Annotated in this window: 49 protein-coding genes and 1 tRNA gene (1 of these 50 running past the window's edge); 12 read left to right on the top strand and 38 right to left on the bottom strand. The window is 64.5% G+C overall.

The genetic code is table 11. The annotated features are described in order from the left end of the window. The first annotated feature begins 632 nt into the window (after positions 1 to 632). On the top strand, positions 633 to 1478 hold the full coding sequence (gene mftM, locus H290_RS0122015; protein WP_020109003.1) for a mycofactocin oligosaccharide methyltransferase MftM: 846 nt from the start codon (positions 633 to 635) through the stop codon (positions 1476 to 1478). 12 nt (positions 1479 to 1490) lie between these two features. Here mftM and H290_RS0122020 read toward each other — a convergent pair whose 3' ends face one another. The 8 genes from H290_RS0122020 to H290_RS0122060 all read right to left on the bottom strand — a co-directional run bounded on the left by H290_RS0122020 (position 1491) and on the right by H290_RS0122060 (position 10707). Beyond that, positions 1491 to 2159 (bottom strand): response regulator transcription factor, encoded by a 669-nt coding sequence (locus H290_RS0122020; RefSeq protein ID WP_020109004.1) that lies wholly within the window; start codon positions 2157 to 2159, stop codon positions 1491 to 1493. Beyond that, complete coding sequence (locus H290_RS0122025) at positions 2156 to 3520, bottom strand: GAF domain-containing sensor histidine kinase (protein ID WP_020109005.1); 1365 nt, start codon at positions 3518 to 3520, stop codon at positions 2156 to 2158. The genes H290_RS0122020 and H290_RS0122025 overlap by 4 nt, the downstream gene beginning before the upstream one ends. Further along, positions 3517 to 4683: an iron-containing alcohol dehydrogenase gene (locus H290_RS0122030; protein WP_028463532.1), complete on the bottom strand. Its 1167-nt coding sequence runs from the start codon at positions 4681 to 4683 to the stop codon at positions 3517 to 3519. The genes H290_RS0122025 and H290_RS0122030 overlap by 4 nt, the downstream gene beginning before the upstream one ends. A gap of 127 nt (positions 4684 to 4810) precedes the next feature. Further along, positions 4811 to 6340: a VWA domain-containing protein gene (locus tag H290_RS0122035; protein WP_020109007.1), complete on the bottom strand. Its 1530-nt coding sequence runs from the start codon at positions 6338 to 6340 to the stop codon at positions 4811 to 4813. A 6-nt stretch (positions 6341 to 6346) separates the two neighbouring features. Continuing rightward, positions 6347 to 7432, bottom strand: coding sequence for a MoxR family ATPase (locus tag H290_RS0122040; RefSeq protein WP_028463533.1), 1086 nt, complete (start codon positions 7430 to 7432; stop codon positions 6347 to 6349). Positions 7433 to 7475: 43 nt separating this feature from the next. Continuing rightward, positions 7476 to 8747: an NDMA-dependent methanol dehydrogenase gene (gene mdo, locus H290_RS0122045; protein ID WP_020109009.1), complete on the bottom strand. Its 1272-nt coding sequence runs from the start codon at positions 8745 to 8747 to the stop codon at positions 7476 to 7478. Between the two features lie 154 nt (positions 8748 to 8901). Further along, positions 8902 to 10179, bottom strand: coding sequence for a UDP-N-acetylglucosamine 1-carboxyvinyltransferase (gene murA, locus H290_RS0122055; protein WP_020109010.1), 1278 nt, complete (start codon positions 10177 to 10179; stop codon positions 8902 to 8904). A gap of 54 nt (positions 10180 to 10233) precedes the next feature. Next, positions 10234 to 10707 carry an SRPBCC family protein gene (locus tag H290_RS0122060; RefSeq protein WP_020109011.1) on the bottom strand — a complete coding sequence of 158 codons (474 nt, stop codon included), beginning with the start codon at positions 10705 to 10707 and terminating at the stop codon, positions 10234 to 10236. 81 nt (positions 10708 to 10788) lie between these two features. Between H290_RS0122060 and H290_RS29465 the strand changes: the two genes are divergently transcribed. Further along, entirely contained in the window at positions 10789 to 11436 is a 648-nt protein-coding gene (locus H290_RS29465) for a cob(I)yrinic acid a,c-diamide adenosyltransferase (protein ID WP_020109012.1), read from the top strand. On the opposite strand, the gene H290_RS0122070 is transcribed toward H290_RS29465, so the two are convergent. The 15 genes from H290_RS0122070 to rpmE form a co-directional block, all read right to left on the bottom strand. Then, positions 11437 to 11871 (bottom strand): DUF2550 domain-containing protein, encoded by a 435-nt coding sequence (locus H290_RS0122070; RefSeq protein WP_020109013.1) that lies wholly within the window; start codon positions 11869 to 11871, stop codon positions 11437 to 11439. Positions 11872 to 12002: 131 nt separating this feature from the next. Continuing rightward, positions 12003 to 12389 carry a F0F1 ATP synthase subunit epsilon gene (locus H290_RS0122075; protein ID WP_020109014.1) on the bottom strand — a complete coding sequence of 129 codons (387 nt, stop codon included), beginning with the start codon at positions 12387 to 12389 and terminating at the stop codon, positions 12003 to 12005. Between the two features lie 9 nt (positions 12390 to 12398). Beyond that, positions 12399 to 13847, bottom strand: a complete 1449-nt coding sequence (atpD, locus tag H290_RS0122080) for a F0F1 ATP synthase subunit beta (RefSeq protein WP_028463535.1) — start codon at positions 13845 to 13847, stop codon at positions 12399 to 12401. Between the two features lie 87 nt (positions 13848 to 13934). Then, on the bottom strand, positions 13935 to 14852 hold the full coding sequence (locus H290_RS0122085; protein WP_020109016.1) for a F0F1 ATP synthase subunit gamma: 918 nt from the start codon (positions 14850 to 14852) through the stop codon (positions 13935 to 13937). A gap of 58 nt (positions 14853 to 14910) precedes the next feature. After that, entirely contained in the window at positions 14911 to 16542 is a 1632-nt protein-coding gene (gene atpA / locus H290_RS0122090; protein WP_020109017.1) for a F0F1 ATP synthase subunit alpha, read from the bottom strand. Positions 16543 to 16618: 76 nt separating this feature from the next. After that, positions 16619 to 17443: a F0F1 ATP synthase subunit delta gene (locus tag H290_RS0122095; protein ID WP_020109018.1), complete on the bottom strand. Its 825-nt coding sequence runs from the start codon at positions 17441 to 17443 to the stop codon at positions 16619 to 16621. A 5-nt stretch (positions 17444 to 17448) separates the two neighbouring features. Beyond that, positions 17449 to 18000 (bottom strand): F0F1 ATP synthase subunit B, encoded by a 552-nt coding sequence (locus H290_RS0122100; RefSeq protein ID WP_020109019.1) that lies wholly within the window; start codon positions 17998 to 18000, stop codon positions 17449 to 17451. Between the two features lie 4 nt (positions 18001 to 18004). Next, entirely contained in the window at positions 18005 to 18241 is a 237-nt protein-coding gene (locus H290_RS0122105) for an ATP synthase F0 subunit C (protein WP_020109020.1), read from the bottom strand. A gap of 93 nt (positions 18242 to 18334) precedes the next feature. Beyond that, positions 18335 to 19138: a F0F1 ATP synthase subunit A gene (atpB, locus tag H290_RS0122110; RefSeq protein WP_020109021.1), complete on the bottom strand. Its 804-nt coding sequence runs from the start codon at positions 19136 to 19138 to the stop codon at positions 18335 to 18337. Between the two features lie 282 nt (positions 19139 to 19420). Then, complete coding sequence (locus H290_RS0122115) at positions 19421 to 19891, bottom strand: hypothetical protein (RefSeq protein ID WP_020109022.1); 471 nt, start codon at positions 19889 to 19891, stop codon at positions 19421 to 19423. A 20-nt stretch (positions 19892 to 19911) separates the two neighbouring features. Beyond that, the gene (locus H290_RS0122120) at positions 19912 to 21129 is read right to left on the bottom strand and encodes an MraY family glycosyltransferase (RefSeq protein WP_020109023.1); all 1218 of its coding nucleotides are present in this window, start codon (positions 21127 to 21129) and stop codon (positions 19912 to 19914) included. Positions 21130 to 21162: 33 nt separating this feature from the next. Beyond that, positions 21163 to 21816: an L-threonylcarbamoyladenylate synthase gene (locus tag H290_RS0122125; RefSeq protein WP_028463539.1), complete on the bottom strand. Its 654-nt coding sequence runs from the start codon at positions 21814 to 21816 to the stop codon at positions 21163 to 21165. A gap of 32 nt (positions 21817 to 21848) precedes the next feature. Beyond that, complete coding sequence (gene prmC / locus H290_RS0122130) at positions 21849 to 22697, bottom strand: peptide chain release factor N(5)-glutamine methyltransferase (protein WP_020109025.1); 849 nt, start codon at positions 22695 to 22697, stop codon at positions 21849 to 21851. Next, a complete protein-coding gene (prfA, locus tag H290_RS0122135; RefSeq protein ID WP_020109026.1) occupies positions 22694 to 23770 on the bottom strand; it encodes a peptide chain release factor 1 in 1077 nt (358 codons plus the stop codon). The genes prmC and prfA overlap by 4 nt, the downstream gene beginning before the upstream one ends. Before the next feature lie 135 nt (positions 23771 to 23905). Next, entirely contained in the window at positions 23906 to 24142 is a 237-nt protein-coding gene (gene rpmE / locus H290_RS0122140; RefSeq protein WP_020109027.1) for a 50S ribosomal protein L31, read from the bottom strand. Between the two features lie 320 nt (positions 24143 to 24462). Between rpmE and H290_RS0122145 the strand changes: the two genes are divergently transcribed. After that, positions 24463 to 25170, top strand: coding sequence for a DUF3105 domain-containing protein (locus H290_RS0122145; protein ID WP_020109028.1), 708 nt, complete (start codon positions 24463 to 24465; stop codon positions 25168 to 25170). A gap of 114 nt (positions 25171 to 25284) precedes the next feature. Here the strand turns inward: H290_RS0122145 and rho are convergent, their stop codons facing one another. From rho to argS, 6 genes are all read right to left on the bottom strand, one after another. Then, positions 25285 to 27393, bottom strand: a complete 2109-nt coding sequence (gene rho, locus H290_RS0122150; protein ID WP_020109029.1) for a transcription termination factor Rho — start codon at positions 27391 to 27393, stop codon at positions 25285 to 25287. Between the two features lie 305 nt (positions 27394 to 27698). Continuing rightward, positions 27699 to 28658, bottom strand: coding sequence for a homoserine kinase (thrB, locus tag H290_RS0122155; protein ID WP_020109030.1), 960 nt, complete (start codon positions 28656 to 28658; stop codon positions 27699 to 27701). A gap of 54 nt (positions 28659 to 28712) precedes the next feature. Beyond that, complete coding sequence (gene thrC / locus H290_RS0122160) at positions 28713 to 29792, bottom strand: threonine synthase (protein ID WP_020109031.1); 1080 nt, start codon at positions 29790 to 29792, stop codon at positions 28713 to 28715. After that, positions 29785 to 31095, bottom strand: a complete 1311-nt coding sequence (locus H290_RS0122165) for a homoserine dehydrogenase (RefSeq protein WP_020109032.1) — start codon at positions 31093 to 31095, stop codon at positions 29785 to 29787. The genes thrC and H290_RS0122165 overlap by 8 nt, the downstream gene beginning before the upstream one ends. Next, positions 31092 to 32516 carry a diaminopimelate decarboxylase gene (lysA, locus tag H290_RS0122170; protein ID WP_020109033.1) on the bottom strand — a complete coding sequence of 475 codons (1425 nt, stop codon included), beginning with the start codon at positions 32514 to 32516 and terminating at the stop codon, positions 31092 to 31094. The genes H290_RS0122165 and lysA overlap by 4 nt, the downstream gene beginning before the upstream one ends. Continuing rightward, complete coding sequence (argS, locus tag H290_RS0122175) at positions 32513 to 34165, bottom strand: arginine--tRNA ligase (protein ID WP_020109034.1); 1653 nt, start codon at positions 34163 to 34165, stop codon at positions 32513 to 32515. The genes lysA and argS overlap by 4 nt, the downstream gene beginning before the upstream one ends. A gap of 192 nt (positions 34166 to 34357) precedes the next feature. Here argS and H290_RS0122180 point away from each other — a divergent pair, with 192 nt between their 5' ends. Both H290_RS0122180 and H290_RS29470 read left to right on the top strand, forming a co-directional pair. Continuing rightward, a complete protein-coding gene (locus H290_RS0122180) occupies positions 34358 to 35221 on the top strand; it encodes a DUF3105 domain-containing protein (protein ID WP_020109035.1) in 864 nt (287 codons plus the stop codon). Then, complete coding sequence (locus tag H290_RS29470) at positions 35221 to 36252, top strand: DUF305 domain-containing protein (protein ID WP_020109036.1); 1032 nt, start codon at positions 35221 to 35223, stop codon at positions 36250 to 36252. Before H290_RS0122180 ends, H290_RS29470 begins: the two co-directional genes overlap by 1 nt. A gap of 97 nt (positions 36253 to 36349) precedes the next feature. Here the strand turns inward: H290_RS29470 and H290_RS0122190 are convergent, their stop codons facing one another. Both H290_RS0122190 and H290_RS0122195 read right to left on the bottom strand, forming a co-directional pair. After that, positions 36350 to 36760 (bottom strand): DUF5313 family protein, encoded by a 411-nt coding sequence (locus H290_RS0122190; RefSeq protein ID WP_020109037.1) that lies wholly within the window; start codon positions 36758 to 36760, stop codon positions 36350 to 36352. Between the two features lie 29 nt (positions 36761 to 36789). Beyond that, entirely contained in the window at positions 36790 to 37272 is a 483-nt protein-coding gene (locus tag H290_RS0122195; protein WP_020109038.1) for a MarR family winged helix-turn-helix transcriptional regulator, read from the bottom strand. A gap of 211 nt (positions 37273 to 37483) precedes the next feature. On the opposite strand from H290_RS0122195, the gene H290_RS0122200 reads away from it, so the two are divergent. Then, entirely contained in the window at positions 37484 to 37798 is a 315-nt protein-coding gene (locus H290_RS0122200; RefSeq protein ID WP_155976984.1) for a hypothetical protein, read from the top strand. 111 nt (positions 37799 to 37909) lie between these two features. Here H290_RS0122200 and H290_RS0122205 read toward each other — a convergent pair. From H290_RS0122205 to H290_RS0122215, 3 genes are all read right to left on the bottom strand, one after another. Continuing rightward, positions 37910 to 37982, bottom strand: a tRNA-Arg gene (locus H290_RS0122205). Positions 37983 to 38048: 66 nt separating this feature from the next. Next, a complete protein-coding gene (locus H290_RS0122210) occupies positions 38049 to 40655 on the bottom strand; it encodes an AAA family ATPase (protein WP_020109040.1) in 2607 nt (868 codons plus the stop codon). Beyond that, positions 40652 to 41866, bottom strand: coding sequence for an exonuclease SbcCD subunit D (locus H290_RS0122215; protein ID WP_020109041.1), 1215 nt, complete (start codon positions 41864 to 41866; stop codon positions 40652 to 40654). The genes H290_RS0122210 and H290_RS0122215 overlap by 4 nt, the downstream gene beginning before the upstream one ends. Before the next feature lie 126 nt (positions 41867 to 41992). Here H290_RS0122215 and H290_RS0122220 point away from each other — a divergent pair, with 126 nt between their 5' ends. Next, positions 41993 to 43591 carry a molybdopterin-dependent oxidoreductase gene (locus tag H290_RS0122220; RefSeq protein ID WP_028463542.1) on the top strand — a complete coding sequence of 533 codons (1599 nt, stop codon included), beginning with the start codon at positions 41993 to 41995 and terminating at the stop codon, positions 43589 to 43591. A gap of 17 nt (positions 43592 to 43608) precedes the next feature. Here H290_RS0122220 and H290_RS0122225 read toward each other — a convergent pair whose 3' ends face one another. The 3 genes from H290_RS0122225 to H290_RS0122240 are packed head-to-tail and all read right to left on the bottom strand — an operon-like array spanning position 43609 to position 46508. Continuing rightward, positions 43609 to 44253: a TetR/AcrR family transcriptional regulator gene (locus tag H290_RS0122225; RefSeq protein WP_020109043.1), complete on the bottom strand. Its 645-nt coding sequence runs from the start codon at positions 44251 to 44253 to the stop codon at positions 43609 to 43611. A 33-nt stretch (positions 44254 to 44286) separates the two neighbouring features. Further along, a complete protein-coding gene (locus H290_RS0122230; protein ID WP_036519895.1) occupies positions 44287 to 45837 on the bottom strand; it encodes a DHA2 family efflux MFS transporter permease subunit in 1551 nt (516 codons plus the stop codon). Then, on the bottom strand, positions 45834 to 46508 hold the full coding sequence (locus H290_RS0122240; protein WP_020109046.1) for a PadR family transcriptional regulator: 675 nt from the start codon (positions 46506 to 46508) through the stop codon (positions 45834 to 45836). The genes H290_RS0122230 and H290_RS0122240 overlap by 4 nt, the downstream gene beginning before the upstream one ends. Positions 46509 to 46603: 95 nt before the next feature. On the opposite strand from H290_RS0122240, the gene H290_RS0122245 reads away from it, so the two are divergent. The 4 genes from H290_RS0122245 (at position 46604) to H290_RS0122260 (ending at position 56218) form a co-directional block, all read left to right on the top strand. Then, positions 46604 to 47677, top strand: coding sequence for a glutathione S-transferase family protein (locus tag H290_RS0122245; RefSeq protein ID WP_231373804.1), 1074 nt, complete (start codon positions 46604 to 46606; stop codon positions 47675 to 47677). A 5-nt stretch (positions 47678 to 47682) separates the two neighbouring features. Beyond that, positions 47683 to 48462, top strand: coding sequence for a hypothetical protein (locus tag H290_RS0122250; protein WP_020109048.1), 780 nt, complete (start codon positions 47683 to 47685; stop codon positions 48460 to 48462). After that, the gene (locus tag H290_RS0122255; RefSeq protein ID WP_020109049.1) at positions 48459 to 52322 is read left to right on the top strand and encodes an ABC transporter ATP-binding protein; all 3864 of its coding nucleotides are present in this window, start codon (positions 48459 to 48461) and stop codon (positions 52320 to 52322) included. The genes H290_RS0122250 and H290_RS0122255 overlap by 4 nt, the downstream gene beginning before the upstream one ends. 104 nt (positions 52323 to 52426) lie before the next feature. Then, the gene (locus tag H290_RS0122260; protein WP_020109050.1) at positions 52427 to 56218 is read left to right on the top strand and encodes a multifunctional oxoglutarate decarboxylase/oxoglutarate dehydrogenase thiamine pyrophosphate-binding subunit/dihydrolipoyllysine-residue succinyltransferase subunit; all 3792 of its coding nucleotides are present in this window, start codon (positions 52427 to 52429) and stop codon (positions 56216 to 56218) included. Positions 56219 to 56318: 100 nt separating this feature from the next. On the opposite strand, the gene H290_RS0122265 is transcribed toward H290_RS0122260, so the two are convergent. Then, on the bottom strand, positions 56319 to 56933 hold the full coding sequence (locus tag H290_RS0122265) for a TetR/AcrR family transcriptional regulator (RefSeq protein WP_020109051.1): 615 nt from the start codon (positions 56931 to 56933) through the stop codon (positions 56319 to 56321). Between the two features lie 103 nt (positions 56934 to 57036). On the opposite strand from H290_RS0122265, the gene H290_RS0122270 reads away from it, so the two are divergent. Then, on the top strand, positions 57037 to 57671 hold the beginning of the coding sequence (locus tag H290_RS0122270) for an NAD(P)/FAD-dependent oxidoreductase (protein WP_020109052.1). The gene runs 895 nt beyond the window's last position; the window shows 635 of its 1530 coding nt (coding positions 1–635); its start codon is at positions 57037 to 57039; the stop codon falls past the right edge of the window.

Below are 57671 nucleotides of genomic sequence, written 5' to 3' on the forward strand. Positions count from 1 at the left end.
AGCACCTAAATTGGCACTAACAATCCATCGACACACTATCGAGTTCTCAAAGAACACACCCACAACCAACTTCGACACCCACACTGAGATGCCATCCTGGAAGGGATACATTTGTTGTCTTACCGCAAGCTGTCTCGTTTCCGAGGCAACTTTTCAAGCTTACCCGACTCACATCCGGCCCGCAACTCGCCGCATTTCGCGGTCCGTCACCACCCGCGCTGAAACACCCCACTCGAAAGCGGATCTGATTCATAACTTGGGCGGTCAACGTTGTTCCTTCAAGGAAAGAATCCCTGTCGGTGTTACCGGCCCCGGCGACTTGCTCTCCAGTGCCTCACTCGCTGACTCGACAAAAGTTACGGGACCACCACACCCACCGTCAAATCGCCTGGTCCGCAATCGATTCGAGATGCATCAGTGCAGGTCACGGCACTGCTGCGTTGGCAAAAACCCTGGGCCGGCGCCCCTTACCGGCGAAAGTTGTCATTGTGATGACCGCCACCGAGGCGATCGCTGCGCGTTGCATTGACAACACGTTTGGAGTCACCAAAGCCAAAGCCTGACCGGAAAGTGCTCTCCTACCCACCTTTTGGACAGTTACTCCAGAGCCCAGGTGGTCGTACCGTCAGGGAATGGCGATCGCAACGCTCAACTCCGGCCGATACGAATCGAATGGTGTTGCGGTGCAACGTCTTCTGCACGAGATTCCAGGACTGGCCGCGATCGACGTGAAAGCACATCGGACTGCCGGCCAGACCGTCCATCTGACCCACAGCTTCGGGCTCGAGTCGATCTCCGACGCGGCGATGGTTGCCGAACTGCTGAAGCTGGTGGAGTGCGGCGCCTTGTCCGGACAGGCCGACTTCGAATCCGCGGCGCTCGGTCTTGTGCTCACCTGCGCTGACGATCCGGCGCTGTGCTGGCAGGCGTTCTACGACAACTCCCTCGACGAGCTGGCGAGCGGCAGGTCGCCGTTTGCGTCCGTCCACCATCGAGCTCTGTCCCAACTCGCCGGGTCCAGTGTCCTGGAGGTGGGAAGTTGCTTCGGTTTCTTCGCACTACGTGCGGCACTCACCGGGTTCGACGTGCAGGCCTGCGACATCTCATCGGGCGCGGTGAAGCTCCTGCGCACCGCCGCCGGGCGCCTCGGCCTACAAGTGCAGGCGCGCGTCGGGGACGCACTCGCCCTCCCGTACCCCGATTCCTCGGTGGACACCGTGACGCTGATCCACCTGCTCGAACACCTTCCATCGCACGTTGACCAGGCGATTTCCGAGGCGCTACGAGTGGCTCGCAAACGGGTGGTCATCGCGGTGCCATACGAGGATGAGCCCAGCCCCCACTTCGGTCACCGTCACGTCGTCACGCCCCAGACACTTGTCGCCTGGGCGAGGCAGGCCGACCATGCCGGCGCGGAGATCTTCGAGGACAACGGCGGATGGCTGATCCTCGACGTACCACCGGCTCATGCCTCCTAGATCAGCTGCCTCCTAGATCAAACCCCGCTTGCTGGCCAGGTACACCGCCTCGGTGCGCTTGCTGACTCCCATCTTGCGGATGATGTTCCGGATGTGGAACTTCACCGTCGACGGCGAGATGTACAGCGTCTCGCCGATCTTCTTGTTGGCACTGCCATCCGCCAGAAGGCGAAGTACCTGCCGTTCGCGCTCGGTGAGTGTCTCGGGGTTCCCCTGACCGGTCACCGCCCGGAGCACCACCGCGGCGCTGCGTGGGTCGAAAGCGCTGTCACCTCGTGATACCGACTTGATCGCCCGCACCAGTTCGGTGGTGTCGATGTCTTTGACCACGTATCCCTTGGCGCCACTGCGGACCGCACGGACCACCAGTTCGTCGTCGAGGAAAGTGGTGAGAACCAGTGTCGCGATCGATGGGTGCAGTCTCGACAACTCGCTGATCAGGCGCAGTCCCTCATAGTCGGCGCCCGCGGTCAGCTTGAGGTCCACGACCACCACGTCGGGGGCACACACACCGACGCCTTCGAGTGCTTCCTCGACCGTATTGGCCTCTCCGACAACCGATATGGACTCCTCACGTTCGAGAAGGGATCGCATCCCCTCCCGGAGCAGCGCATGATCGTCCACCAGCATCGTCCGGATCGGTCCGGGACGCTCCCGACGGACGTGTTCGGCAGTACTCATCGCGTGTTCCCCTTGTGCTCGGTCGGGATCTCGACAACCACCCGGACGCCTCCCAGCCGAGAACGGAGGATCCGAAGATCACCGCCCAATTCCAGTGCGCGCGAGCGCATGTTGGCCAATCCATGGTGCCGTCCGGACAGATCACCGACGGTTGCTGCCCGCATCACCCGGCGCATGTGGTCGGGATCGCCGGTGCCGTCGTCGTCGACCGTGAGCCGGACATCATCCTCGCCGTACGTGAGCGCGACCTTGGCGTGTGCAGCCCGGGCATGGATCGCGGTGTTGAACAGCGCCTCTCCCGCGATGCGCAGGATGGCGTGCTGCAGTTCGTGGGAGAGATCGCGTTGATTTCCGACCACCCTCACGTCGGTGCTCAGGTCTGCAGGCATGTGCATCGAACACAGTTCTTCGAGGATTGCGGTCAGGTCTCCCGTGCCGGCGGACGGCGTGTGGTTGAGCGTGTAGATGACCGATCGCACCTGTTCCACCGCGTCTCTGGTCAGCTTGCCGGCCACCTCTAGGCGCTGCGCGGTCTCCGGTTCGGCGTCGATGCGACAGACCTCGATCTGCACACCGGCCGACAACACCGACTGCGCCACCGAGTCGTGCAACTCGCGAGCGATCCGGGCCCGCTCGGTGTTGAGCACTTCCTGGCGCATCGCGGCGGACAGTTCCCGCTGCGTCTGTTCGAGTTCATGATTGCGTTCGGCCAGGTGTGTCGCGTGGCGCTGGCTCTCCTCGTACGCGCGCTCGACCTGGACCAGCAGCGCCTTGCTCTCTTCGAACAATGCCGCGTTCAGCAACGCAACGGTCGCCTGGCCGGCCAGGATCCTCAGCACCACGACGTCCGTCGGATCTATCCCCTGCGTGAGGGGGACCCAGGCGGAGAGTCCCCCGACGACCTCACCGTTGAGCTCCACCGGGACGTGGACGTGATGGTCCTCGATGACCGGCCGGCCCAGGCTCGCCACCTGACCACGCAGAATGTCGTTGAGGCGGTTGAGGACGACGTCGGGCAGACCGCCCGGTTCGATCGCGGCGTCCACGCCTTCGAATGCATAGACCACGCCCGCAGCATCCATCATCAGATGCCGGGGTCCTGTCCGTTCCAGCCGACCGTCGGTGAGCGCAAACAGCACCCATTCGGCGCCGAGGTGTTCCCGGGCGGCATCGACCACCGCGATCACCAGGGCCTCGGGCCCCGCTGCGGTCTGCACCAATGCTCGGGAAATCCGTTCCAGGGCACCGACAACACGTGTGAGCCGCTGCTCTACGCCACGAAACTGGGCGTAATGCGTCTTCTTGACCGACCGGAGCCCGACGAGTGTTTCGAGGTTGTCGGCCTTGCCCTCGGGAGTCACAGCGCGTCCAGATAGAGACCGGCGACCGTGTCCTGGTCCGGTTGGCGCGGATTGGTGGTCATACAGGAATCGGCCAGCGCATGTACGGACAACGTGGTGACATCGGACTTCTGCACACCCAGCGGCGTCAGGCTGCTGGGCATACCGATCCGGGCCGCGAATTTCGCGACCTCATCGGCCAGGCGGTCGGCGACCGTCATCGGCGACCCATCCGTCGCAATCCCGATCGCACCGGCCAGATCTACGAATCCGTCGGCACACACATGGGCGTTGTACCGGATGACATGGGGCAACAGCACTGAATTGATCGCGCCGTGTGGGGCGTCGCAACGGCCGCCGACGGGATGACTCATCGCGTGCGCGGCCCCGAGGATCGCATTGGTGAACGCCATCCCGGCCTCGAGCGACGCGTACGCCATCGCCACTGATGCCTGCGGATCCGACGGCTCGTCGACAAGCCTTTCCAGATTGCGCCAGGTTGTCGAAATAGATTGCAGTGCAAGGTTATCAGTCATGCGGCTACGTGCAATCGAGACGTACGCCTCGATGCAGTGCGTCAACACGTCCATCCCGCACTGTGCGGTGACATCTGACGGAACGGTGGCGAGTACCCGGGGATCGACCACTGTCACATCCGGGACCAGCCCGCGTCCGATGATCGTGATCTTGGTGGCGCGCGCCGGATCGTTGACGATGCAGAACTGCGATACGTCGGATCCACTGCCTGCGGTCGTCGGGATCGCGACCACCGGCGGCAACGGCTTGCTCGCTCGATCGATGCCCTCGTATTCGAGGATGTGCCCGCCGTTGGAGGCAATGATCGCAACGCCTTTGGCGGCATCGATCACCGAGCCACCACCGAGCGCGATGATCCCGTCGCAACCGGCGTGTGTGTACGTTTCGAACGCCGCGGTGATCTCGCCGGCGCGAGGATTGGGTGATACGCCGGTGAAGTGTTTCGCATGCAGTCCCACGGCCGCGATCCGGGTGATCAACTCGTCGAACCAGGCGGTCGCGGCAACCCTGGCGTCGGACACCAACAGGGGACGGCGCATCCCGAGCCGCGAGGCCGCCAGCGCGGCCTCGGCGAGTGCACCTTCACCGATGATCATCTCGGGTGCGTGGAACTTGACCACCCGAGGCGACGGACTACTGCGCGTCATCTTCCATTCCTACTCCGGCCCCGCCCCGTCGCACGCCGCGATTCCGACCCAGGTCCAACCCTAGTGAAGTGCCCGGCCACCCGGACTGTTTCGCACGCCTCGCTGCAAACCTTCCCGCCGGCACCTGTCACGACAGCGCGTTCCCGACCTCATCGGCGCGCTCGATCAGTTCGGCGGCATCACGTGCCGACACCACGGCGTCGCAGTGGGCCGAGTAGTCGGTCATCCCACATCCCGCCTGATTCCAGTAGCGCGGTGGCTCCGGTGTGACCCAGGCCAGACGATGGGTGCGACGGCGCAGCTCGCCCAGCAGCTCGGGCCGGGCCGGGAATCCGTTGCTGCGGGCGTCTCCGACGAACAGCACGCTCGTCCGCCGGTCCAGTAGGCCACCGTGAGTGGTCAGCAACCTCTCCAGCACCTGCCCGTAGTCGCTGGTGGCGGCCAGGTCGAGTCCCGGCGCCGACAACACCCGCGTCAGCGCATCGTCGCCATGACCGACGAGCAGAGGAGTGGTCACGTCCACCGGATCGTCGACAAACGCCAACACGGTGCAGCGATCGGCGATCTCGTGCATCGACTGGGCCATCCGCAGGATGAAACCGGCGACCGGTCGTACCGACAGGGACACATCCGCGACGATGAGCAACCTGATCCGTCCCGGGACCCGGGTGCGGCGGTACAGATGTACCGGGTCACCGTCGGTCTTCAGCGCCGCCCGCAGTGTGTGCCGGATCGCGAGTCGTCCGCTCCCCTGTTGCCGGGCCCGGGTACGCGGGGCACCCCGCATCCGGCGCACGATCCGGTGACAGGCCTGATCGATGTCGGCGCGGGACACCGCCGCGGTCTCGGTGGACGCCCCCGCCGCCCCGGTGACGTTCGCCGGTGGCGTCCAGGCGGCCACAAAGGCCTCGATGGCGGCGAGCAGATGATCGAGCTGGGCGCTGCCGAGATCGTCGCCGGTGGCCCGGCCGTACACCCGACGGGCGTCGTAGTTGTCGAGGCCGGCCAGTACCGCAGCGGCATCGGCGACGGTGAGAACACCGGACCGGACCCGCATCGGCGAGGATGCCATGTCCCCGACGTCTGCGGCGCCGGCGTTGTCGACTTCGATCGTGTAGGTGATTCCGCCGGACACCGAGTCCGAATCAGGGTCCACGGCAAGGGATTCCGCGCCGGACGAAACGGTGAAGTCATTCTCTTCGCGGTGCGCGGAATCGCCGTGCCGCTGCTCGGCTTCCGGATCGTCGTCGAAGAGATCGCCGATCTCCTCGGTGTGTTCGTCGGCACCGATCATCCGGGAGGCACCTTCGAACTCCTCGTCCCACCCGAATTCCTCCGGCAGACCACCGGGCGTACCGCGGACCTTCGGCAACGAGTCCGCGTCGGCGGTGGCGGGCGGTCCATCGACGAACAACGCCTGGAAGACCGCCTCGAAAGCCTCGACCTCATAGCCGTACTTGACGGTCACCGACTTCAGCGCCGGACGCAGTGTCGACAGCTCGCTGCCATAGATCGCAAGCACCCGGCGCACTTCGATCGTCTCGGCGGGCGACACCCGGACCCCACACCGGCGCAACATCCGGCTGAATGCGCCGGCCACCACATCGAGCACCGGGTCGCGACGGGCCGGTTCGCGAGACATGGTGCCGCGGTGCATGATCCGCTACCTCCTGCTCGCCGACCGGGCCCGGCCGGCACCGAATGCCGCCGCGGTCACCGAGGCCCCCGGACTGCTGCCGTCCGCGGCGATCTCGGTGGTACCCCGGGACTTGTCCGGCTGCTCTTCCCGGCCGAGATTCTCCAGTGCGGTGTCGACATCGGCACCGAACTTGACCAGGAGCGACAACAAGGCCCGGGTCCGGTCAGGTGAGTCGACACCCAGGAATGAGGTGGCCCGCGCCGCATCGATGACCTCGGCGATCGACGGGCTCTTGCGCAGCGCCATCGCCCGCAACCGGCCGGCCAGCGCCACCACATCGGCGATCGCGGACTCCTCGATCTCCGGGGCTCGCGTGGCGATGATCTCGCGTTCGGTGGCCGCATCGGGATAGTCCACCGCGTAATGGATACAACGCCGCTTGAGCGCCGCGGACAGCTCTCGAGTGTCGTTGGACGTCAGGATGATCCACGGCTCCGAGCGTGCCGTGAAACTTCCCAACTCGGGGATGCTGACCTGTCGTTCGGCGAGCACCTCCAGCATCACCGCCTCCATCGCCTCGTCGGTGCGGTCGATCTCGTCGATCAACAGCACCACCGGTTCAGGCGACAGAATTGCCGCCAGCAGCGGCCTGGCCACCAGGAAATCCTCGGTGAAAACACCGACGTCCTTGCGGGCCAGGGCCGCCGAGGCGGACGCCAGATCCTCGTACTCGGCGAGTTCCGCGGTGATCCGATCGCGGAGCATCTGGACATGAAGAAGTTGGCGGGCGTAATCCCACTCGTACAGTGCCCGGGCATCATCGAGGCCCTCGTAGCACTGCAAGCGGATCAGCCGACGTCCTGATGCCGCTGCCAGGGCTTTGGCGAGTTCGGTTTTACCCACGCCCGCCGGCCCTTCCAACAGCAACGGTCGTTCCAGTGCGGTCGCGAGGTGCGTCACCACCGACAGGTCGCGGTCGATGACGTAATCCACCTCCCGGAGTGCGGCGGCCAACGCCGCCGGACTGTCGAACCCCACCGAATCGAATTCCACAGAACCCGAACCACTTTCGCTTGCATTGGAATGAGCTACTTCCGCCAACTCGGTCATGCTGTCCTTCCCTGCCGTATGCCTCGCCCGCGTCTACCGGATGTCAGTACGTACCGGTGAACGCGTGGGTGACCAACGGGATCAACGAGTTGACGGTGGACTCACGCGGGTTGCCCGGTGTACACCAGTCCCCCATCATGTGTTCGGCGACCGCCTGGATCTGCTTGTCCGAGGTGTCCATCTTCTCGCCGCGGCCCTCGTACTTGCCCGTGTTCATCCGGTTCTTGTCGTAGGTGTTCGTCCGCAAGGCACCGAAGTTGTCGGGGATACCGAGGTCCTTCGACAACCGGATCGCCTCTTCGACCGCGGCGTCTGCCGCCTGAACGGTGGTCATCTTCGAGGTGTCGACACCCATCAGGGCCGCGATCTCGGCATAGCGCTCGAAACGGGCCGGCAGGTTGTACTCCCAGACACGTGGCAATGCGATGGCGTTGTTCAGACCGTGATGGCTGTCGTAGAACGCGCTGACCGCATGCGACACCGAGTGGACCAGACCCAGACCACCCGAGTTGAATGCCTGTGCCGCAATGTATTGCGCGTGCATCATGCCGGTGCGGGCTTCGAGGTTACGCGGGTCGTAGACCGCGGTCCGCAGGTGCTTGGTGATCAGTTCGATCGAATATTTGGCGTTACCCAGTGATGGTGCGAAGTCCAGCCGCGACACATAGGGCTCGCTGGCGTGCGCCAGGACATCGAACCCACAGAACGCGGTGAAATGCTCGGGGCACGAGTAGTACAGCAGCGGATCGTCCATCGCCAGGTCGACGAGGCAGGTGTCATCGAAAGCCACCCACTTGTGGGGATTGTTCATGTCGGAGGTGTCGGTGATCACGTACGCCCAAGACGTCTCCGAGCCGGTTCCGGCCGTGGTCGACACCGCGATGTGCTTCGGGTTCTCCTTGTTGGTCGCCTTCGAGAATCCCTCGAACTCATTGATGTTGCGCCCGTCGTGGGCGATCACCATTCGGGCACCCTTGGCCGCGTCATGGCTCGAGCCACCACCGACCGAGATGATGCCGTCGCACTTCTCCGACTGGTACAGCGCGGCGGCGTCCATGCAGTTGTAGTCCTTGGGGTTGGACTCCACCTGGTCGAAGAGCACCACGTCGACGCCCTGGTACTCGATCTTGCCGATCAATTCATCGATGATCCCCGAACCGCGCAGGCCCGTGGTCATGAGCAGGACCCGGGACATCCCGAGATCCTTCGCCTCGACACCGATCATGTCGTGGGCGCCGACGCCCAGTTTGGCTTTGGGGAAAGGATGGAACTCCTTGATGGGGAAATCCCAGATCTGGTTGAGCTCGATGGCCATGGCCTGACTCTCCTTGTTCGAGGGCAAAAACTGTTGCCCCACAAGGATGTTGCCCAGATCACAGTCAGGACAAGGTCACCTGTCCGTGCCCCGGCAAACAACGTCCGGACCGCCAGCTACCGCACCTGCCCAAAGGGTCAGGTGCCCGCGCGGGTCAGTACCCCGGCTTCGAATCCATCGTCACGCGGACGATCTCGCCGCCGAGGCTGCGCATGATCTCCACAAAATCGGGATAGCCACGATCGATGTGCGAGACGTCGTGGACCTCGGTCACGCCGTCGGCCACCAGACCGGCGAGTACCAGCCCGGCCCCGGCGCGGATGTCCGAACTCCAGACCGGCGCGCTCGAGAGCTGTTCGATACCCCGGATGACCGCGTGATGGCCATCGGTCCGCGCGTCGGCGCCGAGCCGCACCATCTCCTCGACAAAGCGGAATCGCGCCTCGAAGACGTTTTCGGTGATGACCGACATGCCATCGCTGATGGCCGCCAAACCGATGGCCATCGGCTGGAGATCGGTCGGGAACCCCGGAAACGGCAGTGTCGAGTAGTTGACCGCCTTCGGCCGGTCGTCCTGGACGACACGGAACCCGTCGTCGAACTGGGTGACCTTCGCCCCGGCCCCCACCAGTTTGGACAGCACCAGCTGCAGGTGCCTCGGATCGACGCCACGCACCGTGATGTCGCCGCGGGTCATGACCGCTGCGATCGCCCAGGTGGCGCCGACAATCCGGTCGCCGATCACCCGGTGGGTCACCGGCATCAGCCGCTCGACGCCCTCGACCGTCAGAGTCGAGGTGCCTTCGCCACTGATCTTGGCGCCCATCTGCTGCAACATCACGCACAGATCGACGATCTCCGGCTCGCGGGCCGCGTTGTCGATGGTTGTCACACCCTCGGCAAGCACCGCCGCCATCAGGATGTTCTCGGTGGCGCCGACCGACGGGAACTCGAGACTGATCGGAGCACCGATCAGCTTGTCCGCCTCGGCGACCACGCATCCGTGTTCGATCACACTGTGAGCGCCCAGCAGTCGTAGGCCGGCCTGGTGCATGTCCAGCGGCCGTGAACCGATCGCGTCTCCACCGGGTAGTGCGACAACGGCGCGGCGGCAACGCGCCACCAGTGGTCCGAGCACGCAGACCGAGGCCCGGAACTGCTTCACCGCATCGAAGTCGGCGTGGAACTTGGGTTCTGCCGGCGTATCGATCACCACGGTGTCGCCGTCATGGCTGACAACAGCACCCAGACCTCGCAAGACCTCGGCCATCAACGGAACGTCGAGGATCTGCGGGCAATTGGTGATGGTCGTCCTGCCCTCTGCGAGCAACGCCGCAGCCATCAACTTCAGAACGCTGTTCTTGGCGCCCACGACTTCGACCTCACCGGTCAGTCGTGCGCCCCCGGTCACCAGAAAACGATCATCAACCACGGATGTAGCCTAGGCGACCGGCCACGGACCGCAGGCGACGGCCCGCCATAGTCATCATCGGTTCTCGGCGACGAGCTTCAGGGAGGCCAAACCCTTCTCGAAATCCCGGCCCACCAGCTTGTCCGTGGAAACGATCTTCGCGAATAGCTTTGCCAGCCCGGTATTTTCACCGGTCATGGTCCACCGAACCTCGGTTCCCGCCGCCGCCGGAACCTCTGTGAGCGTGAACACCGCCCGATTGGAAGCCTTGAACGGCTTGAGGAAATCCAGCTGCACCGACACCGAATCGGGCACAGCCAGATCCGTCACGATCATCGACCCCTGGCCCGCCTTACGGTTCCCCTTCCAGGCATAGGTGCTGCCCACCGCTCCCGTCGGGCCGCCATACGTCCGTTCCAGCGCAGGATCCAAACCCTCCCAGGGTGACCAGAGCTTCCACTGATGAAAATCCACGATGAACGGGAAAATCGCCTCGGCCGGAGCCGCGATCGTGATGGAACGTTCGATGGAGAATGCCTGTGGCGCCAACGGTGTCTCCCGCAGTTGTGGTCGCGGCCCTGACCGGACTGGGCCATTACCACTGCGAGGATACCGGGTAGGTTTGCTGTCATGGCTGTTCATCTGACCCGCATCTACACCCGTACCGGCGACGCGGGAACCACTGGACTCAGCGACTTTTCGCGCGTATCCAAGAATGACCCCCGAGTGCTGGCATATGCGGACTGCGACGAGGCCAACGCCGCCATCGGCGTTGCGCTGGCGATGGGCAATCCGTCCGCAGAGATCGCCGACGTCCTGCGGCGCGTGCAGAATGACCTCTTCGATGCCGGTGCCGATCTCTCGACCCCGGTCGTCGACGACCCGAAGTATCCGCCGCTGCGCATTCTGCAGAGCTACATCGACGACCTCGAGGTCTGGTGTGATCACTACACCGACCAGCTCGAACCGCTCAATTCGTTCATCCTGCCCGGCGGCAGCCCACTGAGTGCTTATCTACACGTTGCTCGCACGGTCACCCGCCGTGCGGAACGAACGGCGTGGGCGGCCATCGAAGCATTCCCGGACGACACCAGTCCACTGCCGGCGCAGTACCTGAACCGGCTGTCCGATCTGCTGTTCATCCTCTCCAGAATCGCCAACCCGGGCGGCGACATCCTGTGGCAGCCGGGCGAGCAGCGCACGCGGGCCCAGTCGGACCAGTCGGCTGCCGACAACAGCACAGCCGACAACGATCAGGCTGCAGCGCAAAAAGATTGATCAGTCGTCGCGGTAGCGGCGTTGTGCCCGCTGAGACGGCCGCGATTCGAGCCACGACTGAAATGCGGTCACACCGCCGCTGTCGAGGGCGAGTTCGAACTCCCCATCCCGGTCGGCCAGCTCGAGGATCACGATGCTGTCGTCGAGGAAGTCCGCTTCGCATGCGGTCGGTGACCGACGGCCGCTGACCGTCACCACCTGACGCAGTACCAGCCGCTGAGGCCCGGGCAGGACCCTGCGTAGGCGGAAGTATTCGAGGGCGTTGTCGTCGTACCGGACCACGCCGTGTCGCCAGGCCCGACCGTCGTCTGCGGGCAATTCACGCAGCAGCGCCGAGGTTCCCGAACCACGCAGTTCGTTGATCCGGTAGAGCATGTACAGCGCAAACGCGACGACGAGCACGATCACCGTCAGGGCAATGAGACTCCAGTCCACAGCTGACACCTCCTTTGGCCCCCGGTGAATATGCAACGATCCCCGCAAACTTGTCTTAAGTTTGCGGGGACCGGAGAAAGTCTGGCCATTCGAATGGTACCTGCGCTAGAGGAAGCCATTCGATCAGCACCCTATTTGACTTGTTGCAGTACGTCCACGGCGCGAAGACGCGATTCCGCACGCAAGAACTCGACACTACCCTTTTCGGCAGATTCGAGCACCGAACGCTCGGCGGCCTCGTCGACATCGCCGGCCCACTCGGCGGCCTCGGCGAGGATCGTGACGACCTCACCGGTCACCGAGATGAAACCACCCTGAACAGCTGCCACGAGGCGCTTGCCACCGACCTCGTCGATCGCGACATATCCGCCCGGTGCCAACTGACCCAGCGTGGGCTCGTGATGGGCCAACAGACCAATTGCGCCCTCGGTGGTCTGAGCCACCACAAACGTTGCTTCGCCGGAGTAGATACGCGACTCAACCGCGACCAACTCGACTTGAAATGGTGTGTCAGGCATCGAGTGATGTCACTTTCCGGAGATCTTCTTGGCAGCGGCCTCGACGTCGTCGAGTCCACCGCAGCTGTTGAACGCCTGCTCGGGAAGATGATCGTATTCGCCCTTGGCGACCTTGTCGAAAGCCTCGATCGTGTCGGCCAGCGGCACAACCGAACCCGTCTGGCCGGTGAACTTCTCGGCAACGATGAAGTTCTGGCCGAGGAACTTCTGGATCCGACGTGCGCGCTGCACGGTGATCTTGTCTTCCTCGGAGAGCTCGTCCATACCGAGAATCGCGATGATGTCCTGAAGTTCCTTGTACTTCTGCAGGATTCGCTTGACCTCGTTGGCGACGCGGAAGTGCTCGTCACCGACGATCGAGGCCTCGAGGATGCGCGAGGTCGACGTCAGCGGGTCCACGGCCGGGTAGATACCGAGCTGTGAAATCGGGCGCGAGAGCTCCGTGGTGGCATCCAGGTGGGCGAACGTGGTCGCCGGCGCCGGGTCGGTGTAGTCGTCGGCGGGCACGTAGATGGCCTGCAGCGAGGTGATCGAGTTACCACGCGTCGAGGTGATGCGCTCCTGGAGCTCACCCATCTCGTCGGCCAGGGTCGGCTGGTAACCAACGGCAGACGGCATACGGCCGAGCAGCGTGGAGACCTCGGAACCGGCCTGCGTGAAACGGAAGATGTTGTCGATGAACAGCAGCACGTCCTGACGCTTGACGTCACGGAAGTACTCCGCCATCGTCAGCGCGGACAGAGCGACGCGCATACGCGTGCCCGGCGGCTCATCCATCTGGCCGAACACCAACGCGGTGTCCTGAAGAACACCCATCTCCTCCATTTCGAGGTGGAGGTCGGTGCCCTCACGAGTACGCTCACCGACGCCCGCGAACACCGAGGTGCCGGAGAACTCGCGAGCGATACGGGTGATCATCTCCTGGATCAGAACGGTCTTGCCGACACCGGCACCACCGAACAGACCGATCTTGCCGCCCTTGACGTACGGGGTCAGCAGGTCGATGACCTTGATACCGGTCTCGAGGATCTCGGTCTTGCCCTCGAGCTGATCGAAGGCCGGGGGCTTCCGGTGGATGCCCCACTGCTCGCCGTCGCGACCGGTGCCCGGTGCGTCGAGGCAATCGCCGAGTGCGTTGAACACGTGGCCCTTGACGACGTCACCAACGGGAACCGAGATCGGCTTGTCGGTGTCGGTCACCTCGGTGCCGCGGGTCAGACCGTCGGTCGGCTGCATCGAGATGGTGCGGACCAGGTTGTCGCCGAGGTGCTGGGCAACTTCGAGCGTCAAGGTCTTGGCAACCGACTTCAGCGCGATATCGGCGTGGAGTGCGTTGAACAGGGGCGGGATGGCGCCGCGCGGGAACTCCACGTCGACGACCGGACCGATGACACGCACGACGCGGCCAGTCAGCCCAGCGGAACCCGTCCGGGAAGTTTGGGTTTCAGTTGTGGTCATGATGTCTCTTCCTCTGTGACGATGGCATTGGCATGTTTCGCGAACTGCGATCGGGCCGGCCGGATGCCTGAAAACTGTCGAGTCCGGTTACGCAAGGGCATCCACACCACCGACGATCTCGCTGATCTCTTGGGTGATCTTTGCCTGGCGGAGCTGGTTGGCCTCGCGGGACAAGGTGGTGACCAATTCTTCGGCGTTGTCGGTGGCCGCTTTCATCGCGGTCCGGCGGGCTGCCGATTCAGACGCAGCCGAGTCGAGAAGCGCCGAGAACACCCGGGTTGCAACGTATTTCGGCAGCAATGCCGTCAGTAACGTTTCTGCGCTCGGCTCGAATTCGTAGTTCCGGGCTAACCCGGTGCTCTCCCCGGACTCGTCTTCGGTGACGACCAACGGTGCGACCCGACGAACGACCGGTGTCTGCGTCAGCATGCTCACGAAACGCGTGTACACAAGATGCAGCTCGTCCACGCCCTCGATCTCCCCGCCGTCAGGCGAGTCGATCGTCGTGCCGGATCCGGCCATGAAGAGGTCGATCAGGTGCTCTGTGGACGCCCTCGCATCGGCGTAGGCCGGCTGCTGTGAGAACCCGGTCCAGCTACCTGCGAGCGGCATCTTCCGGAACGTGAAGTACGTGGTGCCCTTCTGCCCGGTGACGAAGAGGACAACATCCTTGCCCTCGTCGGTCAGCAACTCGATCAGCTGGCGAGCTTCGCGCAGCACGTTCGAGTTGTAGCCGCCGCACATGCCGCGATCGCTGGTGACGATCAACACCGCAGCACGTTTCGGCTCAGCACGTTCCGTCAGCAACGGATGCGTGAGCGAGGTGGCGCTCGAAGCCAACTCAGAGAGGACCGCAGTGATCTCCTGTGAGTACGGCTTCGAGGCCTTCACTCGTGCCTGAGCCTTGGTGATGCGCGAAGTCGCGATCAGCTCCTGTGCCTTCGTGATCTTCTTGGTCGATTGCACAGACCGGATGCGCGAACGTAGCTCGCGAATGCTAGCCATCTACTGTCACAGCCCTTCCCGGCCCGTCAAACCTTTGCCAATCATCAAAACCGATTCCCTAGGACTTGCGAACTTTGACGGTCTCGTCCTCGACCTTGTCTGCCGAGAGAGCGGACGCTGCTGCTTCGTTCACGACCTGAGACTTCTCGTCGGCCCAGAAGGTCTCCTTGAACGAGTCGGCTGCCTTCACGAGAGCGTGAGCAGCTTCGTCGGTGAGGGCCTTGCCGCCTGCGATGGTCTCGTAGACGCCGGATGCCGAGCGATGCAGCTCGTTGATCAGTTCGGCCTCGTAGCGACGAACTTCGTCGACGTCGACCGAGTCGAAGTGGCCTTCGCCGGCGAGGTAGATCGAGACGATCTGATCCTCGACTGCGACGGGCGAGAACTGATCCTGCTTGAGCAGCTCCACCCAGCGGGCACCACGATCGAGCTGAGCCTTCGAGGCGTCGTCCAGGTCCGAGGCGAAGGCCGAGAAGGCTTCCAGCTCACGGAACTGTGCGAGCTCCAGACGCAGCGAACCCGAGACCTTCTTGAGGCCCTTGGTCTGTGCGGCGCCACCAACACGGGAGACGGACGTACCGACGTTGATCGCCGGGCGAACACCCTTGTTGAAGAGGTCGGACTCGAGGAAGACCTGGCCGTCGGTGATCGAGATGACGTTGGTCGGGATGAACGCCGAGACGTCGTTGGCCTTGGTCTCGATGATCGGCAGACCGGTCATCGATCCACCACCCATTGCGTCCGACAACTTGGCGCAACGCTCCAGCAGACGCGAGTGCAAGTAGAAGACGTCACCGGGGTAGGCCTCGCGGCCCGGCGGACGACGCAGCAGCAGCGAGATGGCGCGGTAGGCCTCGGCCTGCTTCGACAGATCGTCGAACACGATGAGGACGTGCTTGCCCTCGTACATCCAGTGCTGACCGATGGCCGAGCCGGTGTACGGAGCGAGCCACTTGAAGCCGGCCGAATCGGAGGCGGGAGCAGCCACGATGGTGGTGTACTCCATGGCGCCCGACTCTTCGAGAGCAGTCTTGACGCCCGCGATGGTCGAACCCTTCTGGCCGATTGCCACATAGATGCAGCGAACCTGCTTGTCGGGGTTACCGGTCTCCCAGTTGGCCTTCTGGTTCATGATCGCGTCGATGCAGACCGCGGTCTTGCCGGTCTTGCGGTCGCCGATGATCAGCTGACGCTGTCCACGACCGATGGCGGTCATGGCGTCGATGGCCTTGATACCGGTTGCCAGCGACTCCTCGACGGGCTGGCGCTCGAGCACCGAAGCCGCCTGGAGTTCGAGGACGCGGTTCTCCGAGGAGACGATGTCTCCGCGGCCGTCGATCGGCTTACCGAGCGGGTCGATAACGCGACCGAGGAAGTTGTCGCCGACGGGAACCGACAGCACGTCTCCGGTACGGCGGACTTCCTGGCCTTCCTCGAGAGTGTTGTAGTCACCGAGGATGACTGCACCGATCTCGGATTCGTCAAGGTTCAGTGCGACGCCGAGGACGCCGCCGGGGAACTCGAGGAGCTCGTTCGACATCGCGGACGGCAGTCCGCTGATGTGTGCGATTCCGTCACTGGTGTCAGTGACATACCCGACCTCGTCGCGTGCAACTTCCGTTGAGAAATTCGAGGTGTAGGTTTCAATCGCACTTCGGATCTCATCGGAGGTGATCGTCAACTCCGCCATATTCTTGCCCTGCTCTTCCTGCGTGGTCGTGAGTTTTGTGGAATCGGTGTGGTGCGCATCGGCTCGGGCGGAATCGTCAGCCCAGCGACTTGCGGATCGTGGCCAGTCGTCCGGCGCCGGAGCCGTCGATGACCTCGTCGCCGATCTTGATGACCATGCCCGAGAGCAGGTCCTCGTCGACAACAACGTGAGTGACGATCGGCTGGTTGTAAATACGCGTCAGCGTGGCCGTCAGGGCCTCGACCTGCGAACCCGTCAAATCGACGGACGCCCGGACCTTCGCGACCAGACGGTCCCGCTGGCCGGCGGCCAGGTTCGACAAAGCGTCGAATACATCGGCCGGTTTCTCGTCGGACAACCGGCCGATGGCCTGTACGGCCAGCGCTTCGGTGACCGTTGACACCTTGCCGGTGGTCAGCGATGCCAGCAATTCCTGGCGTGCCTTTGCCGACCGCGATTTATCCGCGAGGGCAACCTCGAGGTTCGGGTTGGAGGCGACCTTGCGGCCGAGCAAGAAGAGTTCTTCCTCGACCGTGTCGAGCGCGCCGGTTTCGGACGCCGACTTGAGGTAGGACTCGCGTCCGAGGAGTTCGAGCCCGCTGAGCAGATCAGAGTTGTTCGACCAGTCACGGCCGACCGCCTCCACCACCACCGCAAGTGAGCCGGCTCCGATCTGGCTGCCGAACAACTGGCGTGCCAGGCCCTGCCGGACGTCCACCGGTGCGGAGACGTCGCCGAACGCGGTACGCAACGATCGCTCGCTGTCGAGGAACCCGACAACCGCGAACAGATCAGAACCGATCTGCTCCGCGGCCGTGGCGGCATCGCCGCCTGCAGCTGAAATCGTCTCGGCCAGGGTTGCCCGGGTACCACTCAAAGCTTCGCGGCTGGCTGCGTACATTGGCTTCACTTCCTCTGCGCAGAAGTAGCGTCGAGATCAGCCAGGAACCGGTCGACGGTCTGGCCTCGCTTGACACTGTCTTCGAGGTGCTCGCCGACGATCTTCTCCGCCAGGTCAACGGCGGTGCGACCGAGGTCGGCACGAAGTTCGGCGACGATCTGATCGCGTTCGGCCCTCAGTTGCGAGCGGCCGGCGGCGACGATGCGCGCGCTCTCCGCTTCACCCTGGGTGCGAAGCTCGGCGATGATCTCTTGCCCGCGGAGCCGTGCGTCCTCACGAATCTGAGCCGCGACTGCGCGGGTTTCGAGCAGCTGCTCTTCACGCTGCTTGAGCAGGGCATCGGCTTCTAGTTGTGCATCAGAGGCCCGCTTGAGCCCACCGACGATACCGTCGGTGCGCTCGGCGAGAACTTCCTGAGCACGTGGAAGAACGAACTTCCAGAAGACGAGTCCCACAATCGCCAGGGCCACGATGGACCAGACGATGTCGTAGGTCGCAGGCAGGAGAGGATTATGAGATTCCTCTTCTGCGGCGAGAATCAAGGAGTTGGCACTCATCGGATCAGAAGATGAAGCCGGCAACCAAGCCGATCAAGGCCAGCGCTTCGGTGAATGCGATACCGAGGAACATCGTGGTACGCAGCTGTCCGGCGAGCTCCGGCTGACGCGCGGTACCCTCGATGGTCTTGCCGACAACGATACCGATACCGATACCGGGGCCGATCGCAGCAAGGCCGTATCCGATGGCGCCGAAGTTGAGCTCGCTGATCGAACCGCTTACTTCTGCGAGGTTGCTCATGGTGTTGGGTCCCTTTCTTCATGATCCGCTGGGCGAGGTTTAGCCGCAGCGGCCAGTTTGTTGGTCGAGATGTTTCTGGGGGTAAAACTTCGGTCAGTGATCCGCGGCGTGGTCGGCCAGGTCGATGTAGACGGCCGTCAGCAAGCAGAAGATGTAGGCCTGCAACACGATCACCAGCAGTTCGAAGAAAGTGAATGCGATGCCGCCGAGCAGTGCCGGGAAGCCGAAGATCCAGGTCCAGGCGTCCGTGGTGAAGAAGAAGTACTGGGTGGCGCTGAAGAACAGTACCAACAGGATGTGGCCGGCAAGCATGTTGGCCATCAGACGGACGGTCAGCGTGAACGGCCGCAAGATGAAGGTGGAGAGGAACTCGATCGGTATCAGCAACAAGTGCAGGGCAACCGGGACATCGGGGACGATGATGCTCGACTTGACGTAACCGAAGAAGCCGTACTTCTTGATGCCGACGTAGTTGAAGGTGATGTACGACAGGGCCGCCAGGACGATCGGCATACCGATCAGACCGTTGGACGAGATGTTCAGGAACGGGATGACGCCGGTCATGTTCGTGAACAGCACCGTGAAGAAGATCGTCACGAGAACCGGGAGGAAACGCTTCCCGTTCTCTTTCCCGAGGACACTCTCTGCGATCTGGATACGGACGAAGTCCAGTGCCAGCTCGCCGACATTCTGCAGACCCCGTGGAACCAGCTTCGGGCTGCGGAAGGCCAGCGCGAAGAAGACTGCACAGACCACAGCCATCAACACGCGGATCAGCATCAGACGATCGACTTCGAAGATCGTTCCTTCGAAAAGGACTGCATCAGGGTAAAAGTCGGACAGCGAAGGCGGGTGGTAACCCCCATCGCCTGCCGCGAGGTTCAAGACGCTCAGCACTCTCTCCCGTGCTCTGGCCGCAGGTCAGCATGCCTGCAGTTCGACCGGACATAATTCAGATCAAGCAAAAGTTCTTTACAGACTTCGTGCCGTACACGGCCCCTGGGTTTCCCAGGGCTGAAGTCGCATCTTCTGCGCCTTCTCGCGTGGCACGGCAGTTCGATCACCGGGCTGGTCAAGTCCGGTTCTCTTCCGCGCGCCAACGATAGCAACCGGCTGACAACCGTCATAGTGCGGGTATCTACCAGAGGCCATTACTACCCTGTGTAGTATGTCCGGATTCTAACTCTCTTCGTCCGGGTTGTCATCATCAGCGGTGTCGACGTAGGGAATCTTGGTGGTCATGATCGCGTAGGTCTCGCACCCGAGCACGATGACCATGGCAAACAGAGCCGTCACACCCAGCGCGACGTGATTGAGCGATTCGACGTTCCTCAACGCCGCCAGTGCCAACATCGCCAGCAACAGTTTCAGCAGCCAGGTGCCCATCAGGATCGCGCCCCCGGTCGTCGGCGACGCATCGGCCGTCAGAACCACCACGACCACCGTGAACAGGATGAATCCGCCACCGAACGCTGCACCCACCAGCGCGCCCCAGAAGCCTTCGCTGCCGTCGATCAAACCCCAGACGATCGTGCTGACCACGGTCAGCACCACCAGGCTCAGCGCGCCGTAGCGGATCGCCTTCTGCAGTGGGGTGATCGGTTTGGCGTTGTTCGGGGTGGTCAGTGCTGGATCAGAAGCTTCGCTCACCCTTCCAGGGTAAGGGGCGCTCAGGAAGCGCTGATACCGACACCGGTTCGGTGGCGGTTGCGCAGCCGGGGAACGATCGTCGCGAGCATCGCGATGATCAGGCCTCCACCCAATACCGGCAGCACCACCGATGCCGAGAACAGAGTGCTGGCGGCCGCACTGAATGCCAGGACACCGACCCACAGGTAGATGACCAGGACCACGCGACGATGGGAATGGCCGAGCTCGAGAAGCCGGTGATGCAGATGCATCTTGTCCGGTGTGTAGAAGCCGACGCCGGCGCGCGTACGCCGGATCACCGCCAGCAACATGTCGAGCATCGGGATGAACATGACCGCCGCCACCAGGATGATCGGTGAGAGCAGCGTGAAAACGTCTGCCGGACCGTAAGCATTGATCGCGATACGTCCGGAGGCGCTGGTAGAGGCCGCAGCGAGCATCAGGCCGATGAGCATCGAACCGGAATCCCCCATGAAGATGCGGGCCGGCTGGAAGTTGTGTGGGAGGAAGCCGAGGCAGGCGCCGGCAAGAATCGCCGCGATGAGGGCAGGCGGGTAATAACTGACATCGCCGCCCTGATCGTGGAGAAGTCCCAGCGAGAAGGCACAGATCGCCAGTGCCGCGATCAGCGCGAGGCCCGCGGCCAGTCCGTCGAGACCGTCGACGAAATTCATCGCGTTGACCGTTGCGACGGTGACCGCGATGGTGAGCAGGCCCGATTGCAGCGGGTCGAGGATGACGGTCCCGATATCCCCGAACGGGACCGCGACGACTGTCCAGCTCAGACCCATGAGCACCAGAACACCGGCAGCGGTGAGCTGACCGACGAATTTGGTGAGCGCGTCGATACCCCACCTGTCGTCGATGATGCCGACCAGCACGATGACCCCGCCGGCAACCACCACGGCGTTCATGTCGTCGGTGTAGTCGAAACCCCGGGTCAGTGCCGGCAGTTCGCCGGCCAGGATCATGCCTGCCAGCACGCCGATATACATGCCGACGCCACCCAGACGTGGGGTCGGAATCGCGTGGACGTCGCGGTTACGAGGCACCGCGACTGCGCCGGTCCGGGTGGCGACGACGCGCACCAGGCCGGTGATCAGGTAAGTGATGAGTGCTGCACACAAGCCGACCAGCATCAACTCACGCAGCGGTACACCGGCACCGCTGCTGGTGAGACCGGACTGGGCGGCGATCAACACACCGTTGCCCTCACTCACCGACGTCGAATAGGCCACGGGCACAAACGATACTGGTGACAGACATTCGGGTCAGACCCGCAGACTCTCGACGTCGGTGCCGATGACCTCGGCGATCTCCTCGGAGCTGATCGCACCTTCGCGCAGGATCTTGGGGGTGACATCGGTCAGGTCGACGATCGTCGACGGCACGGCTTTCGCCGCTGGTCCGCCGTCGAGGTAGACCGCGACGGACTCCCCCAGCTGCTCGCGGGCCTGCTCTGCGGTCGTGGCCGGTGGCCGGCCGGAGATGTTCGCACTCGACACCGCCATCGGGCCCACCTCGCGCAACACCTCGATCGCCACCGGGTGGAGCGGCATCCGCAGCATCACGGTGCCCCTGGTGTCACCAAGATCCCAGGCCAGCGACGGGGCCTGGTGCACGACCAGACTCAAACCGCCGGGCCAGAACGCCCGGGTCAGCTCGCGCGCCGTCGGTGACACCGAGAGGACCAGCCCGTCGATGGTCGTCCACGACCCCACCAGGACCGGCACCGGCATGTCACGGCCTCGGCCCTTCGCGGCCAGCAGGCTGTTGACCGCCTCGGAATCAAAAGCGTCGCAACCGATCCCATAAAGGGTGTCGGTAGGCATGACGATCAGGCGGCCACCCTTGGCAGCGCCGACCGCGGCGCGCAGGCCGGCGGACCGCGCTCCGGGATTACTGCAATCGAACGTAGTGCTCACGGCGTCCATCCTTGCACGTTGCCCGAGGCCGATCAGCGACGCGTGGCGGTGACAAACCGCGCGCGGTCGGCGAGATCGTGGTTCTGGGTGATCGAACCGAAGCGCCCGTCGGTCTCGAGCGCGTCCATCACGAGGTTGCCGGTGGTGTCGTCGTGTTCCATCCCGACCGCACAGCCGGGGCGCAGAATGCGGGCGACGACCGAGATCATCGGTGTGATCACGCTCATCCCGTCGGCACCACCGAACAACGCAGTCGCCGGGTCGTAGTCGGCCACCTCGACCGGGAGCTCTGCCCCCACCGGGATATACGGCGGATTCGACACCACGAGATCGGCATGGACCTCCGGCAAGATGTTCGGATCGGCCGCGTCGCCGAGGTGCACGGTGACCCGGTCCCCAACCTCGGCCGGCATCCGAGACAGGTTGTGGCACAGCCATTTGTATGCAGCGTCGTCGATTTCGACGGCATGCACCTCGGCGCCGGAATGGCCGACGGCCAGTGCCAGCGCCAATGCACCGCTACCGCTGCACAGATCGACCACCACCGGGTGCGACATCTTCTCAATCTGCTCCAGGGCCCACGCGTAGAGCAGTTCCGTCTCCATCCGTGGGATGAAGACCCCGGGACCGACCTCGAGTTCGATCGGTCCGAAAGCAACGTGGCCGACGATGTGCTGAAGGGGTTCACGCCGTGCACGTCGATCGACGAGTTCGCGATAGCGATTTGCCTCGGCGTCCGACAGCTCGTCGACCACGATCAGCTCACCGACCGACCGGCCGAGTACAAACGCGAGCAGCAGGCCCGCATCGACCTGCGCGTTGGGTACTCCGGCCGCGGACAGTTGCGCGGCAGCAGCCCGGCGAACTTGCTTGGCGCTCACTCCGCCTCGAGGCGGGCCTGACGATCCGCAGCGCTGAGCGCGTCGAGGAGCGCATCCATGTCGCCGGCCAGCACCGCATCGAGATTCTGCGCCTTGTAGCCGATGCGATGGTCGGTCACGCGGTTCTCCGGGTAGTTGTAGGTGCGAATCCGCTCGGAACGGTCGACCGTACGGATCTGAGCTGCCCGGCCCTGCGATGCCTCGGCGTTGGCGGCCTCTTCCGCGACGACTTGCAACCGGGCCGCGAGGACCTGCATGGCACGTGCCTTGTTCTGCAACTGTGAGCGTTCGTTCTGGCAGGTCACCACGATCCCGGTGGGCAGATGGGTGAGCCGGACCGCGGAGTCGGTGGTGTTGACACCCTGTCCGCCCTTGCCGGAGCTGCGATAGACGTCGACTCGGAGATCGTTTTCGTCGATCTGAACCTGTTCGACCTCGTCCGGTTCGGGGAAGATCAGGACACCTGCCGCCGAGGTGTGGATGCGACCTTGCGATTCGGTGACCGGAACGCGCTGCACGCGGTGGACTCCGCCTTCGAACTTCAACCGGGCCCACACGCCGTCGAGTCCCTCACCCTTGGACTTGATGGAGATGGTGGCATCTTTGTATCCGCCCAGGTCGGATTCCGTCATACCCAGCGTCTGGGCCTTCCAGCCTTGGCGCTCACAGTATTTGAGATACATCCGCGCGAGATCGGAGGCGAACAGCGCCGATTCCTCACCACCGGCACCGGATTTGATCTCCAGCACCACGTCGTCGGCGTCATGCGGATCGCGGGGCGACAGCAGATCGGTCAGTGCCTCATCGAGGGTGGCGACGGTCTCCTCGAGCTCCGGGATCTCGGCGGCAAACGCACTGTCGTCGGCTGCGAGCTCGCGCGCCGCTTCCAAATCGTCCTGTGCTGCCTGAAGTTTCGTGTACGTCGCCATGATCGGGGCGAGTTCGGCGAACCGCTTGCCCACCCGCCGCGCGGCAGTCGGATCGTTGTGCAACGAGGGATCGGACATCTGGCTCTGCAAGCCGGCATGCTCGGCAAGGATGTCGTCGATCGCGGATGGATCGGAAGTACTCATGACTTGATTCCTTGACGATGTGGCTGCGACGAAATGGCTGCGGAGCCGTGACGGGGTGGCCGGGATGGGCGCAGGGGAAAGAAAAAACCGGCGCCTGACCCGCCACAGGGCAGAGTCAGACGCCGGTTGTACAAGCTAGTTGTCTGCTGCGTCTTTCTTTGCAGCGGCCCGCTTGCCGTAACGCTTCTCGAAGCGCGCAACACGGCCGCCGGTGTCGAGAATCTTCTGCTTGCCCGTGTAGAACGGGTGGCACTGCGAGCAGACCTCGACGTTGATCCGACCCGACGCCTGGGTGGAGTGGGTCTGGAAAGTGTTCCCGCAGCCGCAGACCACAGTGGTCTCGACGTAGTCGGGGTGGATTCCCTGCTTCATTCTGGTGTCCCTTTCATGGTCGCCGGGTCACCTTCGCGGATCGAAGGTGTGAACCGGAACCGGACTCGACCGCTCAGTATGCCAGAACAGCCTCCCGACCTGCGAATCGCCTTCGCGCGATCGAGCTGACGGCCTGCATTGCGGCACGGTTATGTCAACAACGATGTGCCCCGGATATTCCAGCAGACCGGGTTACCGCCGCCCTCACGATCCCCCACCGTCCGAGCCCGGACCAGAGACGGTCGCCGAGTTCTGACATCTGACAGGATGGTGCCGCAGCAGATCCATCGCGGATCGGGGCCGAGCAGACAGGTGACAACGTGAAACCAGCGGTACTACTCGCGGCGACCGGATTATTGCTGGTCATCGGCCTCAGTGGTTGCACGTCGGACCAGTCGGGTGACCCCGTCGCCGCCGGCGGCAGTGGTTCCGGCGGCAGTACAACCCAGGATTTCATTCCCAGCCGCTCCAATCCTGACCCGACCGATCAGATCGATGGCGTGCTGAAGGTCTACTACCCCTCAGCCGAACACGTCCCGGGCACCCAGAAGGTTGCATACACGTACGAGCCGCCGATCGGCGGTCGTCACGACTCCGTCTGGGCAACATGCACCGGCATGGTGTACCCCATCGCCATCCGGACCGAAAACGCCGTCCACTCCCTCGAACACGGCGCTGTGTGGGTCACATACAAACCCGACGACCTCGACGCGGACCAGATCAGCGAACTCGAGCAGCGGGTCGATGGCCTCAACTACATGCTCATGTCGCCGTATCCGGGTCTCGACCAACCGATCTCATTGCAGTCGTGGGGGCACCAGCTGACGGTCTCGGACGTCGACGACCCGCGGATCGACCAGTTCATCACCGCCACCAGGCAGAACACGCAGGCCGGTGTATACGACGAAAATCCCACGGCGACCGGCTATCCCGAACCCGGCGCCACCTGCGCGACGGTGCCGGGGCGCTTCGACCCGACCGATCCCCCACCCTTCGAGCCGGGACCGGGCACCGTACCCGAGAGCTGACCCCGCGCAGCCGGCAGACGACGAACAAACCCACCTCCTCCAGCCGTTACCACACGTTGCAGACGTGTGGATATGGCTGAAAGAGGTGGGTTTGTTGTTGGTGCTGGGGACGATTCAGTCGTCCTTCATGTTCCCCGGTGCGGTCTTCTGCACCTGCATCAGGAACTCCATGTTGTTCTTGGTCTTCTTCAACTGGCTGACCAACAGATCGATGGCCTGCTGCGAGTCCAGTCCGGAAAGCACACGGCGCAGCTTGTGCACGATGGAGAACTCCTCCGGCGACAGCAGCAACTCGTCCTTACGGGTACTGGACAGATTGACGTCCACCGCCGGGAACACGCGACGCTCCGAGATCTTGCGATCCAGTTTGAGCTCCGCGTTACCGGTGCCCTTGAACTCCTCGAAAATGACGGTGTCACCGGTGGATCCGGTCTCGACCAGGGCCGAGGCGATGATCGTCAGTGATCCACCGTTTTCGATGTTCCGGGCCGCACCGAGGAAGCGCTTCGGCGGGTAGAGCGCCGTGGAATCGACACCACCGGACAGGATTCGGCCAGAGGCCGGTGACGCGTTGTTGTAGGCACGACCCAGGCGGGTGATCGAATCAAGCAGGACGACAACGTCTTTGCCGTCTTCGACGAGACGCTTGGCCCGCTCGATGGCGAGCTCGGCGACCGACGTGTGATCTGACGGCGGCCGGTCGAAGGTGGAGGCGATGACCTCACCCTTGACCGAACGCTGCATGTCGGTGACCTCTTCAGGCCGCTCGTCGACCAGGACAACCATGAGGTAGCACTCGGGGTTGTTGATCGAGATCGCGTTGGCGATGTTCTGCAGGATCGTGGTCTTACCCGCCTTGGGCGGTGAGACGATCAGCGCGCGCTGGCCCTTGCCGATGGGCATGACCAGGTCGATGACGCGGGTCGAGATCCGCTCGCTCGTGGTTTCCAGACGCAGTCGCTGGTTCGGGTACAGCGGAGTCAGCTTGTTGAATTCCGGTCGCCGCTTGGCGGTTTCGACGTCGGCACCGTTCACCGAATCGAGGCGGACGAGCGGATTGAACTTCTGACGCTGGTTGGACTGGTCGCCTTCACGGGCCACCTTGACCGCACCGGTGATCGCGTCACCGCGACGCAGACCGTTCTTGCGGATCAGGTTCATCGACACGTAAACGTCGTTCTGGCCTGCGAGGTAACCGGAAGTGCGGACGAAGGCGTAGTTGTCGAGGACGTCGAGAATGCCCGCGACCGGCTGCAACACATCGTCGTCGGAGATCTGCGGTTCGCCACCACCGGCTGGGCCGTCGGTGCGATCGCGTCCACGGCGACGCTCACGGAAGCGGCGACCGCGACGACCGCGGCCGTCTCCGTCGTCGTCGGGACCGTTGTCGCGGTTGTTGTCGCGGTTGTTGTTGCGCGGCCCGCTGCCCTGACCATCGGAATTGCGGTTGTCCGCGTTGCGATTGTCACGGTTGTCGACGCGAGTGTCGGAACCACGGTTGTCACCGCGGTTGTCGGCGCCCCGATTGTCGCGGTTCTGGCCGCCCTCGCGATTCTGGCCGCCGGATGCTCCGTCGCGCCCGCCCTGGTTGTCGCGGGCGGTGTTCTGGCCGTCACGGTTCTGCTGCCCGTCACGTCCACGACGACGCTGACGACGCTGGTCAGAGCCATCGCCGGAGTCACTGTCGTCGCCTGAATCGGCGTTTTCGGTGGTGACTGCGGCATTCGAGCCGGCGTCATCGGCAGGCGCGTCGGTCCTGTCGGCAGGCGCACCACGGCGCCGCTCACGACGACCGGACTCGGCCGGAGCCGATTCAGCAGTGGCGTCGGCGGCCGGGGCCTGCTTGGTTTCGGCGCCCCTGGCCTCGGCGACCTGGTCGGCCTTCGCCGGGGCGGGCTGTTCGGTCGGGGCGCTCGTCGGCGCCGCAACATCGGCCTTGACCTCGGCCTTCTCGGCCGGAGCGCGGGTGGCCGCAGCTTTGGTCTTGGCGGGCGCAGCAGCAGCAGAACCGCTCTGACGCTCCTTGATGGCAGCGATCAGGTCGCTCTTTCGCATACCTGATGTGCCTTTGATCCCGAGCTCGCCGGCGAGGCCGCGCAGCTCGGTGAGAACCATCCCCGACAGTCCGGTGCCACGACGACGTTCGGCTTTGGGAGTATCGACTCCGCCGAGGTCAAGCGTGTTTTCCGCACCCGATGCGTTGATGAGGTCCGTATCCGTCAACGGATATCCTTTCCTTCCCCCGCCGGTAGATTCGCGAGGGCCAGTTTCTCGCACCCGGAGACCAGGTGAGAGGTGCCGCTATTTTGAGCGGTCTATCAGGCTTTGTGTCGTGTGCCGCACTTCAATTTCACGGACTGACGTCCGCGGGCTGTGACCGTTGAATTTCACAATTTCGTGAGAAGCGCGCGTGGTGAAACTTTCGCGGCGGGACGGGTACATGCTAACCACGATCAACGATATGAGCAACACTTTGCACTGACGGCGTGTTCCCTGAGGGTGGACGGGCCAGATGGCCCGACCCTTCCTCAGTGTACGACTACTCCCGGCGCGATCTCTACCTCGCCCAGCGCGAATCCCAGTTCTGCTGCCATCTCCTGGGATCCGGCGGGCAACGGCGATGCCGTCAGCGCGAGGACGGTCGGCCCGGCACCGGACACGGTGGCCGGAACATCCCGGTCCCGTAGCCACCGAACCAATTCCGCGGTGGCCGGCATGACCGGAGCGCGGTACTCCTGGTGCAGACGATCCTCCGTCGCCGCGAACAGGAGACCGGGATCGGTGGTGAGCGCCACAACCGCCAGGGCCGCACGGCTCACGTTGAACACCGCGTCGCCGCGCGCGACCGCATCCGGCAGCAGCCCGCGGGTGAGTGCGGTCGACGACTCGACCTGCGGAATCATCACAAACGCGCGGATCGACGGATGGAGGTCGAGTTTGCTGGCGAAATAGCGCGCCTCGTGCGGCGCGTCGGTCTCCAGTGCCGGATGCATGTGTCCGCCCGCAACGTCCGACCACGACACGACAGCCGAGCCGAGCACACTCGCCGACGCGTTGTCCGGGTGCCCTTCGAACTCCGAGGCGAGCTGAACCAGCATGTCGGTCGACAGCGGGGTGCCGACACCCGCTGCGCGAACCAGTCCCGCCGCCGCCGCCAGTCCCCCGACCACTGCAGATGCCGACGATCCCAGACCCCTGGAGTGCGGAATGCTGTTCCGGCACTCGACATCAAGCCCCGGGACCGTCACTCCGGCCGCCGCGAGACCGCGATTGATCGCCCGGACCACGAGATGGGTCGCGTCGAGGGGAACCCCTTGGGCGCCTTCCCCGCTCACGCTGATCCGCAGTCCGGGTCCGGCGACGGTCACCGAGACATCGTCGTAGATGCCCAGTGCGATACCGAGGGTGTCGAAGCCGGGTCCGAGATTGGCACTCGACGCCGGAACGCGAGCGCTTACCTGCAGACCGGCCGGCAGAACAAAATTCATACCGCGCGCTTCAACTTGCCAACGCGTTCGGAACAACGTGTGCGAAGGTGCCCATCAGCTCAACCCCAGCGCCCTGGCAACCGCAACCGGGTCCACCGGGATCGCTTCGACCGGCGGAATGCCCGCCAGCGCGGTGTCAGGGTCCTTCAAGCCATTGCCCGTGACAGTGCAGACCACCAGTTCACCGGCCGAGATCCAGCCGTCGGCGCGAGCCGCCAGCAGACCGGCCACACTCGCCGCCGAAGCCGGCTCCACGAAAACGCCCTCGCGTCCGGCGATCAACCGGTAGGCCTCGAGCAGTTTCTCGTCGGTCGCCGCCCGGAACTGACCGCCCGACTCCTCCTTTGCCGCCACGGCCTGGTTCCAGCTGGCCGGAGATCCGATGCGGATCGCGGTGGCGATGGTCTCGGGATTCTTGACCGGGGCGCCGTTCACGAGCGGCGCAGCACCGGCCGCCTGGACACCGAGCATCCGCGGCAACGAATCGACGACACCGTCGCGGTGGTATTCGGTGTAGCCCTTCCAATATGCGGTGATGTTTCCGGCGTTTCCGACCGGCAGGGCATGCACATCGGGAGCTCGGCCGAGCACGTCCATGATCTCGAAGGCTGCAGTTTTCTGGCCCTCGATGCGGGCCGGGTTGACCGAGTTCACCAGCTCGATCTCCGGGAACTCAGCGGTCGCCTTACGCGCGAGTTCGAGACAGTCGTCGAAATTGCCCTGCACCTGAATGATTTTCGCGCCGTGCATGATTGCCTGGGCGAGCTTGCCCATGGCGATCTTGCCCTCGGGGATCAGAACCGCGCAGGTGATGCCGGCGCGCGTCGCGTAGGCGGCGGCGGACGCCGAGGTGTTGCCGGTCGACGCACACAGGACGGCGGTCTTGCCGTTGTTGACGGCATTGCTGACCGCCATCGTCATCCCACGGTCCTTGAACGAACCGGTCGGGTTGAGGCCTTCGACCTTGAGATAGACCTCGCAGCCGGTGATCTCGGACAGATGCGGGGCGCTGATCAGCGGGGTGCCGCCTTCGAGGAGGGTGACAACCTTCCAGTCGTCGCCCACCGGGAGCCGGTCCCGGTAGGCCTCGATCAGGCCGGGCCATGCACTGTGCACGGCTGCTGACTCACTCATTGGTTCCCTCCAGTCGCAAAACACTCGAAACACTCAACACCGAATCCAATTTCTCCAGCGCCGCAACGGTTTCCGACAACGCGGCATCCGGTGCACGATGCGTGACAACCACCAGCCGGGCATCTTCACCGGCGCCTTCCTGGCGGACCGTGGAGATACTGATGTTGCGCGAGCTGAACTCACCGGCAACCGTCGACAACACCCCGGGCTTGTCGGCAACCCGCATCGACACGTAGTAGCGCGTCCGGACGTCGCCCATCGGTGCGATCGGCAACGACGCATAGGTCGATTCCAATGGCCCACGGCCACCGTGAACCTTGTTACGCGCCGCCATCACCAGGTCTCCCAACACTGCGGAGGCGGTCGGTGCGCCACCGGCTCCCTGCCCGTAGAACATGAGCCGACCGGCGTTCTCGGCCTCGACGACCACCGCGTTGAAGGCACCGTTGACCGCGGCGAGCGGATGCTCCAGCGGCACCAGCGCGGGATAGACGCGGGCCGAAATCCGTTGCGTACCATCCTCGGCGACGATGCGCTCGCAGATGGACAGCAACTTGACCGTGCAGTCGAGCGCTTTCGCCGACGCGAGGTCGTGCGCGGTGATGTTCGAGATGCCCTCGCGGTAGACGTTCAGCGCGGTCACCCGCGAGTGAAACGCGATCGATGCGAGGATCGCGGCCTTGGCCGCGGCGTCGTATCCTTCGACGTCGGCTGTCGGATCGGCTTCGGCGTATCCGAGCCGGCCGGCCTCGGCCAGCGTCTCGTTGTAGTCGCTGCCGTCCGCGTCCATCGCCGAGAGGATGAAGTTGGTGGTGCCGTTGACGATTCCCGCCACCTTGGTCACCGTATCGCCGGCCAGCGACTGCATCAGCGGCCGGATCACGGGGATCGCTCCGGCCACGGCCGCCTCGAAGTAGAGGTCGACCTTGGCGGTCGCGGCGGCCGTCGCGAGCTCACCGGTGTAGTCGGCAAGGAGCGCCTTGTTGGCGGTCACCACCGACTTACCGCTCTGCAATGCCTCGCGAATGAGCATGCGCGGCGGGTCGATTCCGCCCATCAGTTCGACAACGATGTCGACGTCCTCGCGGGCGACGAGGTCTTCTGGCTTGTCGGTGAGCAGCGCCGGATCGATACCACGCGGTTTACCGAGGTCGCGGACCGCAACGCCACGAATCTCCATCGGCGCACCGACGCGGGCCGTCAGATCTGCGGCATTGTCGGTGAGGATGCGTACCACCTCGGTACCGACGTTGCCCATTCCGAGTATCGCGACACCAATGGCGCGCGTGCTGTTCTCCGTCATTCGTTCACCTCCAAGCTCAACAAATCCTCAACGGTCTCGCGCCGCAGCATCACCCGCGAGGCACCGCCCTTCACCGCGACCACTGCCGGTCGCGTCACCATGTTGTACCGACTCGACATCGTGTAGCAGTACGCACCGGTGGCGCCGACCATCAGAATGTCTCCGGGTGCGACGTCTCCGGGCAGCCAGCAATCCTTGACGACGATGTCGCCGCTCTCGCAGTGCTTTCCGACGACCCGGCTCACCACCGCATCGGCGGACGACACCCGCGAGGCCAGGCGCACATCGTATTCCGCCTGGTACAGAGCGGTCCGGATGTTGTCGCTCATGCCACCGTCGACCGACACGTAGCGCCGTTGCGCCCCGCCTGCCGCGAGCTGCACGTCCTTGACGGTGCCGACGGTGTAGAGCGTGACACCGGCCGGACCCGCGATCGCACGGCCCGGTTCGACAGCGATCGTCGGCGTGGGCAGCCCGAGTGCAGCCGACTCCCGCTCGACGATGATCGCAAGCTTGTCGGCAACTTCCTGAACAGGCGGTGGATCATCCGACGGGAGGTAGGAAATACCAAGTCCGCCACCGAGATCCAGAATCGACAGTTGCGCGGTCTTCTCGACGCCGAATTCGCCGACAACCTCCTTGAGGAGGCCGAGCACCCGATGCGCCGCCAATTCGAACCCATCGACCTCGAATATCTGTGAACCGATGTGGCTGTGCAGACCGACCAGCCGGAGGTTGTCCGTGGCGAAGACCCGTCGGACCGCATCCATCGCCATCCCGCCGGCCAGGGAGAACCCGAACTTCTGGTCCTCGTGGGCGGTGGAGATGAACTCGTGCGTGTGCGCCTCGACACCGACGGTGATCCGGATGAGAACGTCCTGGACCACCCCGAGCCGGCCGGCGATCTCGTCGAGTCGCTCGATCTCGATCATCGAGTCGAGAACCACGTGCTCGACGCCCGACGATGCGGCCAACTCGAGTTCCGGAATCGACTTGTTGTTGCCGTGCAACGCAATCCGATTGGCCGGGAACCCCGCGCGTAGAGCCACGGTCAGCTCCCCTGACGAACACACGTCCAGGGACAGCCCCTCGGACTGCACCCAGCGGGCGATTTCCGACGACAGAAATGCCTTGGACGCGTAGTGCACGTGTTCTGCGGAACCGAAAGCCTTTGCCATCTCGGCGCAACGGGCGCGGAAGTCGTCCTCGTTGATGACGAACAGAGGCGTGTCGTACTTCTCCGCCAACTCGGTGACCGGAATGCCGCCGATCCGCGCGACGTCGTTGCTGTCGCGGTCGGTGCCCTGCGGATAGACATGAGCCGGCAACTGTGCCAGATCGGCTGCGCTGTTGGGCCTTTCGGCGAGACGAGGTGCTGCCAGCACCTCCGCGTGGCGAGGGCCGGCGGGGTGTGCGTTCACATTCGCTCCGGTGCGCTGACGCCGACCATCGCCAAACCGTTGGCGACGACCTGCTTGGTGGCGCCGCACAGTGCCAGCCGTGCGGCGTGGATATCGGTCGGTTCCTCGTCGCCCTGGGGCAGCACGCGGCACCGATCGTAGAACTTGTGATACGTGCTGGCGAGCGATTCGAGATAGCGACAGATGCGGTGTGGCTCACGCAATTCCGCGGCCGTGGAGACCACCGCCGGGAAGTCACCGAGCGTGCGGATCAGGTCGCCTTCGGCCGGATCGATCAGCAACTCGAGGTGGTCTGTAGAGGCCACCAGCCCCAGCGTCTCGGCGTTGCGGCCGATCGCGCTGAGCCGGGCGTGTGCGTATTGCACGTAGTAGACCGGGTTTTCGTTCGACTGGCTGACCAGCAGATCCAGGTCGATGTCGATGTTGACGTCGACCGACGAACGGATCAGCGAGTAACGGGCGGCGTCCACGCCCACCGCCTCGACGAGATCGTCGAGCGTGATCACGGTTCCGGCGCGCTTGCTCATCCGGACCGGTTGGCCGTCCTTGACCAGATTCACCATCTGGCCGATCAGGACCTCGAGCCGATCCGGGTCGTCGCCGAGGGCGGCCGCGGCCGCCTTCAGGCGCACCACGTAGCCGTGGTGATCGGCGCCGAGCATGTAGATGCAGAGGTCGAAGCCACGATCGCGCTTGTCCTTGAAATACGCGATATCGCCGGCGATGTAGGCGGCTTCGCCGTCACTCTTGATAACAACCCGGTCTTTGTCATCACCGAACGCGGTGGATCGCAGCCACCAGGCGCCATCGTTCTCGTACAGGTTGCCGTTCGCCTTGAGCTCGACGATCGCCTTGTCGACCTGTCCGGAGTCGAACATCTTGTTCTCGTGCGTGTAGACGTCGAAGTCGACGCCGAACTCGTGAAGGTTCTGCTTGATCTGCGTGAACATCAGGTCCACGCCGTGGGCGCGGAAGGTTTCGAGCCGATCGGCCTCGGGGCGGGCCAGTGCATCGGGCACCTCGGCGACGATCTGCGACGCGATGTCGTTGATGTACGCGCCGGCGTAGCCGTCTTCGGGTGCCGGCTCGCCCAGGGCGGCGGCCAGGAGCGACCGCGCGAAGCGGTCGATCTGGGCACCGTGGTCGTTGAAGTAATACTCGCGGGTCACCGCGGCACCCGCGGCCGACAACACCCGTCCCAGGGCGTCACCGACGGCAGCCCAGCGAGTACCTCCGAGATGGATGGGACCGGTGGGGTTGGCCGAGACGAACTCGAGGTTCACCTTCAGGCCGTCGTAGATCGTGCCGGTGCCGTAGGACTCGCCACCGGTCAGCACGTTCGCGACAACCGCGTTCTGTGCGTCCGCGGCGAGGCGGATGTTCACGAATCCGGGCCCGGCGATGTCCGCGGTGGCGATCCCGTCACGCGAGATCAGTTCAGTGGCCAGCCATCCGGCCAGCTCGCGGGGATTTGCTCCGACCTTCTTGCCGAGTTGGAGTGCAATATTGGTGGCGTAATCGCCATGTTCGGGATTTCGTGGGCGTTCCACGACAACAGAGTCCGGCAGCGCGGACACATCGAGTCCGTGGTCGGTGAGCACTGTGGAGGTGGCGGCATGCAGGAGTACCGCGAGGTCGGCGGGGGTCACGATGCACCATCCTATTGGCCGACCGATCGTCAAAGACAATCGCATTGACTTGGCACCCGTCACCGCGGGAGCACGCCGCAGGTTTTGTCAACACTCGGCGAGGCCAAGGTGCCCACGTAGACTCTCATATCGCCGACGAACAAGCCGGCAGTGCGACGTTCGCTCTCCATAGAATTGCACCGAAAGAGATCCATGGCTGACGCCAAGAACAAAGGCAACATCCCGAAGAGGCCCGCGGGCTCCGGGAAGAAGAAAAAAGCTGGTCAGATACCGGTTGTCAAAGCCGGCGGTGGACGGCAGATCCCATGGGGCACCATCGGTGGAATCGCGGTGATCGTGCTCATCATCGCCGGTCTCGCCATCTATCTGGTGCCCAAGTACGAGGACAAACAAGAGGTGGCGAAGTACACGCCGTCGTCCTCGAACCCGGATCCGTCGGACAAGATCGAGGGCGTCACCAAGGTCTATTACCCGGCGGGCCAGCACGTCGAACCGACCCAACGGGTCGCCTACGACCAGTCGCCGCCGTTCGGTGGACCACATGACGCGGTGTGGGCCACGTGTACCGGCATCGTCTATCCGGGCGAGTTGCGCACCGAAAATGCGGTGCACTCGCTCGAGCACGGCGCGGTCTGGATCGCCTACAACCCCACGACCATCGCCCCGGGAGACCTCGACACACTGAAGTCAAAGGTCGAGGGCAAGCAGTACATGCTGCTCTCGCCGTATCCGTCGCTGGACCGGCCGATCTCGCTGCAATCGTGGGGCCACCAGCTGAAAGTCGACTCGGCGGGTGACAAGCGCGTCAACCAGTTCATCGAGGCGCTCCGCCAGAACGGCAACACCGGCGTCTATCCGGATCACCCCGAGGCCACCGCGTATCCCGAGGTCGGCGCGCAGTGTGCGGCGATACCCGGATCATTCGATCCGAGCAACCCGCCTCCGGCCGATGTCGGTGACCTTCCCGCAGACGCCGTCCAGATGGATGGCACCGGCGCCACGGAGGCCACCAATGAGGCCGGCATGGTTCCGACCCAGCCGGTCCCGGCAGGCTGATGACGAAATCGGACGACACTCCTGACGGTGCATCCGATCGGGACCAACCTGACCTGGGTGAAACAGATCGGGACGAATCTGATCGGGACAAAACCGCCCAGGACGAGCCGGAACAGGACGAAGCCCCCCGGGGTGAAACAGATCAGGACGAATCCGAACGCGATGACTCTGATCAGGTAGAAATCCCTCAGGACAAGACCGATCAGGACGAATCTGACCGCAACGAATCTGGTCAGGACGAGACGGTTAAGGACCACACCGGCCGCGCAGATCCCACTCGGGTCGATTCCGCCAACGACGCGGCTGATCGGGACGCGCCGCGCGGCCGCCGGAGCCAGCAGACCGCTGTGCTCGTCCTCGGCGCGATCGCAGTGCTGCTGATCGGCGTCGTGGTCGGGTTGCTTCTCCGCATGACGTTCGACGGTGACGACGACGGCAACAAACCTGCGGCGGATTCGGCGGCAGTCGGGTTCTCGCAGGACATGATCCGGCATCACCAGCAGGCCGTCGAGATGGCCACGCTGGAGCTGTACGGCGGCAGCGACCCGCAGGTCCGAAGCCTGGCCTACGACATCTTGACGTCTCAGGTCAACCAGATCGGGCAAATGCAGTCCTGGCTGGCCCGGTGGGACTACCCGATCGATAATCCGGGTGAACCGATGGCGTGGATGACCGACCACGGCTCCGGGCACCACCACGATGGTTCGGACCACGCGGGATCGACCGAACCCAGCATGGACATGGACATGTCGGCGTCCGGTGTTCCGATGCCGGGGATGGCGACCACCGAGGAGATGAACCAGCTGCGCAGCCTGCAGGGCAGCGAGCTCGACCTCTACTTCCTGCAGCTGATGTTGCGCCATCACCAGGGCGGCATCGAGATGATGGAGTACGCAGTCGAGCCCGATCACGTCAGCGAGGACTATGTCCGCAACCTGGCCCAGCAGATGATCAATGTCCAGGAATCCGAATCGGAGACCATGACCAAGATGCTCGAAAGTCGCGGCGCTGCACCGCTTCCGATGAACTGATCATCTTTTCACACAAAAGCCCCTGTCCGACATCGGACAGGGGCTTTTGTTGACTCAGGGCCTTTGTAGTCTCAGGGGCCTTGCCAACTCGCGGCGATCAGCGGACTTGCCGGCGCGGCGGTACCGGGACGCTGCGGCCGTGGATCTTCTCGTAGGCCGCGCGGTTGGCATCGTGCTTCCGCACCCGCTCGGGACTCTCGAGATCGGCGGGTAGGCCATGGAGTTCGAGGCGGTGTTCACGATTGGGCTGCATGTAGGCACCGCAGTAGAACAGCGCCAGGATGAGGCCGAGGAGAATCATCGCGAGCCGCAGGTAGATCGGCCCGGGGAACAGCAGAAAGACCGCGAACACGGGAAGGAACGGGATCATGCCGCGCAGCAGGTGTCGCGGCACCCGCCAGCGGCCGGTCAAGTCGTGCCGGACCCAGTCCTGCAGCTCGTCGGGCAGCTTGCGGCCCCAACTGTAGGTGATCCACTGCAACGGATTGGGCCTGGCGCGCTGCGTCATCGTGTTACTCCTGAAATACATCGGAACCCTCAGGGTTCCAGGGTGATCGAGCCGGATGCGATGGCCGCTTCCGCAGCCTGATTGACGGTGCCCAGGACGCGGTGCAGCTCCTCGAGAACCGCAAGGTCGACGCCGAGGGTGCGGACGACGGCGAACGGAATCTTCTCCGCCTCGCTGCGTAGTTCGCGTCCGGCTTCGGTGAGCTGGACAACCAATTGCCGCTCATCGGTGACACTGCGTGTGCGGGTGATCAATCCGGCCGCCTCGAGTCTCTTGAGCAGCGGCGAGAGAGTCGGTGAATCGAGCCGTAGGGCATCGGCGATCTCGCGCACCGACATCGGCGCCCGCTCCCACAGGGCCAACATGACCAGATACTGCGGATGGGTGAGCCCCAGCGGCTCCAACAGCGGCCGGTACACCCCCAGAACGGTCCGATTGGCCACCGCGAGCGCGAAACAGACCTGACGCTCGAGAGCCAGCGGATCGCCCTCGATCACGAGTTCGTCGGACATCGCACCCCTTTTGATCGTGCCTACATAGTTGTTGCACTAACTATATGCCCACGAATGAGTTGAGGCAATCTCCGCGACAGCGGGTTTGACGAAACCCCTGCTCATAGCTGTGACTCGGAACACACTTGATACTGGCAAATTGCTGATTCACCCATTAGGAAGGGCAAGGATTATGGCTGAGGCTGGTCTATGCATAACTTTCGGAGAAGTGGTGACGGGGCGCGAGAAGCGAGCGCTCGAGGTCTACGGCGACACGTTGGAGTATTTCGGGCGGCTTCAGACAGAGGGGAAGCTCGAACGCTTTGACGTGGTCATACTCGGACCAACCGGTGGAGACGTCGGATTCTGGCTGTTGCGGGGCACGGCCGAGCAGATCGACTCGCTCCGCCGCTCCCAGGAGTACATCCAGCTGATCCAGCGTGTGCAGCTGGACGTCAACGGGCTCAGGGTCGCTGATGCCTTCGTTGACGAGGGACTCGTCGAAATCATGGGCAGTTTCCAAAAACTCGTCGCCGAGCTCGACTGACCGACGGGCCCTGTTATACGAGGCGTTGCCGGTGAGTGAGGCTGCAGGTTGGGGCGACTGGCAGAATTGCCGCGAAGACGGCGGCTACGAGAAACTGCGGCGAAATATGTGTGCCCCCGGCAGGATTCGAACCTGCGGCCTTCCGCTCCGGAGGCGGACGCTCTATCCCCTGAGCTACGGGGGCTCTACGGGCGAGGATCAGCGTAGCGCATCAGCCTCGGCCAGCCCAAAACGCCTGGGTTGGCGCGTTTCAGACCGCCACCAGTTGCGCACCGCCGACACCGGAATAGCGCGCCGGAGTACACGTCAGGACGATCACCTGGGTCTGTCGGCCGGCGTGCGCGAGCACAGCGGACATGCCGGCCAAACGTCCCGGGTCGGTATATCCGAGCGCGTCATCGATGATCACCGGCACTCCGTCGACGGGGTCGACGAGCATCGCGCAGGCAAGACGACTGATGATGCCGAGTTGTTCCTTCGCTCCCCCGGACAACGCGTCATGGTCGACGGTCACCCCGTCGAGTGTGCGCGTGGTGATCCGCAGCTCCTCGTCCACACCGATCTGCAGGCTGGAGCCGAACACCACCTTGCCGAGTCGCAGGATCTGCTCGGAGAACGGCGCCACATACCGGCGCCGCGTGTTGTCCCGATGGCGCTCCAAAGTCCGCATCAGCAGGGCGACAGCATTCGCCCGCGTCTGGACGCGGCCGTATTCGGCTCTCGCACCATCTAATTCGCTTGCCGCCCGGTTGAACTGTTCGAGCTTGCCGTCATCACGCCGGATGTCGATGCGGGTCCGGAGTTCGTTGATCTCCTCGGTGAGTGCGTTGAGCTTGGGTTGCCCCTGCTCGACCACCGCCGCCTTGTTCGAGTACTGCATCTCGAGACTCTCGAGGTCGGCGTCGGCGATCTGGGTGTCGATCCGGGCCAGCGTCTGCTGCGCGGCGGCCAGTCGATCGACCAGCTCGCCGCGGCGGCGGTCCAGGTCTGCGTCATCTGCGGTTTCGTTCAGCTGGGCGCGCTGGGTAAGCAGTTCGTCACGCTGACGCCGGAGTTCTGCCGCGTTATCGCCGAGCCGCTGCAGCTCGCCTTCGAAACCACGGCGACGGCTTCGTAGTTCGGCGGCCTCTTCGGCCAGGCGAGAGACGGCTGCGGCCGCCAGATTCGACGCCTGCTCGGCTTGCGCCACATCGAGGACGTCCTCGGATCGGCTGTCCGATACGCCCACGCGCCCATCGAGTTCGGCGTATTCGGCGCGCAGCACCTCTTCGTCGTGGTCGCCGAGAATCCCGGCGAGCTGAGCCCGCAGAGCCTCGACGGCACTCTCTGCCCGCTCACGTCGACGGACAAGCGCCCGAAGCTCCGCCACGTCACCGACACCGCGCTCGGCCAAGAAGTCGGCCAGCGCCCGCTGCGCCTGCGTCACGCGATGCGCCAGTGTCGCGGACTCGGCGCCGGGCGAGACCACGACCCGCACCACCCCGGCGACATCGACGACGGTCTCGCCCGTCACCGCGAACTCGGTGCCGTCGCCTGGCGCGTTGTCGCCCAGCGCCCCCGCGACAGTGACATCGTGTCCGCCGAGCCTGGTCACCGTCATCGTCGCGGCGGCGGCCTCGGAGTGCGCGCGAGCGACGGTCACGTCGTCCGAGAGCGCTTCGGCGACCCGGATCTCGTTGCTGCCGTACGGCACAGCGGCCACATCACGCCGACAGCGCACCAACTCGGTGCAGACCTGATCCACCCGGTCAAGGATGCCCGCGAGCTCACGGTGGCGTGACCGCGCGCCATCGAGCCGGGCTCTCATCCGCGCCGTCGCCACCTGCTCGGTTGCGTCCACATCGCGACGGCGGGCATCGTCGAGGCTCACCTGAGCGGCATCGGCTTCACGTACACAGTCATCAAGGTTCTCGCGCAGATCGGCCACGGCCCTGTCGACGTCGTCGATACCGCTGTTGCGGTCGGCGATCTGCCGGTCGAGGTCGGCGCGCGCCGACAGATCGCGGTCGAGCAAGGCGCGTTCCTGGTCGACCAGCCGGACAGCCAGCTGCGCATCACGCCGGTGGACGTGCAGACTCGTGGCCTGTTCGCGTTCGTAGCTCAGCTCCGCCAACTCGACCTTCGCCAATTCCACAGAGTTGGCCACCTCACGACGAGAGACGGTCAGCGAATCGAGGCGGGCAGAATCTTTGGCGATCTCGGCCATGACCGCGGTCATCTCCGCATGGCGTACCTCCGCCGCCTCCAAATCGGCTGCCGCTGCTGCCAATTCGCGGGACGGCCGCCCCTGCGACGCGGTGAAGTACCGCTCGTACTCGGTGCGCACCTTGGAGACCAGTGCCGAATTGCCGTCGGTGTCGTCGGCATCGGAGTGGACCGAACCCGCGTCCAGCGCCCGGGACAATGCCGAGCTGCCGCTGAGGTCACCGACGCTCGGATCGGCCGACTGCATCAACCGCAAGGCCTTGAACAGGCCCATGTCGACTGCACCGTCAAGGATTTCCGACACTTTGTCGTGTGCGGTCCGTCCACTGAGCTGCTCCGGCGCCGGTTCATGGATCACCAGTTCGGTGCGGGCACCGCGATTGTACTGTTTGGTGTACGTGAATCGATAAGGGCCACAACTGATATCGGCCTCCACGAGGCTACCCGCATCGACACCGGCCGGGGCAACCGCGCGCACCCGGGTGCTCTTGCTGTCCGATCGGACCTCCAACAGCAGGTCGAGCGCCTCGATCATCGACGATTTGCCGGCCTCGTTCGCACCTTCGACAACAGTCACGCCAACGGTGGCGAACTCGATCTCGCGCTCGACGATCCCCCGAAAATTGCCGAGTCGCAGCCGATGCAGTTTCACCGGCTCTCCCCCGCCAGCCGGAACAGGAGCGCCAAGGCCTCCTGCGCCGGCCCGGCGTCCGGATCCGTGCCACGTGCCGCCGCCGCCGCCAGTTCTTCGACGGCATCGCCGATGAAGCCACTGCATGCCATCTGATCGAAATCGTCTGCACCGGGACGGATCACCAGATTGTGGCGCAGCGCCCAGAAATTCAATGCCGCGAATCGGTCGGCGAATTGCTCGAGCGTCGCATCGAGGTCGGCGCGCTCGGTGATCGTGACGGCACCGCGCAGCGCGAGCTGAACCACAGTCCGCGACTTGTTCTCGACCTCATCCAGCAGGCGTTGCAGATCGGCGATGTCGTCGGCACCGTTCACATCGTGCTCGATGGTACGAAATGACCACTGCCCCACCGTATGTGGTGTCACGGTCACCGATTGGGGGCCGGCTTCGGGGTGCTCGCCCGGCAGACCTGCCCCGCGGGTCAGTGTGACCACCAGCGCCTGCCCGGAGCCGGATTCCTTGTGGTCGTAGTTGGTGACCTCTTGGGCACCGGAGTACCAGATCCGTCCACTGCGCCCGACATCGGTGGCCGAGTGCCGATCTCCCAGTGCCACATAGTCGATCAGGCCGTCGTCGATCGCGCGCTCGATCTCGCCGACGCCGATCAGGGTCGGATCATCCGAATCGGGTGCGAGGTAGTCGACACGTCCGTGCCCGGCGAGGATCCGGATGTCTTCGCTCGGCGCCAGCCCGTCGACCTGCCTGGCCAGCAGATCGGACAGCGGAACCTTGCTGGTCCACGGTGCCGCGATGATCCGGACCCCGGGCCGTACCTGCACCGGACCCGGAGTGCCGAGAACGTGCACGTTCGCCGGCCGATGTTCGGTGAAGACCCTGGCGTTGTAGATGCTCGACGCATCCATCGGATCATGGTTGCCCGGCAGGAGATACACCGGCACGGGCACCTGCGACAGTTCGTCGAGACTCTGCCGGATCACGCGCGACGAGACCTGCTTGTCTTCGAACACGTCGCCGCAGACCAGGACGAACTCCGCGTTGTGCTCGGCGGCCAACCGTCCGATACGACCGATCCCCTCTTGCCGTGCAGCGGTGTAACGCGCTTGCGCATCACCTTTGAGGAAGTGCCGAGTCATACCCAACTGCCAGTCGGCGGTGTGGATGAACGTCACCTGGGTCGCGGGTTCGAACAGTGGCAGTGCGGCACTCACAGGTGACTCCTCTCGTGTTTCATCGGCAACTACGCCGATCCTATGAGGGCACTACGACAGAGCGTCGGACCTGCATCGGTGGGTCACCAACCAATGCCCGAGGCGACCGGCGAGGATACTGGCCGTATGTCTTTCTCACCGCGCGAACGCGCCCTCGCAGCGGGGGTCAGCGGAGTCCTGTGCGCTGCCCTCGGTGTCGGCATCGGATACCTGTGTGCGCTCGCCGTCGACCGCGGCTCGGCCCCACTCCATGCCGTTGGCTCCACCGTCATCGACAACGCACCGGCGGAGATGCGGGAGTGGGCCATCGAGACTTTCGGGACCAACGACAAGCCGGTACTCCTCACCTCGATCGCGATCATCATGGCCGTCCTCGCAGCGGTGGCCGGGATCGCAGAGTTCAAACGGCCACCGGCCGGGCTGGTGATCTTCGGCATTGTCGGCGTCGTCGGTGTTTTCGCCGCGCTGGACCGGCCGACCGCAGTGTGGACGTGGGCGCTGCCCACGCTGATCGGTGTCGGGGTCGCGATGGGCGCACTCCATGTCCTCATCGGCCGCCTTCGACCCGGTGTCAGCGGCACGGCAACAGCCCCGGATGCGCAGTTGGATCAATCAACTGACGCCAACTCGCCGGCCGTGCCGTCCGAAGGTGACTACGGCGATGTCGAACGCCGCCGGTTCCTCGTCGGCGCATCGGTGGTGGGTGGGGCGGTCGCGGCGACCGGCCTCGGCGGGTGGGCGTTATGGCGCACCACCGGATCGGTGAGCGCCGATCGAGCGGCATTCGATGTCCCGGCCGCGACCAATACGGTGCCCACCGCCGCGCCGGAATTGAAGGACGTGACCACGTTCATCACCCCCAACAGTGACTTCTACCGGATCGACACCGCGCTCACCGTGCCCCAGATCAAGAGCGATTCCTGGTCGCTGCGGATCCACGGTATGGTCGACCGCGAGATCCGCCTCGATCTCGACCAATTGCGCCGAGAACACACCCCGTTCGATGCGGTGGTGACACTGACATGTGTGTCGAACAGCGTCGGCGGGGATCTGATCGGCAACGCCACCTGGACCGGCTACCGGATCAGTGATCTCCTCGCGCTCGCCGGACCGGCCGAAGATGCCGACATGGTGTTGTCCACGAGCGCGGACGGCTGGACGGCCGGCACACCGTTGACGGCGCTGACCGACAACCGCGACGCGATGCTCGCCGTCGGGATGAATGACGAACCGCTTCCGGTGGAACACGGTTACCCGGTGCGGATGGTCGTCCCGGGTCTGTACGGCTATGTCTCGGCGACCAAGTGGGTGGTGTCGCTGGAGGTGACACGATTCGATCGCGCCAAGGCCTACTGGACGTCGCTCGGATGGGCCGAAAAGGGCCCGATCAAGACCAGTTCACGCATCGACGTTCCCCGGCCGGACTCGACCGTCCCGACCGGACCGGTGACCGTGGGTGGTGTCGCCTGGGCCCAGCATCGCGGGATCGCCGGTGTCCAGGTCCGGGTCGACGACGGACCATGGAACGACGCCGAGGTCTTGCCACCTGACCTGCTCGATGCCTGGCGTTTGTGGAAATGGGACTGGAATGCCGAACCCGGCAAACATCAGCTGACCGTGCGGGCGGTCGACGGCGACGGGCAACCGCAGATCGAGACCGAAGAACCCCCGGTTCCGGACGGCGCCACCGGATTGCACACCATCGCCGTGTCGGTGCGGAGCTGACCGGGATCGGGTGGGGCCTATTTCGGTGATGCCGAATCGGCTATCCAGCCGGCAACCACCGTGAGCGAGTTGCGGGCGGCGGCGTCATCGCGATCGACCAGCCACCACTGAACGGTTCCGAACAACATCTGCAACGCTGCCCGCACCAGGGTCCGTTCTTCGATGTCCCAGCGCATCTGACAGCGCTCACCGATCTCCGACAGATAAGCGCGGCCGTACTTCTCGGCGGTCTGGTGCTGCACCATCGCCTGGCCCGCAGACGCCGATTCGATCGGCTGGCGCAACGAGAACAGCATCGACTCGATCATCAGCAGCCACCGATCCGGGTACTCGGCGGCGCGGCGCCACACCGCGGTGAGTGCTTCGTCCACCCAGGTACGCAACGCATCTCGACCGGTGGCGAGTGTGCCCGTCGGGATCGAGCCGATCAGCGCCTCGAGTTGTTCGGCGATCACCTTCTCGATCATCGCCGCAACAAGTTGCTCTTTGTCGTCGAAGCAGTAATGCACAACGCCCAGTGAGACTTTCGCCTCTTCGGCAACGCCGCGCACGGTCACCGCGCTCATCCCGCCGCGATCGGCCAGGGTCAGCGCGCACTCGACCAGCTGCGCACGCCGATCCTCGACGGAGAGCCGGCGCGTACCCGGGACGTCACTGCGCATGCCGCCCAGTACATCCCGATCCGCGCGGTGCCGTCAAACAACTCCGCGTTCGCGCGAGCCGACCTCTGTGGCTTCCACCGGTACTGCCGGGACCGAAACCGGCGCGAGGGGCGCCCCCATATGCCGCGGTCGAGCAAAGAACAGCGCGGCAACCACACCCACCAACAATGCTGCGGCCGGGAGCAACAGGGTCTGCCCCATCGCGGTGGCGAACTCGTCCAGGACCTGTTCCGGCAGTGCTCCGCCCATCTGATCCATCGAGATCCCGTCGAACTGCGGTATTTCTGCGGCCAGGCGGGTCTGTATCAAGGCGCCCACGGCCGCACTTCCGAGCACCGAACCGATGAGGCGCGTGGTGTTGTAGACACCGGAACCCGCTCCGGCACTGCTCATCGGAAGGTTGCGGGTGGCGGTTGCCGCCAACGGCGCCCAGATGCCGGAGCTCGCGATACCCATCAGTCCCACGGGCAGCAGCAGCTGCCAGATCGGTGTGGTCGGGGTCGCGAGAACGGCGATCCAGGCGATTGCGATCGCATTGAGAAGGAACGCCGTGGCGATGATGTATCGCGGATGGATCCGGTCGACCTGCCGCCCCACGATCGGGGCGAGCACACCGGTGAGGACCGCCATCGGAATCGTCACCAAAGCGGACTGTGTCGGGCTCAGGCCGGCGACGAGCTGCAGGAAGTACATCAGCGGGACCATCATGCCGGCAGTCGCGAATCCCATGGTCGCGATACCCAGACTCGCCAACGAGAAGTTGCGATCCCGGAAGAGATTCAACGGGACCAGCGGCTGGGATCCGGGGCGCAGCTCGACCAGCTTGTGCTGCCAGTACACGAACAGTGCCATCAACAGGAGTCCGATCGCGATCAGGGTCCAGATCCAGCCCGCCCAGTCGTACTTCTCGCCGTCCTGGATCGCGAACACGAGGCATGTCAGACCCAGGCCACTCAAACCCACACCGACGAGATCGAAGTTGCGCTTGCTGGTCGGAACGGTGGGCACCAGCTTCCAGGCCAGTCCCAACCCGATCACACCGACCGGCACATTGACGAAGAAGATCCATTCCCAGCCCAGACCGTCGACCAGGATGCCACCGGCGAGTGGGCCGACCAGTGTCGCCACTCCGGCGACCGTGCCCCACACACCCATGGCCGCACCGCGTTTGTCGGCCGGGAACATCCGGGTGATCAGGGCCATGGTCTGCGGCGTGATCAACGCCGCCCCGACACCCTGGAGCCCGCGGGCGATGATCAGCATCTCGATCGACGGCGCGAGACCACACAGCACACTGGCCACGGTGAAGACGACCAACCCGAGTTGATAGATGTTCTTGGGCCCGAATCGATCACCGAGCCGGCCGGCGAGAAGCATCGGCACCGCATAGGTGAGCAGGTAGGCGCTCGACACCCAGATGACGCCGTTGACGTCGGTGTCCAGCTCCCGCTGAATGGCCGGCTGGGCCACGGCGACGATGGTCATGTCGACCAGGATCATGAAGAACCCGATACACAACGCGCCCAACGCCAACCATGGCCTGGTGGTGATCGGCGCAGCGGGCGCTGCCGTCGGACTACTCACGTGACTACCTCGTTCTCTGATCGGGCGATATGCCCGGCGACTTCTGTATGACCCTGCTGGGTGTTGACACGTTTGAGCTCCTCGTACTCGTCCAGCCACATCAACTCGCCCGTCGCGAGTCTCGTGCGCAGCTGCTCCAACCAGGTGACCTGGGCATCGAGTACCGCAAGTCGGCATCCGGCGTCGAGTTGGAACATCTCGGGATGTCCCCGTTCGAGCGCCTCTGACATCGCCGTATGAATTTCTGCCCGGTCGGCGCGCATCATCGCCACACGTTCATCGAGCAGCGCCACCACGTCGCCCTTGCCGAGAGTATGGGCTTCTGCCAACGCCAGGTAGAGGGCGGGATACTCCATCGCCGGCGTGCGCAACATCGAGGTGAGCGCACTGCCCAGCGCGTCGCGTCCGGTGTCGGTAATGGCGTAGACGGTCCGCTCCGGCCGATTCCCATCGCGATGAACATCGCTGACCCGCAACAACTTTCGGCTACAGAGCCGATCAACGGTGTGGTAGAGCGAGCCAGGGCGCAGTTTCGCGAACCGGTCCTCCTTGCGAGCCAGCAGCGTCTGGAACATCTCGTACGGGTGCATCGGGCGTTCACTGAGGAGCCCGAGCACCAACACGCCCAGCGGCGTCAGTGCAGTCGTCGCTCCCTCTCCGCGCGCTGTCATCCCGGACTCCAGATCATTACTCGGCACCGAATACTCGGTGCGGAATATACCGCACCGAAGGCGCGGTGCCCAACCCCTGTCAACGGCTACCCTGGGTGACGATGCGTACTGCGGCGACCTCTCCCGATCCTGGTTCGACCGATGGTGAATTGGCCGACGGCCAGGTGACCACCGGCCAGGAGTTCGTGCGCGATACCGACTACATCGACAACCGGATCACCCGCGACGGGGGCGGCCCCGCGGGTGAGACCTTCCCGGTCGAGGCCGGCCGCTACCGCCTGATCGTCGCCCGCGCCTGTCCCTGGGCCAATCGCGCGATCATCGTGCGCCGACTGCTCGGTCTGGAGGGCGCATTGTCGATGGGGCTGTGCGGGCCCACCCACGACAGCGACAGCTGGACCTTCGATCTCGATCCCGGTGGTGTCGACCCGGTTCTGAAGATTCCCCGGCTGAAAGACGCCTATCTCACCCGCTATCGGGGGTACCCGCGTGGAATCACGGTGCCGGCGATCGTCGACATCCCCACCGGTGCGGTCATCACCAACGATTTCGGGCCGATGACACTCGACTTCTCCACCGAATGGATCGACTTCCACCGCGACGGTGCCCCCGATCTCTACCCCGGCCACCTGCGCGCGGAGATCGACGAGATCAACGACGTCATCTTCCGAGATGTGAACAACGGCGTGTATCGCTGCGGTTTCGCCGGCGACCAGAAGAGTTACGACGAGGCCTACGATCGGCTGTTCACCCGGCTCGACGCACTGTCGGACCGATTGGGCCGGCAGCGCTACCTGGTGGGCGACACGATCACCGAAGCCGATGTCCGGCTGTTCACAACGCTCGTCCGCTTCGACGCGGTCTATCACGGGCACTTCAAATGCAATCGATCAACGCTCACCGACATGCCGGTGCTCTGGGCCTACGCCCGCGATCTGTTCCAGACCCCCGGATTCGGTGACACCGTCGACTTCACCCAGATCAAGCAGCACTATTACATCGTCCACCGCGACATCAACCCCAGCCGGATCGTGCCGCGCGGGCCCGATCTGTCCGGATGGCGCAGTGCGCATCACCGCGAGCAACTCGGTGGCCGCCCCTTCGGCGAGGGCACCCCGCCCGCGCCCCCACTCGACACCGAACGCGTTCCAGCCGGACAAGGAGCCTGAAAGACGTGGCAAAGAAACAACTTTCGTCAATCGGAGACGGCAACGTGGTCGGCGCGACCCGCAAGACCGAAGGCATGATCGACGCTCTTGTGGATCACGCCCAACATCTGCAGGCGCCTGCGGTCACGAAATACATCCATCACCTCCGCCGCGAATACCCACAGGATTCACCCGCGCAGATCATCGAACGCCTCGAACACCGATTCCTGCTCGCGGTCACCGGCTCGGGCGGCGCGGTCGGTGCGGCCGCGGCGTTCCCCGGCATCGGGACGATGGTGTCGCTTGCCTCGCTGGGCGCCGAAACCGCCTTCTTCGTCGAGGTGTCGGCCCTGCTCTCCCTGGCGGTCGCCGAGGTCCACGGAATCCCGATCACCGATCGGGAACGTCGCAAGGCCCTGGTACTGACGGTGGCACTGGGTGAATCCGGTCTGGCCGTGGTCCGGGATTCCCTGGGCGCCAAGTCGGGCACGCTGGCCCGCGCGTTCGGTGGATTCATCCCCGCGTCTGCCCTGCGCACGTTGAATCAGAAGCTCGTCCGCACCTACTTCAAGAAGTACGCGCTGCAGAAGCTGCCACTGGCCTTCGGCAAGCTGCTCCCGGCGGGATTCGGCGCGGTCATCGGCAGTGTCGGCAACCGTGCGCTGGGCAAGATCATCGTCAACAACTCTCGGCAGGTCTTCGGACCGCCGCCGCCTCTCTGGCCGGTGCGCGATCCCGGGGTGCCGCTGTATGCCGTGGGCAACCCGCAGATCGTTGCCTCCGGCGATGGGCCGAGCGCTAGTTGACCCAGACACACACCGACACCCCCGGGCCCGGTTGGATCCGACGTCTACTCGCCGAGTGCCGCCGCTATCCCCGGCTGGTTGCGATCACCCTGAGTGTCACCGCTTTGGCCGTCCTGATCGACCTCTCCGTGCCGTTGCTGACCAAGGCGGCAATCGACGAAGCCACCGGTGTGGCCACTCACGGCTACACGATCGGCGCGATCGCGCTGGTCATGGTGGTTCTGGCATTTCTGCGATACGGATGCCAATACGGCCGCCGGCTCACTGCCGGGAAACTGTCACTCAACGTGCAGAACTCGTTGCGCCTGTCGGTCCTGGACACCGTGCTCCGGACCGACGGCGCCGCACAGGACCAGATCCGCACCGGCCAGGTCGTCTCCCGGTCCATCACCGACCTGCAGCTCGTCCAGGGTCTGCTCGCGATGGTGCCGTTGTCGCTGGGCGCCGCCCTCCAGGTGGTCCTTGCCATCGGCGTGATGTTCTACCTGTCTCCGGTGCTGACGCTGGTTGCCTTGCTGGTCATCCCCGGCGTCGCAGCCATCGCCTTCAACAGCCGCAAGCGGATGTTCGCCGCGACCTGGTCGGCGCAGCAGTCCGCCGCGGATCTGGCACAGCACGTCGAAGAGACCGTCACCGGTGTGCGCGTGGTCAAAGGATTCGGTCAGGAAGACCGTGCGGTCGACGAACTGGTCGGATACGGACGGCGCCTGTATTCGCTGCGGTTGCGGGCCGCGAAGACCAACGCCCGGTTCGCTCCCTCGCTCGCCGCGGTTCCGCAGCTCGGAATGGTCGCGATCATCGCGCTCGGCGGCTACCTGACGATGACCGGATCCATCACGGTCGGAACCTTCCTGGCCTTTGCCACCTACGTCACGACGATGACCGGGCTGGCCCGGATTCTGACCTCGCTGATCGTCTCCGCGCAGCTCGCCCGGGCCGCCGTGGAACGGGTGTACGGCGTGATCGACGAACCGACCGATCCCGGCCTGTCGGCGACCGGCCGGCTCCCCGACGGCGCACTCGGACTCGAACTGCGCGACGTCACGTTCACCTATCCCGGCGCCGCCGAGCCGGTGCTGCGCGATCTGGATCTGAGCATCGCGCCCGGTGAGGTCGTCGCGGTGGTCGGGGCACCGGGCTCCGGCAAGTCGACGCTCGCGATGCTGGCCGACCGGTTCTACCGGCCCGACTCCGGGTCCGTGGAACTGACCACCCACACCGGTTCGGTCCGACGGCAATTCACCGCGGCATTCGACATCGAGACGATCGCGACCGAGGACCTGCGGGGTGCGGTCGGTGTGGTGTTCGACGACCCCTTCCTCTACTCCGACACCATCGCCGCGAACATCGCACCGAATGCCCACGTCGGAAAGTTCGACGAGGAGGGTGCGATTCCGCCCGGCATCGTCGATGCCGCATCGCAGGCACAGGCCTCCGGGTTCGTCGATGCGCTCGACAACGGTTTCCGGAGCATCGTCGGCGAACGCGGGCTGACCTTGTCCGGTGGCCAACGACAGCGGATTGCCCTGGCACGAGCCCTGTACGCCGACCCCCGGGTCCTGATCCTGGATGACGCCACCTCCGCGGTCGACGCCCAGACCGAGGCAAGGATCTTTGCCCACCTGCGGACCTCCACCCGCACCATGCTGTTGCTGGCGCATCGCCGATCGACCCTGTCACTGGCCGACCGGGTGGCAGTCCTCGACGGCGGCCGCATCATCGACATCGGAACCGACGCTGAGTTGACCGCGCGTTGTCCCGAGTTCCGGGCCCTGATGACCACCGAGCTCGACGACCTGCCGGACCTCGCCGAGGATCTCATCGCCGCCGACATCGCGGTGGACACCACCGCCCTGTGGCCGGCCGACGCACCCGATGCCCTCGAACCGACGCGGGCGGTGACCAACGCGATCGGCGGTCGGGGCCGCGGCGGTGGCGGCGGGATGGCGGGAGCCCTCGGTGCGATGCCCGCGACGCCCCAACTCCTCGAGGCCGTGGCGGCGCTGCCGCCTGCGAACGAAGCACCCACCGACGACGACGCCGACATCCGCAAAGACCGTCCGGACTTCTCCCTACGTCAGTTGTTGCGACCGGTGCGATGGCTGCTGGCCGTGGTGGTCGTTTGCATCTCGATCGACACACTGGTCGGTCTGGCGTTCCCGACCATCGCCCGGTTCGGCATCGACGGCGCCACTGACGAACAGTCGGGACATCTGTGGACGGCCACGGGATTGGGCCTGATTCTGGTGGCCATCGGATTTGTTTCCGCCGCGGTGATGACGGTGATCACCGCGCGCAGCGGCGAGCGGGTCCTCTACGCACTGCGCGTCCGCAGCTACGCCCACCTGCAGCGACTCGGCCTCGACTACTACGAGCGGGAACTGTCCGGGCGCATCATGACCCGGATGACCACCGACGTCGACGCCTTGTCCACGTTCCTGCAGACCGGGTTGTCGTCGGCGATCGTGAGCTCGCTGACGATCGTCGGGGTCGGTGTGGCGGTAGTGCTCACCGATCTGTCCCTGGGCCTGCTGATGCTCGTCGTGTTCCCGCCGATCATCATCGCGACGATCATCTTCCGGCGGATCTCGTCTCGGGCCTACACGCGATCGCGCGAGCTGATCAGCGAGGTCAACGCCGATTTCCAGGAGAATGTCGGCGGAGTCCGCACCACGCAGGCCTACCGTCACGACGGCTTCGCGATGGCCAGGTTCACCACCCGCGCGGCGGCGTATGTTCGGGCCCGCATGGTCTCCCAGCAGGCGATCTCCATCTACTTCCCGTTCATCACGCTGATGGCCGACCTGGCCACTGCCGGCATCATCGCGTTCGGCGCCCATCAGGTCGCCGAGGGCCAGACCAGCGCGGGCACCCTGGTCGCGTTCGTCCTCTACCTGGGCATGCTGTTCGGTCCCGTCCAGCAGCTGTCGCAGGTGTTCGACGGCTATCAACAGGCGCTGGTCGGACTCCGCCGCATCTCCGATCTACTCGGCACCCGCAGCAGCGTGCAATGTCCCGACAGCATCAACACCCCGGACGATCTGTCACCGACCACCACCCCACCACCGATCAACGACTTCGACGGGCACGCCCAACTCGTCGACGTGACGTTCCGCTACTCCGGTGCAACACGCGACGCGCTGTCGGGCGTCGACCTCGATCTGCCGGCCGGGACCTCACTGGCACTGGTCGGCGAGACCGGGGCCGGCAAGTCGACGATCGTGAAACTGCTGGCGCGTTTCTACGACCCGACCACCGGTTCGGTGCGGATGGACGGCACCGACATCCGCGGCTTCCGGCTCGGCTACTACCGGTCCCGGCTCGGCGTGGTGCCGCAGGAACCGCACCTGTTCACCGGCACCGTGGCCGACAACATCGCGTACGGCCGGCCCGATGCCACCCATGAACAAATCGCGGCCGCGGCGGCCGCCGTCGGAGCACTGCCGATGATCATGGGCCTGGACGGGGCGATGAATCACCCGATCGGAGAACGTGGAAAAGGGCTGTCCTCAGGGCAGCGCCAGCTCATCGCCCTGGCCCGCGCCGAACTCGTCGACCCCGATCTGCTGCTGCTCGACGAGGCCACCGCCACCCTCGACCAGTCGACGGAACGCCGGGTGCTGGCGGCCGGAAGGCACCTCACCGGGTCCCGGACCTCGGTGATCGTCGCTCACCGGCTTGCCACGGCCGCCCGTGCCGACCGCATTGCGGTGGTCGCCGACGGCCGAATCGTCGAACTGGGAACACATCGGGATTTGCTGGCGTTGAATGGTCGGTATCAGGCCCTTTGGACCGCAGGTATCACACCGGACGAGTTCGGACAGAGTGACCCACGCCACGAAGGCAGCCAACCGGCATAGCCTCGCAGTGCAGTGGGGTCTAACCTGTTTATCTGGGACTTCGCAAACGCACGCAGGTCGGAAACGCACGCCGACCAACCAAGGAATTGAGGCGAGATACTGCCGTGAGCAGCAGTTCGATATCAGACTTCGGACAGAACGAGTGGCTGGTCGAGGAAATGTACCAGCGCTTCCAAAAAGACCCGAACTCGGTTGATCCGAGTTGGCATGAGTTCCTGACGAACTATGCCGACGAGGCAAACGGGGCAAACACAACCACCGGCGGAGCGGCGAAGGCCACACCCGCGTCCTCATCCAAGAGTTCGGTCTCGAGCAAGCCGGCAGTCGATTCGACACCCGCCAGCAAGGCCGCGGCCGGTAAGTCGGACATCAGTCGCGACGGCTCCAACGCCACCACCGCACCCGCGGACAAGGAAGACGCGCCCAAGCCCCCGGCCAAGGCGAAGGCGCCTGCGCCCGTGAAGGACGCCCCCACCTCCAAGAAGACCGCCACCGCGAAGAAGCCGGCCGCGGCCGCCCCTTCCGAGGCGTCCTCGCAGGTGTTGCGCGGCGCGGCGGCCACTGTCGCCAAGAACATGGCAGCCTCGCTCCAGATCCCGACCGCCACCAGTGTGCGCGCGATTCCGGCCAAGCTGATGATCGACAACCGGACGGTCATCAACAACCATCTCGCCCGGACCCGCGGCGGCAAGATCTCGTTCACCCACATCCTGGGTTACGCGATCGTGCAGGCCATCAAGTCGTTCCCCAACCTCAACCGTCACTTCGACGAGGTCGACGGTAAGCCGAACATCGTCGAGCCCGCGAACACCAACCTGGGTCTGGCCATCGATCTTCCCGGCAAGGGAGGGTCGCGCATGCTTGTTGTCGCTGCCATCAAGCGCTGCGAGACCATGAACTTCGCCGAGTTCCACGCCGCCTATGAAGACATCGTGCGCCGGGCCCGCGAGGGCAAGCTCACCGGCGAAGACTTCGCCGGAGTGACCATCTCGCTCACCAACCCCGGCACCATCGGCACCGTACATTCGGTTCCCCGGTTGATGAAGGGCCAGGGCGCGATCATCGGCGCCGGCGCGATGGAGTACCCCGCCGAGTTCCAGGGCGCCAGCGACGAGCGGATCGCCGAGATGGGCGTCGGCAAACTGATGACCCTGACCTCGACCTACGATCACCGCATCATCCAGGGCGCCGAGTCCGGCGACTTCCTGCGTACGATCCACCAGTTGCTGCTGTCCGATGACTTCTTCGACGAGATATTCACGACGCTGCACATCCCGTACGAGCCGATCCGCTGGCGCCGCGACATCTCCGAAGGTGAAGTCGACAAGAACGCCCGGGTGCTGGAACTGATTGCGGCATACCGTAATCGGGGCCACCTCATGGCCGACATCGATCCGTTGATGATCGATTCGGATGCGCGCTCGGCACACCCCGACCTCAACGTCCTGACCTACGGTCTGACCCTCTGGGATCTGGACCGCAGCTTCAAGGTCGGCGGGTTCCACGGCGAGAACAAGATGAAGCTCCGCGACATCTTGTCGGTGCTGCGCGACGCATACTGCCGCCACGTGGGTGTCGAGTACACGCACATCCTCGAGCCCGAGCAGCAGCAGTGGCTGCAGGATCGTGTCGAGATCAAGCACGTCAAACCGCCGGTGGCCGAGCAGAAGTACATTCTGTCCAAGCTCAACGCGGCCGAGGCATTCGAGACGTTCCTGCAGACCAAGTACGTCGGTCAGAAGCGCTTCTCGCTCGAAGGTGCCGAAGCCGTCATCCCGATGATGGACGGTGTCATCGATCAGAGCGCGGAGTACGGCCTCGACGAGGTCGTCGTCGGCATGCCGCACCGCGGTCGCCTGAATGTCCTGGCGAACATCGTCGGCAAGCCGTACTCGAAGATCTTCACCGAGTTCGAGGGCAACCTGAACCCGTCACAGGCACACGGTTCCGGCGACGTGAAGTACCACCTCGGCGCCGAGGGCAAGTACTACCAGATGTTCGGTGACAACGAGATCAACGTCTCGCTGACCGCCAACCCGTCGCACCTCGAAGCCGTCGACCCGGTCCTCGAGGGCCTGGTCCGCGCCAAGCAGGACCTGCACAACAAGGGTGGCGAAGAAGCCTTCACCGTGCTGCCACTGATGCTGCACGGAGACGCGGCCTTCGCCGGCCAGGGTGTGGTCGCCGAGACCCTCAACCTGGCGATGCTCCCCGGTTACCGCACCGGCGGCACGATTCACATCGTCGTCAACAACCAGGTCGGATTCACCACCGCACCGGAGGCGTCACGGTCGACGGAGTACTGCACCGATGTGGCGAAGATGATCGGTGCGCCGATCTTCCACGTCAACGGCGACGACCCCGAGGCGTGCGTCTGGGCTGCCAAGCTGGCCGTCGATTACCGCCAGGCGTTCAACAAGGACGTCATCATCGACCTCGTCTGCTACCGCCGTCGCGGCCACAACGAGGGTGACGATCCCTCGATGACCCAGCCGGCCATGTACGACGTCATCGACACCAAGCGCAGTGTTCGTAAGAGCTACACCGAAGCCCTCATCGGCCGCGGTGACATCTCGCTCAAAGAGGCCGAAGACGCCCTGCGTGACTACCAGGGTCAGCTCGAACGGGTCTTCAACGAGGTCCGTGAACTCGAGAAGTACCAGGCCGCACCGAGCCCGTCCGTCGAATCCGATCAGGCGCTCCCGGTGAAACTGGAGACCAAGGTCAGCAAAGAGACCGTGGAACGGATCGGCGACGCGTTCGCCAACGTGCCCGAGGGCTTCACCGTGCACCAGCGGGTTCAGCCGGTGCTCAAGAAGCGCCAGGACATGTCGCGAAATGGCAACATCGACTGGGCGTTCGGCGAACTCCTCGCCTTCGGCTCACTCGTCGAAGAGGGTCGTACCGTGCGCCTGTCGGGCCAGGACTCCCGTCGCGGCACGTTCACGCAGCGTCACTCGGTGCTCATCGACCGGGAAACCGGCGACGAGTACACGCCGCTGCGGTCGATCGCCGACACCAACCCCGAGAACCCCGGTCAGTTCCTCGTCTACGACTCGGCACTGAGCGAGTACGCGGTGGTCGGATTCGAGTACGGCTACTCCGTGGGCGACCCCGACGCACTGGTGTTGTGGGAAGCCCAGTTCGGTGACTTCGTCAACGGCGCGCAGTCGATCATCGACGAGTTCATCTCGTCCGGTGAGGCCAAGTGGGGCCAGACCTCTGACGTGGTCCTGCTCCTGCCTCACGGCCACGAAGGTCAGGGCCCCGACCACACGTCGGGCCGCATCGAGCGGTTCCTGCAGCTGTGTGCCGAGGGTTCGATGACCGTCGCGCTGCCGTCGACTCCGGCGAGCTACTTCCACCTGTTGCGTCGCCACGTCCTCGATGGCATCAGCCGGCCGCTGGTCGTGTTCACGCCGAAGTCGATGCTGCGCAACAAGGCAGCGGTGTCACCGGTTTCCGAGTTCACCGACGGCAAGTTCCACTCGGTCATCGACGATCCGTCGTTCGACGGCGGCGGCGATCGCAGCAAGGTCGAGCGGGTGCTGCTGGTGTCCGGCAAGCTCTACTACGAACTGGCCGCACGCAAGGCCAAGGACAACCGCGACGACATCGCCATCGTCCGGATCGAGCAGCTCTACCCGATTCCGCACAAGCGACTGAAGGCCGCGCTCGAGCAGTACCCGAACATGAAGGAAGTGTTCTGGGTGCAGGAAGAGCCGAAGAACCAGGGTGCCTGGCCGTACTTCGGGCTCGCGCTCCCAGAGATGCTGCCCGAGTACTTCACCGGCCTGCGCCGGGTATCGCGTCGTGCGATGTCCGCGCCGTCCTCCGGCTCGTCGAAGGTCCATGCCGTCGAGCAGCAGGAGATCGTGGATACCGCGTTCGGCTGATCCCCAACCCCGATAATGTGCCCTTTTGGCGGCGCCCACCTGGGCTTTTCGTCGCCAAAAGGGCACATTTTCGGTATGTGGGGGCTCGACCGGTTTGGGGCTAGGCGTCGGAGGTGCTCAGGCCTGAGGCGGTGGTCGCCAGAAGCGGCAGCGATTGCGTGATCAGTTCGATGAGGGCCTCGCGCGTCACGCCGTTCTCATCGCGCAACCAGCGCACGGTGACCTGTTCGCTGAAGGTGACCCAGCCGTGCACCGCCAACTCGAGGAGCGGTGTGCGCTGCAGGTGCAGCAGGTCTGCCAGATTCAGAACGCGTTCGGCCATCACCGCCCGGGTGTCGTCGGCTACTTTCCGCATCGCCGGGTCCGAGGCACCGACGCCCTGCAGAATCGCGAGATATGCCGAACGGTTTGCCGAGACGTAGTCGATGAACGCGGCGAGGGACGCCCGCGCGATCGCGAGGGGGTCTCCCAGGCTCAGTTCGGGTTCGGTGCATTCGAGCATCCGCTGACTCTGGGCGGTGGTCAGCGCCACCAGAAAGTCCTGCTTGGACTCGAAATAGTGGAACAGCAATGCCCGCGAGACACCGGCGGCTTCGGCCACTTCCTCGACCGACACCTGGTCCAGTGCACGGTCGGAGAGCATCCGCAGTCCGTGCTCGATCAGCTGATCGCGACGGGCCTGCGGGCTCATCCGGGTACGGCGGGCGGTGGTCATGACAACGCATCTTACTGACTTTTCGTCAATAGCGGACACGAAGCGCAGCGGAGCTGGACCCATCCCTATTGACACTTGGTCAGTAGTGGGTATCTTCGTACCCATGAACGTTGTAAAGATCGCCATCATCGGTGCAGGCTTCTCCGGACTCGGCGCCGCGATCAAGCTGCGGCAAGAGGGTATCGACGACTTCGTGATCCTCGATCGCGGACAGAACTTCGGCGGCACCTGGCGCGACAACACCTATCCCGGTGCCGCCTGCGATGTGCCCTCACACCTCTACTCCTATTCGTTTGCGCCCAACCCGACGTGGAGCCGCTCGTTCTCCGAACAGCCCGAGATCCACCGGTACATCAACAACGTCGCGGCCAAGAACGACCTCGAGTCGTACACGCGGTGGAACACCGAGGTCACCGGCACCGTCTGGAACGAGGCGGACGGCCAATGGGTCATCACCACCTCGGCCGGCGAGTACCGCGCGACCTTTGTGATCGCCGGCGTCGGACCACTCTGCGAACCCAAGCTCCCCGACGTCAAGGGCATCGACGACTTCGCCGGCGAGATCTTCCACTCGGCGCGGTGGAACCACGACTACAACTTGGAAGGCAAGCGTGTCGCGGTCATCGGCACCGGCGCCTCGGCCATCCAGATCATCCCGGAGTTGGCGAAGAAGGTCGGCCGACTCGACGTCTACCAGCGCACCGCAGCCTGGGTACTGCCGCGGTTGGATCGGCCGTA

Origin of the sequence: Nocardia sp. 348MFTsu5.1, from assembly GCF_000383535.1 — a bacterium.
Lineage (GTDB): Bacteria > Actinomycetota > Actinomycetes > Mycobacteriales > Mycobacteriaceae > Williamsia > Williamsia faeni.

What these genes read in the sequence shown, in the direction of transcription:
- H290_RS0122075 (WP_020109014.1), bottom strand. Translation starts at nt 12,389, where the DNA reads ATGCCTGACACACCATTTCAAGTCGAGTTGGTCGCGGTTGAGTCGCGT.
- H290_RS0122105 (WP_020109020.1), bottom strand. Translation starts at nt 18,241, where the DNA reads ATGAGCAACCTCGCAGAAGTAAGCGGTTCGATCAGCGAGCTCAACTTC.
- H290_RS0122240 (WP_020109046.1), bottom strand. Translation starts at nt 46,508, where the DNA reads ATGACAGCGCGCGGAGAGGGAGCGACGACTGCACTGACGCCGCTGGGC.
- atpA (WP_020109017.1), bottom strand. Translation starts at nt 16,542, where the DNA reads ATGGCGGAGTTGACGATCACCTCCGATGAGATCCGAAGTGCGATTGAA.
- H290_RS29465 (WP_020109012.1), top strand. Translation starts at nt 10,789, where the DNA reads ATGGCTGTTCATCTGACCCGCATCTACACCCGTACCGGCGACGCGGGA.
- H290_RS0122040 (WP_028463533.1), bottom strand. Translation starts at nt 7,432, where the DNA reads ATGACCGAGTTGGCGGAAGTAGCTCATTCCAATGCAAGCGAAAGTGGT.
- prfA (WP_020109026.1), bottom strand. Translation starts at nt 23,770, where the DNA reads ATGAGTACTTCCGATCCATCCGCGATCGACGACATCCTTGCCGAGCAT.
- H290_RS29470 (WP_020109036.1), top strand. Translation starts at nt 35,221, where the DNA reads ATGACGAAATCGGACGACACTCCTGACGGTGCATCCGATCGGGACCAA.
- mftM (WP_020109003.1), top strand. Translation starts at nt 633, where the DNA reads ATGGCGATCGCAACGCTCAACTCCGGCCGATACGAATCGAATGGTGTT.
- H290_RS0122220 (WP_028463542.1), top strand. Translation starts at nt 41,993, where the DNA reads ATGTCTTTCTCACCGCGCGAACGCGCCCTCGCAGCGGGGGTCAGCGGA.
- H290_RS0122165 (WP_020109032.1), bottom strand. Translation starts at nt 31,095, where the DNA reads ATGACGGAGAACAGCACGCGCGCCATTGGTGTCGCGATACTCGGAATG.
- thrC (WP_020109031.1), bottom strand. Translation starts at nt 29,792, where the DNA reads ATGAGTGAGTCAGCAGCCGTGCACAGTGCATGGCCCGGCCTGATCGAG.
- H290_RS0122085 (WP_020109016.1), bottom strand. Translation starts at nt 14,852, where the DNA reads ATGGCTAGCATTCGCGAGCTACGTTCGCGCATCCGGTCTGTGCAATCG.
- H290_RS0122265 (WP_020109051.1), bottom strand. Translation starts at nt 56,933, where the DNA reads ATGACCACCGCCCGCCGTACCCGGATGAGCCCGCAGGCCCGTCGCGAT.
- mdo (WP_020109009.1), bottom strand. Translation starts at nt 8,747, where the DNA reads ATGGCCATCGAGCTCAACCAGATCTGGGATTTCCCCATCAAGGAGTTC.
- thrB (WP_020109030.1), bottom strand. Translation starts at nt 28,658, where the DNA reads ATGAATTTTGTTCTGCCGGCCGGTCTGCAGGTAAGCGCTCGCGTTCCG.
- rpmE (WP_020109027.1), bottom strand. Translation starts at nt 24,142, where the DNA reads ATGAAGCAGGGAATCCACCCCGACTACGTCGAGACCACTGTGGTCTGC.
- H290_RS0122035 (WP_020109007.1), bottom strand. Translation starts at nt 6,340, where the DNA reads ATGCACCGCGGCACCATGTCTCGCGAACCGGCCCGTCGCGACCCGGTG.
- atpD (WP_028463535.1), bottom strand. Translation starts at nt 13,847, where the DNA reads ATGACCACAACTGAAACCCAAACTTCCCGGACGGGTTCCGCTGGGCTG.
- H290_RS0122095 (WP_020109018.1), bottom strand. Translation starts at nt 17,443, where the DNA reads ATGTACGCAGCCAGCCGCGAAGCTTTGAGTGGTACCCGGGCAACCCTG.
- H290_RS0122020 (WP_020109004.1), bottom strand. Translation starts at nt 2,159, where the DNA reads ATGAGTACTGCCGAACACGTCCGTCGGGAGCGTCCCGGACCGATCCGG.
- H290_RS0122030 (WP_028463532.1), bottom strand. Translation starts at nt 4,683, where the DNA reads ATGACGCGCAGTAGTCCGTCGCCTCGGGTGGTCAAGTTCCACGCACCC.
- H290_RS0122180 (WP_020109035.1), top strand. Translation starts at nt 34,358, where the DNA reads ATGGCTGACGCCAAGAACAAAGGCAACATCCCGAAGAGGCCCGCGGGC.
- H290_RS0122100 (WP_020109019.1), bottom strand. Translation starts at nt 18,000, where the DNA reads ATGAGTGCCAACTCCTTGATTCTCGCCGCAGAAGAGGAATCTCATAAT.
- H290_RS0122190 (WP_020109037.1), bottom strand. Translation starts at nt 36,760, where the DNA reads ATGACGCAGCGCGCCAGGCCCAATCCGTTGCAGTGGATCACCTACAGT.
- H290_RS0122225 (WP_020109043.1), bottom strand. Translation starts at nt 44,253, where the DNA reads ATGCGCAGTGACGTCCCGGGTACGCGCCGGCTCTCCGTCGAGGATCGG.
- H290_RS0122195 (WP_020109038.1), bottom strand. Translation starts at nt 37,272, where the DNA reads ATGTCCGACGAACTCGTGATCGAGGGCGATCCGCTGGCTCTCGAGCGT.